General features: G+C 61.5%; 45 protein-coding genes and 5 pseudogenes (2 of these 50 cut by a window edge). 23 read left to right on the top strand and 27 right to left on the bottom strand.

Annotated elements, in window-relative coordinates; translation table 11 throughout:
- The 4 genes from P6U29_RS13965 to P6U29_RS13950 all read left to right on the top strand — a co-directional run.
- Nucleotides 1-319 carry the 3' portion of a transposase gene (locus P6U29_RS13965; RefSeq protein ID WP_407118110.1) on the top strand. The gene continues 413 nt to the left of window position 1, outside the view, so only the last 319 of its 732 coding nucleotides appear in the window; the start codon falls outside the window, past its left edge; the stop codon is at nucleotides 317-319.
- Nucleotides 291-587 carry a hypothetical protein gene (locus P6U29_RS13960; RefSeq protein ID WP_407119629.1) on the top strand — a complete coding sequence of 99 codons (297 nt, stop codon included), beginning with the start codon at nucleotides 291-293 and terminating at the stop codon, nucleotides 585-587. Before P6U29_RS13965 ends, P6U29_RS13960 begins: the two co-directional genes overlap by 29 nt.
- Before the next feature lie 750 nt (nucleotides 588-1,337).
- Nucleotides 1,338-2,498, top strand: coding sequence for an MFS transporter (locus P6U29_RS13955; protein ID WP_407118109.1), 1,161 nt, complete (start codon nucleotides 1,338-1,340; stop codon nucleotides 2,496-2,498).
- A 253-nt stretch (nucleotides 2,499-2,751) separates the two neighbouring features.
- A complete protein-coding gene (locus P6U29_RS13950) occupies nucleotides 2,752-5,595 on the top strand; it encodes an ATP-binding protein (RefSeq protein ID WP_407118108.1) in 2,844 nt (947 codons plus the stop codon).
- A gap of 16 nt (nucleotides 5,596-5,611) precedes the next feature.
- Here P6U29_RS13950 and msrA read toward each other — a convergent pair whose 3' ends face one another.
- From msrA to P6U29_RS13925, 5 genes are all read right to left on the bottom strand, one after another.
- A complete protein-coding gene (gene msrA / locus P6U29_RS13945) occupies nucleotides 5,612-6,127 on the bottom strand; it encodes a peptide-methionine (S)-S-oxide reductase MsrA (RefSeq protein WP_407118107.1) in 516 nt (171 codons plus the stop codon).
- A gap of 138 nt (nucleotides 6,128-6,265) precedes the next feature.
- Complete coding sequence (locus P6U29_RS13940; RefSeq protein ID WP_122402152.1) at nucleotides 6,266-6,688, bottom strand: OsmC family protein; 423 nt, start codon at nucleotides 6,686-6,688, stop codon at nucleotides 6,266-6,268.
- Between the two features lie 128 nt (nucleotides 6,689-6,816).
- Entirely contained in the window at nucleotides 6,817-7,506 is a 690-nt protein-coding gene (locus P6U29_RS13935; RefSeq protein ID WP_407118106.1) for a VOC family protein, read from the bottom strand.
- Nucleotides 7,503-8,210, bottom strand: coding sequence for a sensor histidine kinase (locus tag P6U29_RS13930; protein ID WP_407118105.1), 708 nt, complete (start codon nucleotides 8,208-8,210; stop codon nucleotides 7,503-7,505). The genes P6U29_RS13935 and P6U29_RS13930 overlap by 4 nt, the downstream gene beginning before the upstream one ends.
- Nucleotides 8,211-8,247: 37 nt before the next feature.
- Entirely contained in the window at nucleotides 8,248-8,499 is a 252-nt protein-coding gene (locus P6U29_RS13925; protein WP_407118104.1) for a hypothetical protein, read from the bottom strand.
- A 38-nt stretch (nucleotides 8,500-8,537) separates the two neighbouring features.
- Here P6U29_RS13925 and P6U29_RS13920 point away from each other — a divergent pair, with 38 nt between their 5' ends.
- The 3 genes from P6U29_RS13920 (at nucleotide 8,538) to P6U29_RS13910 (ending at nucleotide 13,399) form a co-directional block, all read left to right on the top strand.
- Entirely contained in the window at nucleotides 8,538-11,381 is a 2,844-nt protein-coding gene (locus tag P6U29_RS13920) for an ATP-binding protein (protein WP_407118103.1), read from the top strand.
- A gap of 118 nt (nucleotides 11,382-11,499) precedes the next feature.
- On the top strand, nucleotides 11,500-12,207 hold the full coding sequence (locus tag P6U29_RS13915) for a hypothetical protein (RefSeq protein ID WP_407118102.1): 708 nt from the start codon (nucleotides 11,500-11,502) through the stop codon (nucleotides 12,205-12,207).
- 217 nt (nucleotides 12,208-12,424) lie between these two features.
- On the top strand, nucleotides 12,425-13,399 hold the full coding sequence (locus P6U29_RS13910) for a helix-turn-helix domain-containing protein (protein ID WP_407118101.1): 975 nt from the start codon (nucleotides 12,425-12,427) through the stop codon (nucleotides 13,397-13,399).
- Nucleotides 13,400-13,950: 551 nt separating this feature from the next.
- On the opposite strand, the gene P6U29_RS13905 is transcribed toward P6U29_RS13910, so the two are convergent.
- The 3 genes from P6U29_RS13905 to P6U29_RS13895 all read right to left on the bottom strand — a co-directional run bounded on the left by P6U29_RS13905 (nucleotide 13,951) and on the right by P6U29_RS13895 (nucleotide 17,917).
- A complete protein-coding gene (locus tag P6U29_RS13905) occupies nucleotides 13,951-16,272 on the bottom strand; it encodes a molybdopterin guanine dinucleotide-containing S/N-oxide reductase (protein ID WP_407118100.1) in 2,322 nt (773 codons plus the stop codon).
- A gap of 478 nt (nucleotides 16,273-16,750) precedes the next feature.
- Entirely contained in the window at nucleotides 16,751-16,942 is a 192-nt protein-coding gene (locus tag P6U29_RS13900; RefSeq protein WP_407118099.1) for a hypothetical protein, read from the bottom strand.
- 117 nt (nucleotides 16,943-17,059) lie between these two features.
- Nucleotides 17,060-17,917, bottom strand: a complete 858-nt coding sequence (locus P6U29_RS13895; protein WP_407118098.1) for an SDR family oxidoreductase — start codon at nucleotides 17,915-17,917, stop codon at nucleotides 17,060-17,062.
- Between the two features lie 524 nt (nucleotides 17,918-18,441).
- On the opposite strand from P6U29_RS13895, the gene P6U29_RS13890 reads away from it, so the two are divergent.
- Entirely contained in the window at nucleotides 18,442-19,233 is a 792-nt protein-coding gene (locus tag P6U29_RS13890) for a Crp/Fnr family transcriptional regulator (RefSeq protein WP_407118097.1), read from the top strand.
- Between the two features lie 64 nt (nucleotides 19,234-19,297).
- Here P6U29_RS13890 and P6U29_RS13885 read toward each other — a convergent pair whose 3' ends face one another.
- The gene (locus P6U29_RS13885) at nucleotides 19,298-19,531 is read right to left on the bottom strand and encodes a hypothetical protein (RefSeq protein ID WP_407118096.1); all 234 of its coding nucleotides are present in this window, start codon (nucleotides 19,529-19,531) and stop codon (nucleotides 19,298-19,300) included.
- Nucleotides 19,532-19,902: 371 nt separating this feature from the next.
- Nucleotides 19,903-20,262 (bottom strand): annotated as a pseudogene (locus P6U29_RS13880) (hypothetical protein); the annotation flags it as partial.
- A 289-nt stretch (nucleotides 20,263-20,551) separates the two neighbouring features.
- Between P6U29_RS13880 and P6U29_RS13875 the strand changes: the two are divergent.
- A complete protein-coding gene (locus tag P6U29_RS13875) occupies nucleotides 20,552-20,770 on the top strand; it encodes a hypothetical protein (RefSeq protein ID WP_407118095.1) in 219 nt (72 codons plus the stop codon).
- 41 nt (nucleotides 20,771-20,811) lie between these two features.
- Here the strand turns inward: P6U29_RS13875 and P6U29_RS13870 are convergent, their stop codons facing one another.
- Nucleotides 20,812-21,501 carry a LuxR C-terminal-related transcriptional regulator gene (locus P6U29_RS13870; RefSeq protein WP_407119323.1) on the bottom strand — a complete coding sequence of 230 codons (690 nt, stop codon included), beginning with the start codon at nucleotides 21,499-21,501 and terminating at the stop codon, nucleotides 20,812-20,814.
- 929 nt (nucleotides 21,502-22,430) lie between these two features.
- Here P6U29_RS13870 and P6U29_RS13865 point away from each other — a divergent pair.
- Together P6U29_RS13865 and P6U29_RS13860 are read left to right on the top strand one after the other, a co-directional pair.
- The gene (locus P6U29_RS13865; RefSeq protein WP_407118094.1) at nucleotides 22,431-22,772 is read left to right on the top strand and encodes an H-NS family nucleoid-associated regulatory protein; all 342 of its coding nucleotides are present in this window, start codon (nucleotides 22,431-22,433) and stop codon (nucleotides 22,770-22,772) included.
- Between the two features lie 676 nt (nucleotides 22,773-23,448).
- Nucleotides 23,449-24,546: a hypothetical protein gene (locus P6U29_RS13860; protein WP_407118093.1), complete on the top strand. Its 1,098-nt coding sequence runs from the start codon at nucleotides 23,449-23,451 to the stop codon at nucleotides 24,544-24,546.
- Here P6U29_RS13860 and P6U29_RS13855 read toward each other — a convergent pair.
- Together P6U29_RS13855 and P6U29_RS13850 are read right to left on the bottom strand one after the other, a co-directional pair.
- Nucleotides 24,527-24,925: a VOC family protein gene (locus tag P6U29_RS13855; protein ID WP_407118092.1), complete on the bottom strand. Its 399-nt coding sequence runs from the start codon at nucleotides 24,923-24,925 to the stop codon at nucleotides 24,527-24,529. The two genes, P6U29_RS13860 and P6U29_RS13855, sit on opposite strands and share 20 nt — an antisense overlap.
- A gap of 228 nt (nucleotides 24,926-25,153) precedes the next feature.
- Complete coding sequence (locus tag P6U29_RS13850) at nucleotides 25,154-25,738, bottom strand: GNAT family N-acetyltransferase (protein WP_407118091.1); 585 nt, start codon at nucleotides 25,736-25,738, stop codon at nucleotides 25,154-25,156.
- Nucleotides 25,739-25,848: 110 nt separating this feature from the next.
- On the opposite strand from P6U29_RS13850, the gene P6U29_RS13845 reads away from it, so the two are divergent.
- The 3 genes from P6U29_RS13845 (at nucleotide 25,849) to P6U29_RS13835 (ending at nucleotide 32,988) form a co-directional block, all read left to right on the top strand.
- Nucleotides 25,849-27,786 (top strand): HAD-IIIC family phosphatase, encoded by a 1,938-nt coding sequence (locus tag P6U29_RS13845; protein ID WP_407118090.1) that lies wholly within the window; start codon nucleotides 25,849-25,851, stop codon nucleotides 27,784-27,786.
- Nucleotides 27,773-28,015, top strand: a complete 243-nt coding sequence (locus P6U29_RS13840; protein WP_407118089.1) for an acyl carrier protein — start codon at nucleotides 27,773-27,775, stop codon at nucleotides 28,013-28,015. The genes P6U29_RS13845 and P6U29_RS13840 overlap by 14 nt, the downstream gene beginning before the upstream one ends.
- A gap of 332 nt (nucleotides 28,016-28,347) precedes the next feature.
- Nucleotides 28,348-32,988 (top strand): DUF4082 domain-containing protein, encoded by a 4,641-nt coding sequence (locus P6U29_RS13835; RefSeq protein ID WP_407118088.1) that lies wholly within the window; start codon nucleotides 28,348-28,350, stop codon nucleotides 32,986-32,988.
- A gap of 54 nt (nucleotides 32,989-33,042) precedes the next feature.
- Here the strand turns inward: P6U29_RS13835 and P6U29_RS13830 are convergent, their stop codons facing one another.
- From P6U29_RS13830 to P6U29_RS13800, 7 genes are all read right to left on the bottom strand, one after another.
- Nucleotides 33,043-33,657: a transglutaminase-like cysteine peptidase gene (locus P6U29_RS13830; RefSeq protein WP_407119322.1), complete on the bottom strand. Its 615-nt coding sequence runs from the start codon at nucleotides 33,655-33,657 to the stop codon at nucleotides 33,043-33,045.
- 824 nt (nucleotides 33,658-34,481) lie between these two features.
- Nucleotides 34,482-35,795, bottom strand: a complete 1,314-nt coding sequence (locus P6U29_RS13825; protein ID WP_407118087.1) for an HlyD family type I secretion periplasmic adaptor subunit — start codon at nucleotides 35,793-35,795, stop codon at nucleotides 34,482-34,484.
- On the bottom strand, nucleotides 35,792-37,495 hold the full coding sequence (locus P6U29_RS13820; protein ID WP_407118086.1) for a type I secretion system permease/ATPase: 1,704 nt from the start codon (nucleotides 37,493-37,495) through the stop codon (nucleotides 35,792-35,794). The genes P6U29_RS13825 and P6U29_RS13820 overlap by 4 nt, the downstream gene beginning before the upstream one ends.
- Nucleotides 37,496-37,821: 326 nt before the next feature.
- Nucleotides 37,822-40,599: an Ig-like domain-containing protein gene (locus P6U29_RS13815; protein WP_407118085.1), complete on the bottom strand. Its 2,778-nt coding sequence runs from the start codon at nucleotides 40,597-40,599 to the stop codon at nucleotides 37,822-37,824.
- Nucleotides 40,600-40,956: 357 nt separating this feature from the next.
- Nucleotides 40,957-41,802: a hypothetical protein gene (locus P6U29_RS13810; protein WP_407118084.1), complete on the bottom strand. Its 846-nt coding sequence runs from the start codon at nucleotides 41,800-41,802 to the stop codon at nucleotides 40,957-40,959.
- A 448-nt stretch (nucleotides 41,803-42,250) separates the two neighbouring features.
- Nucleotides 42,251-42,886: a class I SAM-dependent methyltransferase gene (locus P6U29_RS13805; RefSeq protein WP_407118083.1), complete on the bottom strand. Its 636-nt coding sequence runs from the start codon at nucleotides 42,884-42,886 to the stop codon at nucleotides 42,251-42,253.
- A 53-nt stretch (nucleotides 42,887-42,939) separates the two neighbouring features.
- A complete protein-coding gene (locus P6U29_RS13800) occupies nucleotides 42,940-43,881 on the bottom strand; it encodes a glycosyltransferase family 2 protein (RefSeq protein WP_407118082.1) in 942 nt (313 codons plus the stop codon).
- Nucleotides 43,882-43,994: 113 nt separating this feature from the next.
- On the opposite strand from P6U29_RS13800, the gene P6U29_RS13795 reads away from it, so the two are divergent.
- The 5 genes and pseudogenes from P6U29_RS13795 to P6U29_RS13775 all read left to right on the top strand — a co-directional run.
- A complete protein-coding gene (locus P6U29_RS13795) occupies nucleotides 43,995-45,272 on the top strand; it encodes a glycosyltransferase family 4 protein (RefSeq protein WP_407118081.1) in 1,278 nt (425 codons plus the stop codon).
- Between the two features lie 263 nt (nucleotides 45,273-45,535).
- The gene (locus P6U29_RS13790) at nucleotides 45,536-46,837 is read left to right on the top strand and encodes a glycosyltransferase family 4 protein (protein WP_407118080.1); all 1,302 of its coding nucleotides are present in this window, start codon (nucleotides 45,536-45,538) and stop codon (nucleotides 46,835-46,837) included.
- Between the two features lie 11 nt (nucleotides 46,838-46,848).
- Nucleotides 46,849-48,177 (top strand): hypothetical protein, encoded by a 1,329-nt coding sequence (locus P6U29_RS13785; RefSeq protein ID WP_407118079.1) that lies wholly within the window; start codon nucleotides 46,849-46,851, stop codon nucleotides 48,175-48,177.
- A 289-nt stretch (nucleotides 48,178-48,466) separates the two neighbouring features.
- A pseudogene (locus P6U29_RS13780) lies at nucleotides 48,467-49,305 on the top strand (IS3 family transposase); the annotation flags it as partial.
- 156 nt (nucleotides 49,306-49,461) lie between these two features.
- Nucleotides 49,462-49,623, top strand: a pseudogene (locus tag P6U29_RS13775) (transposase); the annotation flags it as partial.
- Nucleotides 49,624-49,712: 89 nt separating this feature from the next.
- Here the strand turns inward: P6U29_RS13775 and tnpC (P6U29_RS13770) are convergent.
- The 3 genes and pseudogenes from tnpC (P6U29_RS13770) to tnpA (P6U29_RS13760) all read right to left on the bottom strand — a co-directional run.
- A pseudogene (tnpC, locus tag P6U29_RS13770) lies at nucleotides 49,713-51,164 on the bottom strand (IS66 family transposase); the annotation flags it as partial.
- A 45-nt stretch (nucleotides 51,165-51,209) separates the two neighbouring features.
- The gene (gene tnpB, locus P6U29_RS13765; RefSeq protein ID WP_407118078.1) at nucleotides 51,210-51,557 is read right to left on the bottom strand and encodes an IS66 family insertion sequence element accessory protein TnpB; all 348 of its coding nucleotides are present in this window, start codon (nucleotides 51,555-51,557) and stop codon (nucleotides 51,210-51,212) included.
- Entirely contained in the window at nucleotides 51,554-51,931 is a 378-nt protein-coding gene (gene tnpA / locus P6U29_RS13760) for an IS66-like element accessory protein TnpA (RefSeq protein ID WP_407118077.1), read from the bottom strand. The genes tnpB (P6U29_RS13765) and tnpA (P6U29_RS13760) overlap by 4 nt, the downstream gene beginning before the upstream one ends.
- Nucleotides 51,932-52,113: 182 nt before the next feature.
- Between tnpA (P6U29_RS13760) and P6U29_RS13755 the strand changes: the two genes are divergently transcribed.
- On the top strand, nucleotides 52,114-53,214 hold the full coding sequence (locus P6U29_RS13755) for a transposase DNA-binding-containing protein (RefSeq protein WP_407118076.1): 1,101 nt from the start codon (nucleotides 52,114-52,116) through the stop codon (nucleotides 53,212-53,214).
- Nucleotides 53,144-53,557, top strand: a complete 414-nt coding sequence (locus P6U29_RS13750) for a hypothetical protein (RefSeq protein WP_407118075.1) — start codon at nucleotides 53,144-53,146, stop codon at nucleotides 53,555-53,557. Before P6U29_RS13755 ends, P6U29_RS13750 begins: the two co-directional genes overlap by 71 nt.
- On the opposite strand, the gene P6U29_RS13745 is transcribed toward P6U29_RS13750, so the two are convergent.
- The 4 genes from P6U29_RS13745 to tnpA (P6U29_RS13730) all read right to left on the bottom strand — a co-directional run bounded on the left by P6U29_RS13745 (nucleotide 53,532) and on the right by tnpA (P6U29_RS13730) (nucleotide 56,228).
- Entirely contained in the window at nucleotides 53,532-53,657 is a 126-nt protein-coding gene (locus P6U29_RS13745) for a hypothetical protein (protein ID WP_407118074.1), read from the bottom strand. The genes P6U29_RS13750 and P6U29_RS13745 overlap by 26 nt on opposite strands.
- Before the next feature lie 150 nt (nucleotides 53,658-53,807).
- Nucleotides 53,808-55,456, bottom strand: a protein-coding gene (tnpC, locus tag P6U29_RS13740) for an IS66 family transposase (RefSeq protein ID WP_407118073.1) whose coding sequence is annotated in 2 segments (ribosomal slippage) — nucleotides 53,808-54,772 and nucleotides 54,772-55,456 — 1,650 coding nt in all. Because the reading frame shifts where the segments join, the coding sequence is not laid out codon by codon here.
- 44 nt (nucleotides 55,457-55,500) lie between these two features.
- Nucleotides 55,501-55,848 (bottom strand): IS66 family insertion sequence element accessory protein TnpB, encoded by a 348-nt coding sequence (tnpB, locus tag P6U29_RS13735; RefSeq protein WP_407118072.1) that lies wholly within the window; start codon nucleotides 55,846-55,848, stop codon nucleotides 55,501-55,503.
- Nucleotides 55,845-56,228, bottom strand: a complete 384-nt coding sequence (tnpA, locus tag P6U29_RS13730) for an IS66-like element accessory protein TnpA (protein WP_407118071.1) — start codon at nucleotides 56,226-56,228, stop codon at nucleotides 55,845-55,847. The genes tnpB (P6U29_RS13735) and tnpA (P6U29_RS13730) overlap by 4 nt, the downstream gene beginning before the upstream one ends.
- 74 nt (nucleotides 56,229-56,302) lie before the next feature.
- On the opposite strand from tnpA (P6U29_RS13730), the pseudogene P6U29_RS13725 reads away from it, so the two are divergent.
- A pseudogene (locus P6U29_RS13725) lies at nucleotides 56,303-56,599 on the top strand (transposase); the annotation flags it as partial.
- A gap of 89 nt (nucleotides 56,600-56,688) precedes the next feature.
- Nucleotides 56,689-57,671, top strand: the 5' portion of a protein-coding gene (locus P6U29_RS13720) for an IS110 family transposase (RefSeq protein ID WP_407118070.1). Its footprint extends 58 nt past the window's final position; the window shows 983 of its 1,041 coding nt (coding positions 1-983); the start codon lies at nucleotides 56,689-56,691; the stop codon falls past the right edge of the window.

Below are 57,671 nucleotides of genomic sequence, written 5' to 3'. Positions count from 1 at the left end.
GCTCGATCTGCAGACGAGCCTGAAAAATAGGGGCGAGCATGCCGCCCCCAAAATCGTCCAGCAGATGCAGGCTCGGTTGTTAAAGCAGATCGCAGACGAAGTTGCCAAGCTCGAGGTTGCGATCGCCGCAATGATCAAGGCCGCGCCACATTTGGCCGAACTTGCCGAGATCATCGAGAGCGTGCCAGGGCTCGGCAAGATCACATCCGCCGGTCTGGTCGCCGCGATGCCGGAACTTGGCCAGGTGAGCAACAGGATCGCCGCTGCGCTGTTGGGAGCAGCTCCTTACGATGACGACAGCGGGAAGCGACCGCGGTGATCGCCATGTAAAAGGTGGACGCCGAAAGGTTCGCAATCTCTTCTACATGGCTTGCCTCGGCGCTGCGACGCGGCACAACCCTGTGATCATGGCCTTCTATGATCGTCTGATCGCTAAAGGGAAGGAGCCGAAGGTTGCGCTGACCGCCTGCATGCGCAAGCTCATCGGCATTCTCAACACCATGATCGCCCGGCGCCAGAAATGGGATGCTCGCCGCTACGAACTGAGCGAACCCGCTCGGCCTCAGCCGAGCGCATGCACCGCCTGAAGACCGGTAAGCGGGCGGGGTCAAGGCCGTCAGCCGCCGAAGGCGGGGCGCACAGCGCCAGCCTTGAGCCCGCTCGATCACCGGTCTACTTCAACACAGTTGCTCCCGGGAGCCGAGTTCCTTCTGGCCTCCCTCACCCCTGCGAAATTCACCAGCACCGCGCCGGTTGACGCGACTGCCGCATCCGCAAGAGCTTGACCGTAGCAACGACGGCCAGGACCACACGGTTTTGCCGTACGCGCGGTTCGCTTGGTCGCCACAGGGTCCGACGGCGTTGTGCACGTTGCCATCGAAGTATGACGAGACGAACCTAGCAGCGCCGTCCGTCTGCACGAAGCCTTAAGGGCTCACGGAGAGCAATCCGCCCTGCCCCTGGCCACTCGCGCCCGACGCTGCCGCGTCCACCGCAAGCCCAGCTCGCGAAAATGACGACCTCATGATCGCCCCTCAAGGATGAGCCGGGATGGGCGAATACATACGACAAATCCGAATTTCGATAAAGTGGAATATTTTTGCACCAGTGGGTTGACAGCCGAGCGACACAGCGCGGTCCCGTGGCCCGAGCGCAGCGCAATCCGGGACAGTGCGAGATGCCAGGCAAACGGCCCCGGATTACGGCTTCGCCCCATCCGGGCTGCGGGGGTCTGCTCTGACCTGAGCTGCGACAATATGGACGCACTGCCGACATAAAGTCGCGGCAATCGGAGGGCTCATCGGCCGCACCCACCCCGCCCCTTTCCCGGAGTTCTCATGTCTTCTGCCGACCGGCCGGCGACGCGCCTTGCGACCCGGCTTGCCTTTCTCGTTGCGGGCTTCGGCATCGCGTGCTGGGCGCCGCTGGTGCCGTTCGCGAAGGCGCGGCTCGCCGTCGACGACGGGGTCCTCGGGCTGCTCCTGCTCAGCCTCGGCATCGGCTCGGTCGTCGCGATGCTGCTGACCGGCGTTCTCAGCGCGCGCTACGGCAGCAGGCCGATCATCATCGCAGGCGGGCTCGGTCTTACACTGGTTCTGCCGCTGCTCGCGATCGCAAGCTCGCCCCTATCGCTGGCTCTGGCGCTCCTTGCGTTCGGCGCCGCGCTCGGCTCGATCGACGTCGCCATGAACATTCACGCCGTGGAAGTGGAGCGCGCCGCGGGACGCCCGCTGATGTCCGGCTTCCACGCCCTGTTCAGCATCGGCGGCTTCGCCGGATCCGCGCTGATGACGGCGCTGCTCTCGCTGCAACTCGGCGCCCTCGCCTGCACGCTGATTTGCTCCGTGCTGATGCTGATCGCGATGCTGGTGACCTGGCCGCGCCTGCTTCGCTCGGTGCAGGTGCAGGAGGGTCCACTGTTCGTGCTGCCGCACGGATCGGTGCTGCTGCTTGCACTGCTCGGCGCCATCACCTTCCTGGTCGAAGGCGCGATGCTCGATTGGGGCGCGCTGCTCGTGATCGGCGCCGGGCTCGTCACCGAGGCGCAAGGCGGCGTCGGCTACATCGTGTTCTCGATCGCAATGACCATCGGCCGGCTCAGCGGCGACGCGGTCGTTGCGCGCATCGGGGACCGCACGACATTGCTGTGGGGCAGCCTCATTGCGATCGTCGGCTTTGTGGCGCTGCTCACGGCGCCCGTTGCCGCGATCGCCCTCGGCGGATTCCTGCTGATCGGGCTCGGCGCGTCGAACCTCGTGCCTGTGCTATTCCGCCGGGCGGCGCGGCAAACAGTGATGCCCACTGGACTTGCGGTCGCGGCGATCACGACGGCAGGCTACGCAGGCGTCCTGCTCGGCCCTGCCGGCGTGGGCTTCGTCGCACAGCTCGGCGGATTGCCGATGGCATTTTGGCTGCTTGCCGCATTGATGGGTCTCGTCACGCTGTCGGCGCGGATCGTCACGGCGGAGCAGCGCCAGATGTCGCACGTCGATGCGTGAGCGGCCTTCCGAATTTATGGACGGAAGGGCCAGGAGCCGCAATGGTCCCATGCGGGGGCGCGAGTGAAGGCCATCGTCTTGGCATGTCAACCTAAACTCTTCTTTCACAGGGACTATTTTGGCAGGCCAAAGCAAGTTCAAGCCATCTGCGCCGGTCTGTCTGCCATGCGGCTTTCGGCCAGTTTACTGGACGCGTCGTTCTGCTAGACCACAACGAAATACCTTTTGACTCCCGTCGAGGGGGCAATGGCACGTGCCAGCTCAAAGTAGTCACGACTCGCAGATTTCATTCGGGCCATTTCGGCTGTTTCCAAAGTCCCGGCTCCTGGAGAAGGAGGGGGCGCCGCTTCATATCGGCGGCCGCGCGCTCGATATTCTGATTTTGCTTGCCGAGCGCCCCGGTGAAGTCATCGACAAGAGGGAGCTGGTCAAGCGTATCTGGGCCGACGTGAATGTCGACGAGGGCAGTCTGCGCTTCCACGTCGCAGCACTGCGCAAGGCACTCGGCGATACCGGCAAGTCGGCCCGTTATATCCTCAATGTGCCCGGCCGCGGCTATTGCTTTGTCGCGCCGTTCGCTCAAGCGGCTCCGCCGGTCCCCTCAACCTCAGCCGAAATCGTCACGCCTCGCTCCCTGCCTGCTCAGCTTGCAAAGATGATCGGACGAGAGGAGGTCATCGAGAAGATTTCGACCGGATTGACGCTGCATCGCTTCATGACGGTGGTCGGCCCGGGCGGTATCGGCAAGACGGCTGTCGCCGTCACGGTCGGGCATCGCCGCTCCGCGGATTTCGGCGGGCGCGTCTTCTTCGTCGATTTCGGCCCGCTGCGGGATGCCAGCCACGTCACGACCACCATCGCCTCGATTCTCGGACTAGCCGTCAGCGCGGAGGATCCGACGCCGGCCATTCTGACATTTCTGAGGACCGGACCGGCCCTGCTGATCTTCGACAGCTGCGAGCATGTGCTGGACACGCTGGCTCCGCTTGTGGAGCGCATCGTTCGCGAAGCGCCGCAGCTTCGCGTTCTCGCGACCAGCCGCGAGTCGTTCCGCAGCGAAGGTGAGCGGATCTTTCGGCTGTTCCCACTGGATTGTCCGCCGGAGCGCGAGGGCCTCGATGTCGCCGAGGTCCTCGCCTATCCCGCGGCTCAGCTCTTCGTCGAGCGAATCGCGCAGAGCTCGGGTCCGTTCCAGCTCAGCGCGGAAGAAGCGCCGCTTGTCGCGAATATCTGCCGGCGCCTCGACGGCATTGCGTTAGCGATCGAGCTCGCGGCGGGCCGTGTCAATGCGTACGGCATCGCCGGCACGGCCTCCCTGCTCGACAGCCGCTTTTCGCTGCAATGGCGGGGGCGGCGCACGGCCGTGCCGCGGCACCAGACACTCGCCGCGGCCCTGGACTGGAGCTACGACCTCTTGCCTCCGGCGGAAAGCGCCACCTTGCGGCGACTGTCGGTGTTCGCCGGTCCATTCGCGCCGGAGGCGGCCGCCGCGGTCGCATCCGGCGAGGGCCTCAGCACGTCGGAGACGCTGGAGGCGATCGACAGCCTGGTCACCAAATCGCTGATCTCGCCATCCGGTTCGCGGACGCTGCGCTATCGCCTGCTCGACACCACGCGCACCTACGCGCTCGGGAAGCTGAACGAGCTCGGTGAACTCAGGCAGTTCGCGCGGCGTCATGCCGAGCATTTTCGAGATTTCTTCGAGCAGGCGGAGGCCGATACATCGACACCGCTGCCCGAATGGCTCAGCATCTATGCGGGGGAGCTGGACAATGTGCGCGCGGCGCTGGATTGGGCCTTCGCACCCGAAGGCGACGCAAGGCTCGGCATCGCGCTGACGGCGGCCGCGGTCACGCTGTGGGTGCGCCTCTCGTTGTTCGCCGAATGCCGCGAACGCACCAGAACGGCGCTTGCAGCGCTCGGAGACACCGGGGGCGACGATCGCACCCGCATGCAGCTGCTGTCCGCGCTCGGCTGGTCACTGATGTATGGCGAAGGCCGCGCACGCGAGGCGCGCCCGATCCTGGAGACGACTCTCGCGCTGGCGGACAGGCTCGACGACAAGGATTTCCGGCTGCGGGCGCTGTGGGGCCTGTGCATCGACCAGTTTAACAACGGGCAATTCGGCAAGGCCCGTGCATTCGCCGATCGTTTTGCCAGCGCGGCAGCGAACTCCCCTGATAAGACCGACCTCATGCTGGGCGACCGGCTCACGGCTGTCGCGCTGCACTATCTCGGCGACCAGAACGACGCGCGGCAGCGCATCGACCGGGTCAACGCATCGCTGCACGTGCTGGTAGGGAGGCCGAAGATCTTCCCGCTCGATCTCAGGATCTCGACGCAATATTTCCGCGCCCGCATCCTGTGGCTGCAGGGTCTCGCCGACCAGGCCCAGGCGCTGGCTGCAAGAAACATCGAGGAAGGCCGGGCCAACGGCCACGCCCTCACCTTCTGCAGCGTGCTGGGACAGGCCGCCTGCCCGATCGCCTTCTGGGCCGGCGAGCTCGACACCGCGGAACGCCACGGCAGCGAGCTGCTCGAGCACACCGAGCGACACGCGATCCGGCTGTGGGGCCTGTGGGCAAGGGCCTTCAATGCGGCAGTCGTCGCCAAGCGCGGCGACGTCGCGATCGGCCTGCCGCTGCTGCGCGAAGAACTCAATCGCGCCGGCGATGCGCGCTTCCTGCCGCGCTTTCTTCCCCTGCTTGGCGAGCTAGCGGCGTGCTTTGGCGAAGCCGACCAGGTCGACCGCGGCCTCGACGTGATCGAGGACGTCCTGACCCGCTGCAACGACCGGCAGGAGCTCTGGTATCTGCCCGAACTGATCCGCATCAAGGGAGAGTTGATGCTCAGGAGCGCGCGGCATTCAGAGGACGCCGAGGCCCGCTTTCGCGAGGCCATGGAGATTGCCGGCCAGCAGGGCGCGCGCTTCTGGGAGTTGCGCTGCGCGATCAGCCTCGCGCGGCTCAAGATGAGGGCCGGCCAGAACACGGACGCTCTGACCGTTCTGGAGACTGCCTCCGGGTCGTTCACGGAGGGCGCCGAGATCGCCGACATGCGCATTGCGCACGAATTGACGGCGCAACTCCGGAACTGACGCGCAGCGGCGCGCCCTAACCTCCCACCGCAGCCGCACGCCGCGGCAGCTTCCAGCCGGGCCGGATGAAGTGGCAGGTGTAGCCGTCAGGATAACGTTCGAGATAATCCTGATGCTCGGGCTCAGCTTCCCAAAACTCGCCCGCGGGCGCGACCTCGGTCACCACCTTGCCGGGCCACAGGCCAGACGCCTCGACGTCGGCAATGGTGTCATCGGCGATCCGCTTCTGCTCGTCGCTCGTGTAGAAGATTGCGGAGCGATAGCTGGTGCCCAGATCATTGCCTTGGCGATTGAGCGTGGTGGGATCGTGGATCTGGAAGAAGAACTCCAGCATGTTCCGAAAGCTGGTCTTGGCGGGATCGAATATGATCTCGATCGCTTCGGCATGGCCTTCATGGTTGCGGTAGGTGGCGTTCTTCACGTGCCCACCGGTGTAGCCGACGCGGGTGGAGATCACGCCCGGCTGCTTGCGGATGAGATCCTGCATGCCCCAGAAGCAGCCTCCGGCCAAAACTGCGCGCTCTGTCGTCATCTGTCCGCTCCCAATTGATCGCTCTGCCCGTTCTACAGCTATCGCATCATATAGGCTTTCGGCCGCCTGGCCGAAAGCCACGCATTGCACGCGCGTCCACCCGGCTGCCGGAACCGGATGGACCCAAAGCGATCACCTCTAAACCAGCTTGGCGTCGAGGGTGATCGCGGCGTTGAGCACCTTCGACACCGGGCAGTTCTTCTCAGCCTCGCCGGCGAAGCGGGCGAAGCCGGCATCGTCGAGATTCGGCACTTTCGCCCGCAGCGTCAGCGCGGATTTGCTGATCTTGAAGCCCTTGCCTTCGGGCTCGAGCGTGACGGCTGCCTCCGTCGAGAGCTCATCCGGAGTGAATCCTGCCATCTGAAGGCCGAAGGCCAACGCCATGGTGAAGCAGCCGGCGTGCGCCGCCGCAATCAACTCCTCGGGATTGGTCCCCTTCTCGTTCTCGAAGCGGGTCTTGAACGAATAGGGCGTCTGCGCGAGCACGCCGGATTCGCTTGAGAGATGACCGGTCCCGTCGCGACCGGTGCCCTTCCAGACTGCCGTTGCCTTGCGGATCATCTCAATTCTCCTTGTTTGAATTCAGCACCGGCCCACCGTACCGGTGGAAGGCGGCATCCGCGTGACCGCCTGTCGCCGGCGCGCGACGACCTGATCGTCGGGCGGCGTGGACCAGGGATGCAGCTGCATCAGGTTGGCAGCTCCTGGCCCGCCTGCTCGCGGACGAGATAGTCGGCGTACCAATCCGGCCAGTTCTCGTCGTGCCCGCCGGTCCGCGTCTCGTGCTCGCCATGCGCGATCGCGGCACGGCGCAGCGCCGCCGCCAGATCGGCCGCCGACGCGAATGTCGCGCCGTCGCCGGCGATGCGCCCGGGCAACCGTGTGGTGACCTCCTGGAACAGCCAGCCATTGCCGTCGGGATCGCTGAACGATGCGAATGAGCTGTAGCTCCCGCGTTTCGGATCGACACCGCCGACCCGAACGCTGCCGAACAGATACGGCTCGTCGGGCCCGGCATGAACGTCCCCGGCACCGTGGAATGGCGCGCTGACCTCGATGCCACGGTCGAGCAGGTCCTGCCGGGCCGCTTCCAGATCGGAGACGATCAGGTACAGGCCTTGCGCCGAGCCGGGCGCTGCGGCGGTCACGTTCCTGCCGAAGATCACCGAGCAGGCCGAGCCGGGCGGCGTGAACTGGATCACGCGCCAGTCATCTCCCGACGCGAAATCGGCGTCCAGCCGCCAGCCGAGGCGCGCGTAGAACGCCTTGGCTCGATCGACGTCGGATACGGGGATCACGACGATCTCGAGCTTCATATCGACGCTGCGCGATGTCGAGGGCCTGGCTCCGGTTTCGCGCTCGATTTCGATTGTAGTCATGTCGAACTCCCGTGGTGTGAGTTGAGGCTGTCCTTCATGCGACGGCCGCGCATCACGATGGTCACGCGCGTGCCGCCCTGCCCCATCTCGCTATGCAACCGCGCATGGATGCTGCGTGCGAGCCCTTCGAGGATACGGCTGCCGGTGCCCTGAAGCGGACCGGTCGCACCAATGCCGTTGTCCGCGACTGTGCAGAGCCAGGCGCCGTCGCGGCTCGCCAATTCGATGCGGATCAGCGCACCGCTCTTGTTCGGGAAGGCGTGCTTTGCCGCGTTCGTGACCAGCTCCGTCAGCATCAGCGCGAGGTAATGACATTGCGCAGCTGGCAGCCTGCCGCGCTCGATCGCGGCTTCGCAGCGAATGCCTGCCGGCTCCAGCACCGCTTCGGAGAGGGCCCCGCATAGATTTTCGAAGAACGGCTCCACGGCGACCGCCGACGGATCGTGGCTGTCCGACAGGAGCTGATAGAGCCGGCCGAAGGCGACGATGCGCCGCTCGAGCCGGTCCACCGCCAGCGACACCTCCCGCGTAGCCGCGCGCGTGAAGTCGCGGCGAACTGACGTACCCAGCAGCGTCAGCGTGTTCTTCATGCGGTGGTGGGACTCCCGCAGCACGAGCTCCCAATCACGCGACTGATCATCGAGACTGGCAACGAACTGAGGTCGAGCGACATGATCGTTCGGCCTGGCGCCGATACCGGACATCATAGCCTCCCCGTTGGAATAGCATCTAACTCGAAGGCTATACTGGATGGGGCGGGCGCGTTTTGCCCGTTAGACGTTGCAAGATTCTGTTATGATCGGCGGCGCCCGCAATCTCGCGGCGGACGACCCGTGCATCGACGGTCAGGCACGCTGACGAATTGTCGCGGTCGCCTGTAAACCGCTCGCGTTTAAACAAAATTTGCGACGGACTTGCCGGTGCGCGCGGGCGTCGCCACGCGATTTCGCCACTTTCGGCCAGTTTACTGAACGTCTCGATCTGGTAGATCAAACTGCCGACTTCAGCTCATTCACTGGAATCATTGGCCCGTGCCGGACACTAACGAGCAGGATTCGGTCATTGCCTTCGGGCCGTTCCGCTTGTTCGCGAAATCACGGCTGCTCGAGAAGGACGGTGCCCCGCTTCACCTCGGCGGCCGTGCGCTCGACATCCTCATTTTTCTCGCCGAGCGCGCCGGCGAGGTCGTCGACAAGCGGGAGCTGATCAAGCGCATCTGGGCCGACGTGAACGTCGACGAAGGCAGCCTGCGCTTCCACATCACGACGCTGCGCAAGGCTTTGGGCGATGCCGGCGAAGGCTCCCGCTACATCGTCAACGTCCCTGGACGCGGCTATTGTTTCGCGGCTCCGCTGCTCAGGCCTGCCGCATCGGAGAGCCGGACCAGCCCGCCCGTCGCTTCGCCGCCCTCCCTGCCATCGCCGCTCGCGAAGATGATCGGACGGGACGATGCGGTCGAGAGGATCTCCACTGAACTTGCCGAGCATCGCTTCGTCACGATCGTCGGCCCCGGCGGGATCGGCAAGACGTCGGTCGCACTCGCCGTCGCGCAGGGCGAGCTTGCGAGCTTCGACGGCCAGGTGTGTTTCGTCGATTTCGGCGCGTTGACCGATGCCCGGCTCGTCCCCGGGACGATGGCGGCCGCGCTAGGTCAGACCGTCAATTCCGAGGATCCGATACCGGGCCTGCTAACGGTCCTGCGCAGCCGGCGGATGCTGCTGGTGTTCGACAGTTGCGAGCACATGCTCGACGAACTCGCTCCTCTGGCCGAGCGCCTCGTCCGCGAGGCGCCGCAGCTGCATATTTTGGCCACCAGCCGCGAATCCTTTCGCGCCGAAGGTGAGCGCGTCCATCGGCTGTTTCCACTGGACTGCCCGCCGCAGCGCGAGGGGCTCGGCATCGCCGACATCCTGGCCTATCCCGCAAGCCAGCTCTTCGTGGAACGCATTGCCGAAACTTTGAGCGAATTCGAGCTCCGCGAGGAGGATGCCCCGCTCGTCGCCGAGATCTGCCGGCGACTGGACGGCATTGCGCTCGCGATCGAACTCGCGGCCGGACGTGTCAACGCCTATGGCATTGCCGGGACTGCCTCGCTGCTGGACAGCCGCTTCTCGCTGCTCTGGAGGGGGCGACGCACCGCGATTCCGCGGCACCAGACCTTGAGCGCGGCGCTGGCCTGGAGCTACGACCTGCTGCCACCGGCCGAAAGCGCGACGCTGCGCGGCTTGTCGGTGTTCGTCGGACCGTTCACGCTGGAGGCCGCGTTGGCCGTCGCCTCCCGCCAGGGGATCAGCGAGCCCGAAGCGGTCGAGGCGATCTCAAATCTGCTCTCCAAATCCCTGATCGCGACCTCGCCGGCGGAGCGGCGGCTGCGCTATCGTCTGCTCGATACAACCCGCGCTTTCGTTGCGGACAAGCTCGTCGAGAACGGGGAAGCGGACCGCGTCGCGCGCGCCCACGCCGAATATTTCCGCGACTTCCTGCACGACATTGCCCTCAAATCCACGGGCATGCAAAGCGCGGGCGGCTTCCTCCCCTATGCCGACCATTTGCCGAATGTCAGGGCCGCGTTGACCTTCAGCTTTTCGGAAAGCGGCGATCGGACGCTCGGCGTCGATCTGGCGGCCTCGGCGGCGCAGTTCTTCCTCGAACTCACCTTGCTGACGGAATGCTACCGCTGGACCCAGCATGCGCTGGCGTCACTCGATACGAGTGCCGTGGACAGCCGGAAGGAGATGACGTTGCAGGCCGCGCTCGGCGTCTCCGTGATGTTCACGCAGGGCAATACCGACGCGGTCCGATCGGCGTTCACGCGCAGTCTCCAGCTTGCCCGGGAGCTCGAGGACCTACACTGGCAGCTCTGGCTGCTGCGCGGATTGCACATCTATCTGACCAGGGTCGGAGATTTTCACGGCGCGCTCGGAACCGGCGAACAAGGCGAGAGCGTCGCGCGAAAGCTGAACGATCCCGCCGCCACGCTGAACGTCGAATGGATGCTTGGCGTGGCGCATCATTTGATCGGCAACCAGGACAAGGCGGTTCGGTTCTGCGAGAGCGCGATGGTGCACAATCCCGACTCGCAACGGCTGAACATCGGGCATCTCGGGTATGACGACCGCATCGTCGCGCTGGTGGCGCTGGCGCGGGGCCTCTGGCTCACCGGCCGGCCCGAGCGGGCGATCGAAGCGGCGAAATACACGGTTCGCGAAGCTGAGCTGCTCGAACAGCCGCTCACCCTCGGCATCTCCCTGATCTGGACGATTTACGTGTTCCTCTGGGTCGGCGACTGGGATAACGCCGAACTTCTGATCGAGCGGCTGATCGATCATTCGGCGCGGCACTTCCTCGGCCCCTATCACGCGGTCGGCATTGGCCAGAAAGGCGAGCTCCAGCTGCGCCGCGGTGACATTGCCGGGGGCATCGAGCACCTTCGCCGCAGTCAGGCCGCGTTATACGCGACACGGCACCGGATCATGACGACCGTGTTTGCGACGGCGCTCGCGGAGGGTCTCGTTGCCCAGAATCGGCACGATGAGGCGTTGCAGACGATCAATGAGGCGATTGCCGAGATTCCCGATCATGGGGAATCCTTTGACATGCCGGAGATGCTCAGGGTCAAGGGCGACATCCTCGTACGGGCAGGCCATATCGCGGAGGCCGAGAACGTCTTGCGCCAATCGCTCGACCTGTCGCAGCGACAATACGCGGTCGGCTGGGAGCTACGCGGCGCGATCAGCCTTGGCCGCATCTGGCGCCAGGCCGGAAAAGCCGACGACGCACGCGACCTGCTCGCTCCACTCGTCGCGCGCTACCAAGAGGGGCTAGAGACGCGCGATCTGGTTGCCGCAAGGGAGCTGCTGGGTACTCTGAATTGACAGCATCTTCAACGGGATATCGCCTAAGTGCCCGCTCGCAACTCCTAACAACTTCTAACACGCCAAGCCGCATACGCCCCGCCATGGTGGCAACACTTCATGGTGGACATGGCGGGATATGGCGCTTCTTGACGATGTAATCGATGCCAGCGGCGGCTTGGCCCGCTGGAACAGCTTGAACCGGTTTACGCTCCACCTTTCCGTCGGCGGATCGCTGTTCTCCAGCGCCGGACACGCCCGGGAATTCAAGGATGTGACCGCGGAAGGTTCGACCCGCACGCAATCGCTCCGGTTCACGGGTATCACCGGAGGCGAATACTCCGGCTCCTTTCAACCCGACGCGATCACGATCGAGAGCCTGGACGGTGAAGTCCTGCGGACCTGGCGCAACCCGAGCCTTGCGTTCCCCGAGGTCGGCTTGCCTGCGCTTGCGGACGAACTGCATCTCGTCTTCTTCTGCGGCGTCGCGATCTGGAACTATCTGACCAACCCATTCCTGCTCGCCTATCCCGATGTCGTGGTGGAGGAGCTGTCGCCCTGGCGTGAGGGCACTGAGACGTGGCGGCGGCTGCGGGCGCAATTCCCCTCGCACCTCATCACGCTCGCGCCTGAACAGATCTTCTATTTCGACGAGAGCGCCCTGCAACGGCGGACGGACCACGATCTCTTCGGTATCAAGGTCGCACACCACTCCTGGGCTCATGACAGCTTCGGCGGCATCGTTGTGCCGACACTTCGGCGCGCGCAGACCCTGCAGCCTGATGGAACGGTCATCACCAAGCCCGTGTTGATGGATGTCGAGATCTTCGACGCCGTCTTCGAGTAGCGCTGACGGCCTCAAGTGTATCGGATTTGCGAGCGTCGAAGATGCGCTCCTGCGACGAGCTGTCACACCCGACGCACACGCACAAAATCTAACAGATCCTAATCACCACTAACGGGCGTCCTGGCCAGCTCACGTCTATCCTCTCAGCATGGAAAGCATTGGGTTTGCGCGTTTGCCGGCCGTTGCAAACGGCAGCGAAGCCCGGAGAGGACGAACGATGTCGATCAATTTGCACGCGGCGCATGCCTGGATTGATCTTTCGGCCGCCGCGCGAGATCATGAGATTCGCGCAACACGGGCGATTCCCCGCGAGAGCCAATGGCGTCGGATCGATCGCACGCCGGAGCAGGCGAGTGAGGGCATCACGATCTCGCGATGGGACGACCCGCGGAGCACCTCGTCGCACGAAGCGACGACGCCGGAGGATCGCTATTTCGTCGGCATTGCCCTGAAGACCACGCGCGCGAAGCTGACACGGAACGGCCGGATCATCTTCGAAGGCACCATGCCGGCGGGGTCGCTGTATGTCACCGCGCCGTCGCAGCCTCTCGGCGCGCAATTCCAGTCGCCGTGTGCCTTCCTTCACGTCCACATCTCCACGGATCATCTTCCGGCGCATGCCGACCGACTGAATGACCTCGTGCTGTTGCGCGATCCGCTCGCTGCGGAGCTCGCCAAGACGCTGATCGAACATGGTGATGCCGCGGACCGGCAGTTCACGCGTTGCATCGGCCAGACCCTGGCGATGCATCTCACCCGGATCGAGCTGCCGCGCGTCAGGGTCAATGCTTTGCCGAAATGGCGGCTGCGGCGCGTGGAGCAGTATATCGCCGAACATTTCGACCGCTGCATCAGCCTGTCCGAGCTCGCCAATGTCGCTGGCCTCTCCAAGATGCACTTTGCGGCACAATTTCGCGCCGCGACCGGCTACCGTCCGCGCGAATATCTCCTCACGCAGCGGGTCGAGCATGCGAAGGCGCTGCTCGCGACCACCGAGCGGCCATTGGCGGAGATCGCGCTTGTCGTCGGCTTCAGCACGCAGGCGCATTTTTCCACCGTCTTCAAGCGCATCAGCGGTCAATCGCCGGCGCGCTGGCGCCTCGTCAACGCCGGCGGACAGCCCGAGGCCGAAGCGCGGCCGAGGCGGCGTGCGCTTCCGGATCGGGATTGGATCGCCAGCGCAGCCGCGTAGCTGATCCGGCCGACGGGCGGACGATAGGAATTGCGAGATACGCTCCCTTCTTGTTCGATGCTCCCGCATTGATCTCACGGCTGCAGGACCTCGTGTCCCGGACAAGCTGCAACGCGCGAGCGTTGCGGCGCAGAGCCGGGGACCCAATAGGCGACACGGTAGCGCGCGGTGAGATGGGCCCCGGCTCTGCAGCGTATCGTCGAAGAGACGCTGCATTGCGTCCGGGGTACGAATCGAGGATTGAGGCTCGCTTCTCCCAAGTCGTCACTGAGGTATGGCCCTCGTAGTCCAAACACCTCTGTCATTCCCCGCGACCCGGCTGCGCCAAGGCTTCGCCGGGGTTGAGGTCCAGGAGCGCCGAAGCTTTAGCATAGGCGGCAAGCGCGGAATCCAGTACGCCGGGGCCTCTCGATTCAATCACAACCGTCTCGTGGTACTGGATCGCCAGGTCAAGCCGGGCGGTGACACCGAGTGTGTGGTGCAGACACGCGTCCACATCCTCACGGCTGATTTCGCCAGAGCTTCGTCGCTCCAACCTTTCGAGCCAAATCCTACATCGGATCGAACGCGCGGATCGGCGGCAGATTGCCGGTGAACTTCTCGACCTCGATGGTCGTCAATTGACCGGTGCAGCCCTGCGCCAGGGACGAGGTGCCGACGTCGCGGGTGAGCACGTTCGGATTGCCGTGAACGCAGAGCGGCGCCTCGTCCTCGGGATCCATCGGATCGTACCAGGCGCCGGTTGGAAGCTGGACCACGCCGGGCGCGATGCCGTCGGTGACGTGGACCGCAGCCAGGCACGCGCCGCGCGCGTTGAACAGGCGAATGATGTCGCCGTCCTTGATGCCACGCGCGTCCGCATCAACCGGGTTCATGCGCGCGATCTCGCGGCCGCGATGCTTTGAGCTAAGCGAATGTCCGCCGAAATCGAGCTGGCTGTGCAGGCGCGTCACCGGTTGGTTGGCGACAAGGAAGCACGGGGCCCCCGGCTTGGGCATGTCGGTCTTCTCCAGCCAGATCGGATGGCCCGGACAATCCGCATCGCCGTGAGCCGCGATCTTGGCCGAGAAAATCTCAATCCGCCCGCTCGGCGTCGGCAGGGCGTGATTGACGGGATCCTCGCGGAAGCGTCGCAGCCGGCCGCCGTCGTCGGGCTGTTGCGGCACGACCAGGCTGCCGCGCGCCCAGAACTCGTCGAAATCGGGCGCTTCCAGGCCACGCTTGGCAAGCGAGGCGCGGGTCGGCTCGTAAAGATGCTTCAGCCAGTCTCGCGACGTGCGCCCTTCAGTGAACGGTTCGCGCGCCCCGAGACGCTCGGCGAGATCGGCGAAGATGTCGTAATCGTCACGCGCGAGCCCGAACGGCTCGGCGATCCGGTGCATCGCAACCATCAGCGGATCGTTGGTGGAATAGCCGATGTCCTCCCGCTCCAGCGTCATCGTCGAGGGCAGCACTATGTCGGCGTGACGGGCAGTAGCCGTCCAGGCGAGCTCGTGCACGACCAGCGTATCCACTTGCGCGAATGCCTTGCGCAGGCGGTTGATGTCCTGGTGGTGATGGAAGGGATTGCCGCCCGCCCAGTAGACCAGACGAATGTCGGGATAGGTGCGCGTCTCGCCGTTATAGCGATACGTGCTGCCGGGCTTGAGCAGCATGTCGGCGATGCGCGCCACCGGGATGAAATCGGCAACACCGTTGCGGCCCTGCCCCAGCGTCGGGCCCGGCACGTCGTTGACACGGCGGCCATAATAGCCGATCGCTCCCAACGAATAGGCGTAGCCGCCGCCGGGAAGACCGATCTGGCCGAGCACTGCCGCCAGCACCATGCCCATCCACACCGGCTGCTCGCCATGCTCGGCGCGCTGAAGCGAATGCGAGACGGTGATGAGCGCGCGCTTTCCGGCAAGGCGCCGCGCCAGCTTACGGATCGCATCCGCCTCGACACCACAGATGGCGGCGGCCCATTCGGCGTGCTTGGCTTGCCCATCGCTCTCCCCGTTGAGATAGCGTAGGAAGACCGGCCAGCCCGCGGTGTAGCGATCGAGGAAGGCCTGGTCGTGCAGGTTCTCACTGACCAGCGTATGGACGATGCCGAGCATCAGCGCGGTATCGGTGCCGGGCACGCAGGTCATCCACTCGGCGCCGGCCTCGACCGGCAGATCATCGCGTTGCGGGCTGACCAGGATGAACTCGCAGCCGCGCCGGTGCGCCGCTGCCATGGCGCCGCGCTCGACATGCTTGCTGATCGAGCCGCCGGCCACCATGGAGTTCTTCAGCGCCATGCCGCCGAATGCCAGCACGATCTCGCTCTCGGTCGCAATCTGCTCCCAGGTGACGTTGCGTTTGGTGATGTCTTCGTAGCCGGCCAGAATCTGCGGCAGCAGCACCGAGGACGCGCCCGAGGAATAGGTGTTGACCGAGCGCACATAGCCGCCCATCGCGATGTTGAGGAAGCGATGCACCTGGCTCTGGGCGTGATGGAAGCGGCCCGCGCTCGACCAGCCATAGGAGCCGCCGAACACGGCGCCCGGCCCGCGCGTGTCACGGATGCGCGTCAGCTCGTCACCGAGGAGGTCGAGCGCCTTCTCCCAGCTGACGGAGACGAACTCGTCGCGGCCGCGGCGATCGTCGGGGCCCGGCCCGCGCTCGAGCCAGCCGCGGCGAACCGCCGGCTGGGCGATGCGCGCCTGATGGCGGAGCGCGCCGGGAAAATTGTCGATGATGCCATTCGGATCGGGGTCGCCCGCATAGGCCCTGACTTCGAGCCCGGCCGCGCCCTGACGCGCGGAGAACACGCCCCAATGCGAGGTGTGCGGCTTGAAGCCGTCCGACAGGTCGAGACCGGGGTCGGGAAAGCCAATCGTATCATCCATCATCTGATCCTTGTTCCGCTCCGGCCTGCAAATCGGGGGGGGGTAATATACCGATCCGCTCCGGACGTCGTCGAGATCAGCGTTGACGGAAACGCTTGCCTGCCCCGCGCAAAGCCAGCCTCAGGGGCGCCGGACACCGAGCGTCACAGCAAGGACCTGCACCTGCATCATCCGCGTGCGCAGCAATCGACCAGCAGCTCCCAGATCCGCTGCGCCTCTGCCCTCTTGTGGGTCTCCGGCACCTTCTCTGCGCTTGACCGATCACACGCAGCGATGGTGGGTGTTTCGCGAGGCACGATCCACCGCTCCGAGATCGGGTCGTACCATTTTTCGATATTCATCTCAGTCACGTCGATCGGCTCACAGATTTGATCACGATTGGGCGATGCGCGTGCTGCAGCCTCATTGGGCCGTTCGGCAGCGCGCCAGACGATTCACCAATCAGGAGCTCGCGCGATCGTTCCCGCCGGCTGCATCATCACGGTCGAGCCGGATGCAGCGTGCGCGGATGCCGCTCGTGCAGCAACCGCGCGAGCTCCTCACGCTCCGTCGCGCGCCCCTTCATGGCGGTCTCGAACAGCGCTTCCTGGATGTCGCGAGGCATGTCGCCCCACACCTCCATCGCGGCACGTCCGAGCAGGCCCGCAAGATGATCCACTCCATCGCTCATTCGGCTCTCCTGATCTGCACGGGAGTGGAACAGCCGCGGTCGCACCGCGTTCCACTGCCATCGCGGCGCCGACACGGTCCTTGCGCGATTCTCCTCTCCGCTGACAGGAACACCCGATCACATGAACGGCTTACCACCGGTGACGGGCAGCGTTGCTCCTGAGGTGTAGCTCGAGAGCGGATCGGCCAGCATGACATAGGCCGTCGCGAGCTCAGCCGGCTGGCCGGCGCGCTGCATCGGCACCTGCTTGCCGAAGTTTTTGACGGATTCCTCCGGCATGGTCGACGGGATCAGCGGCGTCCAGATCGGACCGGGGGCAACTGCGTTGACCCGAATGCCCTTGCCGGCCAGCATCTGGGCAAGCCCACCGGTAAAATTCTGAATGGCTCCCTTGGTCGTGGCGTAGGCCAGCAGGAGCGGATTCGGCATGTCGGAGTTCACCGAGGCCGTGTTGATAATCGCAGCTCCTGGCCGCATGTGGGGGACGGCGGCCTTGCTCAGATAGAACATGGCGTGGATGTTGGTCTCGAACGTCCGCTGCCACTCTTCGTCGCTGATGTCGGCGATGTCCTTGAACGTAGCCTGATGGGCCGCGTTGTTGACGAGGATGTCGATTCCGCCGAACTCCTCGACGGTGCGACGCACGATGGCCCGGCAGTGCTCGGGATTGCGGATATCGCCTGGGATCAGGACAACCTTGCGTCCCTCTCGCTCCAGCAACGCCTTGACCTCGGCCGCATCCTCGTCCTCGTTCAAATAGGAGATGACGATATCAGCGCCTTCTCGCGCAAAGGCGATCGCCACCGCGCGGCCGATGCCGCTGTCGCCGCCCGTGATGATCGCCTTCTTTCCCGCCAGACGCCCGGCGCCTTTGTAACTCTTCTCACCATGATCCGGCTGAGGCTGCATCGCACGCGTCGAGCCGGGCATCGGTTGCCGCTGCGCAGGATAAGGCGGCTTCGGATAGTCGATCATGGACAACCTCCCGGCATTTGCTGCGCTAACGGAGCGCCGCCGAAAGTGTTCCTTGGGACAGGGTCTGCACGCCATTCGCGGTCAGGAAACCCTGCTGCTCCAGCGTGTTCAAGAGGAGAGCAGCCGGGTTCACACACGAAGCGGCAGCGGACTCATGTCTTGGAAGCACTGGGCGATTCAGAGCGCGTGTGCAGTCCGCGCCTTGTGCTTCAGTAATTCGCGCCCGAAGAGCTTGCCGGGAGAGCGGTCCCTGCCAAGAGCGCTCTTCAGCCCTCGCGCACCCTGCTCGCGACAAGGTTGATGCGATCCGTTGTCATGCCCGCGGCGGTCCTGCCGAACGCCAGCGGGAGCTGGAGGCAGATCTCCGCCGCGGTGTGCGGTTGTCGGGTAGCGGCATGCTCACCATTCGTCATAGGAACCATATATGTGGTTGGCCAGTTGGCTTGCTGTTGAGCTGGAGTCTGCAGGGCAGCTCGACACCGGCATGCGTTCGAGCGCCGGGGCATCCGTCGGGGGCTAATCCCATGATGGACCACGCGACAAGAGTTGGTAATCGGTTGTTAGCAGCGTTGCCGCCGGCAGATTTTGCTTTGCTTGCACCTCATCTGCGGAAAGTCGTGATCGAACGTGATTCCGTGCTCGTCCGATCGGGCGATCGGATTGAACATCTTCTCTTCCCGCTCACCGGCGCGATCGCCACTATCATGGAGCTGCCGAACGGGCAGACGGTCGCCACGGCGATCATCGGCCATGAGGGGGCTGTGGGCCTGACGTCAGCGCTTGGCGCATCCCACTCGCCCGCGACCGCGGTCGTTCGCATATCAGGGGCCGCGCTGCAGATCTCGCCCGCGCGATTCCTGGCAGCGCAACACCGCAGCCCCCAAATCGCCTCCATGGTGCAGGTCTTCACGAGATCGTTGTTGACGCAACTTCAGCACGTGGCGGCCTGCAATGCACTACATTCCGTCGAAGCCCGCCTAGCGTGCTGGCTGCTTCACATTCACGATCGGGCAAATGGCAGCGATCTCCTCCCGCTGACCCAGGAAACATTGTCGGAGTTGCTGGGTGTCCGCCGCACCACCGTCACACATGTCGTGAGCACAATGCGCGCATCACGAGCGCTGAAATCCAATCGACGCGGCCAGCTTGAGATTGATCGGCCGCGGCTCGAAGCCGTGGCATGCGAGTGCTACAAGATCATGAGCCGCAGGATCGATCGGATAGTCTCGCACGGCGCGGTCGGGCTCGTTCATGGCGCTCCTGCGCGGAGCGCCTCCCGCTCGCCCGGTAGCCGAATAGCCGGGACAGGCTCATAGAGCCGGTTCGCTTTCGCGAACTCGTCATCCATTCGTCCTGGGACGCCCGTCACAATAGCCCGATTTATTGCGAGCAAGCAGCACGGGCATGAGCTTTGCCGGTGCGAAGCTGGAACGGCCGCTCGCAGATCGGAACACGGCTAGGGGGACTGCCCGCCCTGCGCAGCTTGCGCTGACGATTCTCTTCTCGACCCACCCGCTCTCTGAGCTTCTCAAGCTCCACGAGCTGGGTGACCAGCGCGTCGAGACGCTCTTGAAGCACAGCCGCAGGATTCTCCGCTCGAACGCGGGTATTCATCGCACGCCTCCTGATCGAGGTCTTAGGGAGAAGTCGCCTATTCTTGAGAATCGGGAAAACTATGCAATCCTGGGATAATCGCACTAACATTTGGCATGTTGCGTCCACAAAAGCGTTGCGGCTGTACATCGAGGAGACGCTCGGCCGACGTTTTAGCTGTCGGGGCAAAGTCCCCGGGCTTGCCAAGCCGACGGCGGCCCGCTGGCTTACACATTGGGCCGAGACGACTCCTATCGGCTGGATTCGGTTGCGCTCGAAATCCGAGTGTTAGTTCCGGGGCAATTGGCCTTGCGCTTTTCCTCGTCTTCGTCTGCGCAATCGAGTCCGCCATTTGCGCTTGGAATTCCAGAGCTGCCGCCGGTTGCGAAAGGCCCTTTCGCAATTCCTCCGCCACCACCAGACCCGCCGCTACCGCCGGATCCGCCGCCGCCGGATGTCCCTCCGGCGCGAGATGATCCAGCGGAGAGGCTGCCAGGTGCTCCCCCACCCCCTGATGACGCGCCGCTGGAACTCCCCGGCCCGGCCGCGGACGATCGATCGTTATCGAAGAACGACTGCCCTCTATCGTTCTGCGTCCCTCCATGCAGGCCGCCGGAACGTGCAATGGCCCTCGAGGTCAGGGAAGTGGATAGAAGCAGGGTCATCACTGGGGGTGTCACGGCCGCAAATCCTCCGCAGGCTTTCAAAAACGCCCGCCGGTCGTCATCTCCGTTGTCGTCCCGGGTCACGATGCGCTCTCCTCGATTTAAAATTTTATTTACGGTATTATATATTAAATGACCTTTCAACCAAGAATTTTCTTTGCCTGAATGGGGTTACTTAACGTGCGCCGCTGACAGGTCGCCGGCATTTTCCGTGCTCCTGCCTCCACTTCCTGGCGCAACCCCCTGCCGCTCGCGCGCGATTTCGAGTTGCGCTCGCCATTTAATATGGTTAATTTGCATTTAACAGAATCGAGCGCAGGCTCGGCTAGAATGGATCATTGCGATGTCACTGCAATTCCATCGGTCCGTCCGGGACATGGAGATCTGGAGCGCGACCAGCGAGGGTTTCTCGTTCGTGATCAGTTTCGAAAGTCCCGAAGGTCCGGGCTTTCACGGACGCTCCGGCTATCTGGCAAGTTGGCGTCCGCTCTACAAAAACCAAGCCGCAATCAAGATTGGCGGCTCGCCCTTTCGAACGTTAGCCGAGGCCGAAGGGGCCTGCCGCGACATGGCTGAGCATCTGGCGCCACAATAGCCCGCCCCCGCGTACGCTCCGAAAGACGCCAGAGGTTCTCGTCATTTCGCGCTGGCGGGATCCTGATGCAGCAGATCAGGGGAATCCACCTCATGTGGCGCGGCATGCAGCTCGTTTCGCGAAATCGCCAACGCCGCAAGAACCGTACGATTGCTGATATCCAGCTTCTGGAAGATATGATGCAGGTGGACCTTGATCGTACCATCGGCAAGATTCAACCGACGCCCAATCTCCTTGTTCGATAGCCCCTCCGACACGAGCCGCATGATCTGCCGCTCCCGGTCCGTCAATTGTGTCAGGGGCTTCTCATCGGCGCGGGGCTCCTCGTTGGCCTGCCCGTTGCTCGGCGAGGCCGCAACTTGGCCCTGAGCGGCCTTCCGCAGGGTTGCGACCAGCATCTCGGCATCCGAATCCTTCGAGAGGACGATGCAGGCGCCACCCAAAGCCAGCCTTTGCAAGTCACAATCGGCCGCGATGCCGGCGAAGAAGACTACCGCGGGGCGTGGGCCTGCAGCGTTTGCAGCACCGAGAACCTGCTGCCGGCTGACATCGGGCAGTGCAGCATCGACAAGCGCGACGTCCGGCACAAGAAATCGGATTGCCTCAATGCAGCTTGCACCATCGCTGCAAGACGCAACGATCGTAAAATCACGCTGCGTCGCAAGAACGCTCCTGATCCCTTGCAAGACGATCGGGTGTCGATCCGCGATGACAATTCTGATGCGGCGCATGCTTCCCCTGCCTATTGCTGACAACCCCCCGTGCAGCCGTTTAATCCAACAATCACTTTTGAAACGCGAGGATAACCAGTCCGCTCGGGCATAACGTCGCACCGTCTCAAGTCTTAGACGGCCCGGCAATGTCGATGGCTGCGGTAACGTAACTTGAGCAGCAATACGCGCAGCACCGTAAGAATGCGGTTCTCCCCGCAAAATTCAAGGCTGCAAATTCCTGGACGAAAACAACGCTCTTTTGACGGAGCCTGATGGATTCGATCAACAGATTCCCCCACAGAATATCTGAGCACCGTTCGGTTGCCTTGTTATTATGACCAACATCCAATTAACCTCGTTGGTGCCTTTATTACGAACGATATATTGGGACATTCACGATTCAAATCTAACATTCGACGAAGTTTCGGCGAAGGCGAGGCCATTCGACAAGCCTCGCCTCTGGAAGGGAGGGAAAAGTAATACTATTCACCAAAGTGAAGCTGCGTAATCAAGCACGGAAATAGTCTGATCGCAGCCCGTGTAGCACCGATGACAACCGGTCACCCAAGTTGGAGCTGCATCTTCGTCAATTCAGCAACTTCAATGAGCGGTTACGGGGCATCGTTGGCAATGAGTAGGTGGTCACATGTATTCTTCAGCTGTTTTGCGTCAAACTCACCAGGCTCTCATCGTTCAATTCACCGAATTGCAGAACTTACGTAGTCGCGTGTCCAAGGCCGAGCAGCGATTGCTTGGCAAAAGGCGGCCCACCCGACGGAGGGCACTCGGGAGACGCCCCTTCGGTCGGACGGCCGGCTCGAGCCGGTAGCGCACCAACAAGTGTTGGACTGCGCATCGGGCGAACGGGAACGTACTTGCCGGAGCGGGCTTCGACCTGATATCCCCTCCACCTTCGTTTTAGACGGAAGTAGTTGGGGACGGCTTCCATGGACAAGGACGACTGGACATCCGCCACGACGGCGGAGCTTTGGCGGCTGTATGATGAAGTGACCACGGTCCTTGGACGCAGGATGACCGCGGAAAAAGCCAAGCTCGAAGAACGGCTTCGCAGGATAGAAGGGAATCCCGGGGCTCAGAACGAGGGACGTGCGCGGCGCCCCTACCCTCCCGTGCTGCCGAAGTACCAGAACCCCAAGAACCCATCTGAAACCTGGTCGGGACGCGGTAAGCAGCCTCGATGGCTGAAGGCGCAGCTTCGCGCCGGCAAGAAGCTGAACGATCTTCTGATCGACCGCCCGTCCGGGCAAAGGCGCCGCCGGGCCGGGTGAACCTCCGAGTGTTGACGGGCCGAAAGTGTCAGGACTGGGCCACAGGCGACGCTTTAGCGAGTAACATCCTCTTTCCCATTAGGACTGCCGTCGCTACCACCGTTGCCTTTGCCATTGTTGCCCTGCACAATTCGCCCCCCAGAACTGGCGATGGCGGTTGAGGTCAGAGAGGTCGAGAGCAGCAGAGCCATTGCAGGCGGAGTGACAGCGGCAAATCTTCCGCAGCCCTTCAAGAACTCACGACGGTCATCACTGTCGGTGTGGAGTTGGGTCATCGGCGCTATCCCTACGATCGTCGACGACAGATAATAAGCGGATTTGGATACCTCGCAAGTTAAATATGTTAATCTCAACATTTAAATTATTTGCACCGCAATAACATCTTGAGTGCCATCGCACCGACGCTCCCGTCGCACGCAGGGCGTTGAGATGAACTCCTACGCATAGCGCAGCCTGCAACGCACCTCCCGAAATCCGGGGGCAGCTTATGCCAAACGCATTATATGCACATGACGCGTTTGACTTTTTTAAACTAGAGCGATTATAATTTTAAAGAATTAAATGATATGGGTACATCGCTTCTTTAGCCGCCTCGGCGCAAAACGAGGCTGGAGCAGCCACAGCACACGTGCCCAACGACCGCGGTTCGCAACTGGCGAAAACGAGAGGCAGTTCCATGATCGGAGCCGAGGCCGGTGCAGCGTTCAGGCAATTGCGATCTGGCTTCGACACCGCCTTCCGACCGGGCTTCTCATTGCCGCGTCTGGGCGCCCTGATGAGCCGCGCCCTCACCGAAACTCTCTTAGACCTTTCGGAACTAACGGTTCTCACCGAGGCTGCGACCGGCGCGTATGCCGTGACGGCCGTTATCGCAGCGATGGCCGGCGCCAGGCACGTCTATGCCTTTACGAGAACTACGCGGCACGGCACTTCAGCTGAAGCCAGGGAACAGACCCTGCAGCTCGCAGATTCCGTCGGTGTGGCCAATCGCATCGACGTCCTGGAGCAGATCACCCCGGATATCCTCCATCAGACGGATATCGTAACCAATAGCGGCCACCTTCGGCCTCTTACCGCTGCGCTCATTGATGAGCTGCCAAAGGAGGCCGTCATCGCCTTGATGTTCGAGGCCTGGGAATTTCGCCCCAAGGACCTCGACATGCAAGCATGCTTGCGGCGCGGAATTCCGATCGTCGGCGTAAACGAGCGCCACCCGTCAGTCGATGTCTTCTCGTTTCTCGGTCCGCTGTGCGTGAAGCAGCTGCATGATTGCGGTTTATCCGTTTACAAGAATCGCATTGCTGTGGTGTGTGACAATGATTTTATTGGCTCGCTTCGCTCCGGTCTTGCGAACTCCGGAGCGAGCGTGGATGTCTTCGACGACGTACAGACCGTGTATCGCGACCAGTGGGATGCAATCATCGTTGCGCTGCGCCCGGCGGCCGAGCCTCGTATCGGTTCGCCGGAAGCAGCTCACCTCGCTGCGTGCGCGCCCGATGGTGCCATTGTCGTGCAGTTTTGGGGCGATATGGATCGAACCGTATTGTCAGCAAATGGCCTGGGCGTTTGGCCAACAGCACCTCCAGGACTTGGACACATGGGCATTCTGCTGTCGGAGATCGGTCCTGAACCGATCGTGAGACTGCAGGCAGGCGGGCTACGCGCTGCCGAGTGGGTTCGGCGCAGCGGAACTGTTTCGTCTGACGGATTCGCGCAAATCGTTGCGCAGCATTCCGATCAACCGCCAATTCATGCTAGGTCTTCGCCTCAATGAGCTCGATGAGCGTGCGCGTCGCGGAGGCGAGAAACACTATGCGGCGCATGTCGAACGCAACTGCGGGCGCAGGTGACGATACCGGAAGATATTGCTGCGCCCTGAAGCAAGCGATCGCGTCGTCGAAGCGAGCCACTTCGTAGGCGAGATGGTAGAATTTACTGCCACGCTTCAGGACCCCAGCCACCGGGGATTGCGCGCCGGCCGGCTCAATGAGCTCCAGGCGCGGACCGCCGCCTGATACGAATTGAATGCGAACCTGCTGGATCGGGTCCTCGAACGTAGGTCCTTCGGGACTGTAGCCAGCCACCGCGAGTTCGGGCAACTCCGCCGCGATGTTTCGGCACGCCATTCCCACATGATGAAAATGCAGATCCATCTGCTGTTCCTCTTGTCCTTGCCAGCACAAGGAGACCGGCCAGTTCGGCCGGACTAAAAATTACCATGACTCTCGATCCTCGCGAGCAGGTCATCGACACGAACTTTCCTGCGCCGCTGCGCCGACCGGAAGAGCCAGGGGATCCATGAGCGAGACGCTGTCATGAGGCGCTCAGAAGCCAGACAGGTCCCAACTCCAGCGTGAATCCGTCGCCTCGGCTCGGAAAATTTAACTTTCGCGCGCATCGAGGAGCAGCGCCGACCAAGCCTGCTTCAACCGCGGATAATCTTCGCGCGACATCCGAAACGTAATCACGTCATCGCCGTTCCACCAAGCCTTCGGCGCAATCTTCTCGATCTGGAAACCAAGGCGAATATGGAAGTTCTTTGCGGGCGCGTTCTTACTCTGCACGTTTGCGACGACGACCGAAAGCCCCAGCCGCTCGAATGCGAACTCGAATAGCAGGTCGAATATCTCTGCCAGAAAGAGGCGCGCGCCGGGATCGACGATCAACCGCGCGACTTCGCCCTGTCTCGCCGCGAAATCCAGGTTCGCAAGGGCGATGCTGCCGGCCGGCTTCTTCGAGCGCTTGAATTCGGCAATGAAATAGTAGTCATCCCCCCTTGCCTGATACTTCCGGAAAAACCCCTCCTGGTGGGCCAAGGTCAGCCTTTCGCGGGTCAGAAACTTGCCGAGAATGGGATCGTTCCGCCAAGCGATGATTTGCGCGGAGTCCTCCAGCCGGACCTCTCGCAGGAGCAGGTTATTTCCCTCGGGAAGCCGCTTGAGATTCTCAGCCTTGGTGGCAAGCATGCTTGTGCTCGGCGACTCCGATCCCATGTGCACCGCCATCTATTTATTTCACGATAATAAGCCATTTAAATATATTTAATTGACCCGAGCTTTATCATTATTTAACGTGAATGACAATCAATGATGACGCTGTCCTTGATGGAGGCTCCACCATTCTCGCTGCTGTACCCGTATTGCCGGACCGGCCCATCAATGACGCCGACCTCAAGTCCCTGGCGTTGTCTGGCGATGCCACGTTCTGGGGGCATCTCGCCGCCCGCTCGCGGCAAGCGACGAGCTTTTCCGAGCTGTTCTTTCTGTCGACGCTCCGAAAAAAGGCGAAGTTCCATGCGCCGGAAAGCGTCCGGCCAAGACTCCGCCTCGCCTTGATCGGCGGCTACAACCTTTATCCGTTACACGAACTGGTTGAACATCTCCTGGCCATTCGTGGGGTCGAGTGCGAACGCTTCCTCGGCGATTACGACAACTTCGTCTCGGAAATCCTCGACAGCTCGAGCCCACTTTACACCTTCAAGCCGGATCTCGTCTTCATATTGCCGAACGCGAACCACTGCCGGATTTCCGGTTCGCTCCTCGATGCCGTGGAACATCAGCGCGAAGCCGCGGTCGGCGCTGCCGAATACCTCCTCAACCTCGCGCAGACTTTCACCACGCGCTCAGGCGCCGCGGTGATCCTCGCCAATTTCGCCTTGCCCGGCGAACTCGACCTCGGCTCGTTTCGTTCACGCACGCTTGGTGCCGATTGGAGCTTCCGAAAGGCGGTAAACCTCGAGCTCGGGCTCCGGGCCCCAATGGAGGTGCAAATCTGTGACGTCGAGTTCCTCTCGGCGCGCCGAGGGATCGCAGCCGCGGCGGACGCGCGAGCGTGGTATGAATCGAAGCAACTCGGCTCACCTGACTTTCTGGTCGACGTCGCGCAAGAGCTAAGCCATCTGATCGCCTCTCGGAAGCAAGGTCCCAAGAAGGTATTGGCAATCGATCTCGATCACACGCTATGGGGCGGCGTGATCGCGGAGGACGGCGTCGAGGGAATCGAGCTTGGCGAGTCCTCTCCCCGCGGCGAAGCTTTCAAGGCTTTCCAGAAGTACCTGCTTGGGCTTTCCCAACGCGGCGTCCTGCTCGCGGTGTGCAGCAAGAACGACCATGCGCGCGCGGTCGAGGTTTTCGAGAAACATCCCGAGATGGTTCTCCGCCTGGAGCACTTCGCGGCCTTTAAGGCCAATTGGGACCCGAAATCTGACAACCTGCAGCGAATCGCGGATGAGCTCCGCCTTGGTCTGGATAGCTTCGTGTTCGCCGACGACAACCCGGCCGAAATCGAGATCGTCCGTCAGTTTCAGCCCCAGGTCGAAGGCGTGCTCCTCGGGCCAGACCCCGCCGAATTCATCGGCCGCCTCCAAGCCGGGCGACATTTCGAGCCACGGAACGTTACCGAGGAGGACTTGGAGCGGACGGCGCAGTACAGGCAAGAACGGCGACGTGCGGAGCTCGCGGCGAGCGTAACCGACATGCCGGCCTACCTCGCCTCGCTTGAGATGCGAGGCACGATCAAGGAGTTCGAAACGCTCGACGTCCCCCGCATTGCCCAGCTGATCGCGCGCAGCAACCAGTTCAACCTGACGACGGTCCGTCGGTCCGAGACAGACATCAAGGGACTTCTGGAAAGGCCGGACTACCGGTGCTTCACGATGCGACTGGAGGATCGGTTCGGTGATTCCGGGCTCATCTCCGTAGTCATTGCAAAGATCGAGGACCGCGTCTTCATTCTCGATACTTGGCTCATGAGCTGCCGCGTGCTCAAACGCCAGGTCGAGGACGAGATCATGAACGAGATATTTCGACTTGCAGACGTGGCCGGCTGCACGAGAGTGCGCGGCATTTATCTCCCGACCGCCAAAAACGGGATCGTCGCCGGAATCTACGAGGAGTTCGGCTTCGCACGTACGGAAGATTCCGCTGCCCGAAAAGAGTTCGAGCTCGAGGTGGAGAACTATCAGATGCGCTCGACAACGATCCGCGTGACCCGGAGGGCTTATGAAGCAGGCTGAAGTATTGGCGAAGCTGCAGGAGGTATTCGACGGGATCTTCATCGAGAAGGTCGCGGCCAAGCCCGAGCTCTCGGCGGCCGATGTCGAGGAGTGGGACTCGCTCATGCAAATCTCGCTCGTCATCGCCGTCGAGCAGAAGTTTCGCGTCCGATTTCGTGTTGGCGAGGTCGAGGCGGCGCGGACCCTGGGGGAGTTCGCCGATCTGATCGCGAAACGGATGGAGCCATAAGGGCTGAACTCGAAGGTAGAACGCGGGAGTACGCGGCGCGCCGCCAGCTCCTTGGCGTCTCGCCCCCGATCTGTCGGCGTACGCCGCAATGCTTCGCAAAGCCGCTCCCGCGACCGTTCGTCTGAGAGGGAGCGGAAGCCCCTTCTTGAGCTCAGAGGACGCCAGCAGCAACATCCTTCAAGAGAAATTGACATTCGTGTACGCGCCGATTGCTTCCCAAGCGAAATAAGAAATGAGACAAATAAATTTAATATTTAATTTATTAATATTCGATTTTCGCCGTCTGATTTGGTTAAATCACCAACAGGACTCGACTGCGCGGGAGAACAAAAATGGCAAGTTTGTTCACCACCCAAACGCCGGCCAACACCAATGCCACCGACGGGACTGGGGCGGATTATGAGCTGGGGATGCGCTTCACCGCTGACGCGTCCGGCGTGATCCAGGCGATCCGGTACTACAAGGCCTCGAGCGAGACCGGAACCCATGTCGGCCACATCTGGTCGGCAACGGGCCAGGAGCTGGCAACCGTCACGTTCACCAACGAAGGCGCATCGGGCTGGCAGCAGCAGGCGCTCGCCACGCCGCTCACCATCGCCGCCGGCACGACCTACGTGGTCTCGGTCAACATCAACAGCTACTACGTCTCCACCACCCAGGGCTTCGCCTCCGGCATCAGCAATGGCGGCCTGAACGCTCCGGTCGGTGCCGGCGTCTTCGACTACAGCGCGGGCGTCTTCCCCACCAGCGTCTATCAGAATGCCAATTATTTCCGCGATGTCGTGTACGCTGCGAGCTCGAAGAAGCCCAATAATCACGCCGGGACGGTGAGCGTCAGCGGGAATCCGACGCAGAACCAGACTTTGACCGCGACAGTGAGCGATGCGGATGGCGTGCCGGCCACCGTCACCTATCAATGGCAGCAAAGCACGAACGGCAGCTCATGGAGCAACATCACGGGCGCGACCGCGAGCACACTGACCCTCGGGCAGGCGCAGGTCGGCAGCTTCATACGTGTCACCGCCTTCTACACGGACCAGCTGGGCAGTAGCGAGACCCCGGTGAGCGCCGCGACCGGCACGAAAGTGGCCAATGTCAACGACGTCGGTGTCGTCACGATCAACGGCACGGCGACCCAGAACCAGACGCTGACGGCCAGCGTCACGGATCCCGACGGCGTCCCGGCAAGCATCACCTATCGCTGGCAGAGCAGCGCTGACGGCACCACCTGGACCAATCTGTCCGCCACGACCGCGAGCCTTACCCTCGACAGCAGCCTGGTCGGCAAGCGGATCCGGGTGAATGCCACCTACACCGACCAGCTCGGCGCCAGCGAGAACGCAACCAGCACGGCCACGGCGACGGTTGCAGCTGCGAGTACGACCACCACCCTGTTCACGACCCAGACCCCAGCCAACACCAATGCCACCGACGGGACTGGGGCGGACTATGAGCTGGGGATGCGCTTCACCGCTGACGCGTCCGGGGTGATCCAGGCGATCCGGTACTACAAAGCCTCGAGCGAGACCGGAACCCATGTCGGCCACATCTGGTCGGCAACGGGCCAGGAGCTGGCAACCGTCACGTTCACCAACGAAGGCGCATCGGGCTGGCAGCAGCAGGCGCTCGCCACGCCGCTCACCATCGCCGCCGGCACGACCTACGTGGTCTCGGTCAACATCAACAGCTACTACGTCTCCACCACCCAGGGCTTCGCCTCCGGCATCAGCAATGGCGGCCTGAACGCTCCGGTCGGTGCCGGCGTCTTCGACTACAGCGCGGGCGTCTTCCCCACCAGCGTCTATCAGAATGCCAATTATTTCCGCGACGTCGTGTTCGCTGCGAGCTCGTCGACCCCCGATAATCACCCCGGCACGGTGAGCGTCAGCGGGACCCCGACGCAGAACCAGACTTTGACCGCGACAGTGAGCGATGCGGATGGGGTGCCGGCCACCGTCACCTATCAATGGCAGCAAAGCACGGATGGCACCACGTGGAGCAACATCACGGGCGCGACGGCGAGCACACTGACCCTCGGGCAGGCGCAGGTCGGCAGCTTCATACGTGTCACCGCCTTCTACACGGACCAGCTGGGCAGTAGCGAGACCCCGGTGAGCGCCGCGACCGGCACGAAAGTGGCCAATGTCAACGACGTCGGTGTCGTCACGATCAACGGCACGGCGACCCAGAACCAGACGCTGACGGCCAGCGTCACGGATCCCGACGGCGTCCCGGCAAGCATCACCTATCGCTGGCAGAGCAGCGCTGACGGCACCACCTGGACCAATCTGTCCGCCACGACCGCGAGCCTTACCCTCGACAGCAGCCTGGTCGGCAAGCGGATCCGGGTGAATGCCACCTACACCGACCAGCTCGGCGCCAGCGAGAACGCAACCAGCACGGCCACGGCGACGGTTGCAGCTGCGAGTACGACCACCACCCTGTTCACGACCCAGACCCCAGCCAACACCAATGCCACCGACGGGACTGGGGCGGACTATGAGCTGGGGATGCGCTTCACCGCTGACGCGTCCGGGGTGATCCAGGCGATCCGGTACTACAAGGCCTCGAGCGAGACCGGAACCCATGTCGGCCACATCTGGTCGGCAACGGGCCAGGAGCTGGCAACCGTCACGTTCACCAACGAAGGCGCATCGGGCTGGCAGCAGCAGGCGCTCGCCACGCCGCTCACCATCGCCGCCGGCACGACCTACGTGGTCTCGGTCAACATCAACAGCTACTACGTCTCCACCACCCAGGGCTTCGCCTCCGGCATCAGCAATGGCGGCCTGAACGCTCCGGTCGGTGCGGGCGTCTTCGACTACAGCGCGGGCGTCTTCCCCACCAGCGTCTATCAGAATGCAAACTATTTCCGCGACGTCGTGTACGCTCCCTCCAACGTCATCGCTCTGCTCAACACCTCTACGATCTATGTCAATGAAGCGGCCGGCACGGTCACCATCACTGTCGTGCGCTCCGGCGACCTCTCGTCTCAAAACACCGTTGAGTACACGACGAATGAAATCGGCACCGGCGGTACCGCGACGGCTGGATCGGATTTCATCCAGCCCACCTTCAATGGTCGGACGAACACCGGCCAGGTCGTCTTCGGACCGGGAGAGAGCACCAAGAGCTTCACCATCCAGATCGTCAACGATCAACTCACCGAGGGCAATGAGACGTTCGCCATCGGGCTTCAAAATCCCGGCTCCGGATCCCTCGGAGCTCCACGCACCGTGCTCGTCACCATCCTCGACGACGACTCGCCCGCCACAATCTCTATGGCGGACGCTGTGCTAAGTGTTGCAGAGAGTAGTCCGACCGCGACGATCACGCTGCTGCGCAGCGGGCCCGTCAATCAAGCAGCCACGGTCGGCTTCACGACGAGCAGCGGCAGCGCACTCGCGGGATCCGATTACACGACCACATCGGGCACGGTGACCTTTGCCGCCGGACAGGCGAGCCAGACCATCTCGGTGCCGATCGTCAATGATACGACTCCGGAGAACGACGAGACCTTCACCGTCACCTTGAGCAACCCGACGGGCGCCACGCTCGGCTCCCAGGCGACGACGATGGTGAAGATCCTGGATAATGACAACCCCGCTCTCGGCAACCTGGTGGGCGAGACAGCGGTGACGGGTCTGAACCAGCCTGCGGCGATGGACTGGACGCCCGACGGCCGCTACATGCTGATCGCGCAGAAGGACGGCGTGGTGCGCGTGGTGGACAACGGCACGTTGCGATCGACTCCGCTCATCGACATTTCGAGCGAGGTGAATGATTTCGGCGATCGCGGGCTGCTGGGAATCGCGGTGAACCCGAATTTCGCAAGCAACCACTATGTTTACCTGCTCTACACTTACGATCCGCCCGAGACGGCGACTCAGAGCGGGCTCGCAGCGGCCGATGGGGGTGGCAACCGACCTTGTCGTCTGGTGAGGGTCACCGTCGACCCCAACACGATGATTGCCGATCCGTCCAGCGAAGTGGTGCTGGTCGGCAAGAACAGCATCTGGGCCTATACGAGCCGTCCCGACGCGAACAGCGGCGGTGATCCCAGCATCGTTCCTTCCGGGATCGTCAACGGCACCACAATCACGGCTCCCGCGAGCCAAATCGAGACCGGAGCGCAGGACAACGATCCCGACAGGGCTGGCGTCCAGAACCAGAACATCCGTGACTATCTTGCGACCGACAGCGACTCGCATTCGATCGGTGCCGTTCATTTTGGTCCCGACGGCTATCTCTACCTGACGGTCGGGGATGGCACGTCCTACAACTTCGTCGATCCCCGCGCAGTGCGGGTCCAGGACATACACAATCTCTCGGGCAAGCTCTTGCGGATCGATCCAATTACAGGTGAGGGAGCTCCCGGCAACCCGTATTATCAGGCAAGCGACCCAAACAGCAATCAGTCGAAAGTGTTCTACTACGGCGTCCGCAACGCGTACCGCTTCAGCTTCGACCCCGTCACGAATCTGCCTGTGCTCGGAGACGTGGGCTGGAACAACTGGGAAGAGATCGATACGGGGCCCGCCGGCTCGAATTTCGGATGGCCCTACTTTGAAGGTCCGGACAAAACCGCCAGCTACCAGAACCTCTCCCAGGCGATCACCTTCTACAATAATGGCAACCGCAACAATTTGTCGGACCCGCCTGCCGTGTTCCCGATCCTGCCCCTCAGCCACGGGGCACCAGACAACGCCCATGTGATCACCGCGGGAGATTTCTACAATCAGAACACGATGTTCTTCGACGACGTCTACAACGGAACGATCTTCGCAGCGACGCTGGATGCGAACCGGCAGATCGCAAGCGTCCAGTTGATGGACAACGTACAAGGCATTGTGGACCTGCAGAAGGGGCCCGACGGCTGGCTCTACGGTGCCGACATATATGATGGCACGATCCGACGTTGGGTCGACTCCACAGCCGCCGCCGGGACTACGGTGGGCCTCGCGGCATCCTGACGGCGGACGCGCCGTCTCTCAACGACCGCCCGCTTTCGGCCGCGTGGTAAGAGCTTATGCGCCTGGACGACCGGCCCTCGCCCACAATCGGCTGTCGCTCGGCATCTGCATGCGGATCCAGCCGTACGGTGCCCGCGCCCAAGGCTTGATCTCGGGCGTTAGGTTGTCGAGGACCAAGTCGCCAGTCCTGGCGCGCACCACGAGCACAAGGTGATGGTCTCCAGAACCGGTCACCACTTCGCTCAACAGCAGAACCCGCGCGGGCCAGCCACGTTGTAGCAGTTCATGACGCTTGCTCACTGCGTAGTCGTTGCAATCGCCGCGAGCCGGGTTAACGAGCCACTCCTCACCTGCAAGGCCAAGTTCGTTAGGTTGCGGAGCAATGGCCCGGTTCACTGCGCGATTGACTGCTTTCAGCTCTGCCCAACGTTCCTTCGTCAGGCGGACCGGCCCGCCGCGGAAGAAGCGCCGCGGGCGGCATTCGGCCTCATAGCGTAGACAGAACATTGTGTAAGTGAGAGGCGGAAGCGTCGGGCGCCCAAGCTCGATGTGCGCAAGGTCCGCCTGGGGGACCTGTGGCAAGGCCGACAACGCCGCCCCCGCCCACTGAATGCCCCCGATCACGGTCGCTATGGCTGCCGCGAGGACCGGGCCCGAAGTTCGCTGCATCTGCCGATCCCCTTCGAACGCCAAACGGGTCGGTCCAGCCGGCGCAGGCGCGCCTGACCACCCAGAAACCTATTTAATATATTATATATTTAACACCCATTTAATTTAAACGGCAATAATTATTAAATGAGCCCCCCCCCTGCGAGAGGCGGCCTGCAAAGACGAGCGGGAATGAGAAGAGCGCCGGTGCGAGACGCCTCGATAGGCGCCGATTGCCGTTGGTGGAAAAGGTTGAAGCTGGGCGCGATGGAAGGTCGTGCGCCGCCGGTCGCGGCAATAATTTGCCACGGTATAATTTTATCGTTGATTTAAATATTTGTTGGAGCCAAGCCGTCAAACAGGCTTTCTTGAGCAGGACCTAGTTCACATGCCAGTCGAGCTACTCGTCATTCTTGGAGCTGAAACTTCGATACTCGTCTTCGTGGCCGCAATGAACCTGCACGCCAAACGGATGGACGTACTGAGCGGACGATCCTTCGAGCACCCCATCGCCTCTCCGAGGGGCAACAAGCATCTAGCACGGTCGAGCCATCGAATGGCGCGCGATTTACTACGGTTGATCGCGGGGTGGACGATCTCATCACGTTCGTTCTACCCGATCTCGTCAGGTGCGCCGATAACCAGGATGCCGCGGCGGATTCTTCAAACCGGAGCGCAGACGCCGGTCAGGTTTGAGACGCGCGCTCGTTGGACCGGCACGCCCGCTCCCGGCTCTCGCGACCGTCCGGCTTTGCTTTCAGCGGCTGATCGCACCACCGACGCCCAGAGAGAGGGCGCCGGTCCCGAATATATGCAGTCGAGCGCTGCTGCCATCCTGCACCAACTCAGCGCTCCTTGAATGCCCGTCCCGCCTGATCCTGCAGCGGCTTGAGCAGGTATGAAAGCGCGGTCCGACCTGCGGTCTTGATGAAGACCTCGACCGGCATGCCTGGCAGGAGCTTGGCCGAGCCGAGCTTCGCGAGCTCTTCCGGCTTCAGCAGGACGCGGCCTGTGTAGTAACTCGTGCCGGCGCGCTGATCCTGCGTGATGTCCGCCGAGACCATGCTGACCTCGCCGTCGATTTCGGGCGTGGTCTTCTGGTTGAACGCTGCGAAGCGCATTGTCGCGGTCTGCCCCACATAGACCTGGTCGATATCCTTCGGTGCGATCTTGACCTCAACCGCAAGTGAGTCCGCGTCAGGGACGATCAGCATGATTTGCTCGCCGGGAGAGATCACCCCTCCAACCGTGTGAACGCTGAGCTCGTGGACGCGACCGGATTGTGGCGCCCTGATATCGACGCGGTTCAACTGGTCGACCGCTGCAGTCTTGCGCTCGCCCAGCTCGGAGAGTTTCGAGCGCGTCTCGATCAGGTCCTTGCCGACCTCCGTGCGCAGATCCTGGTCGATCTGGATGATCTGGAGTCCGATTTCGGAGATCTTGCCCTTAGACTGAGCAATCATTCCTGCGAGCTGGCTCCGCTCCCCTTCGATGCGGGCGGAGTCGCGCTCGAGGGAATTGAGCCGCGTGATCGGCACCAGATTCTTCTGCCAGAGGCTGCGCACGCCCTCCAGCTCCTGGCGGATGAATTCCACTTCCTTCTGCTTGGCCTCGGTCTGCCCCATATAGCCCTTGATCTCGTTTTCGAGCTGCGCGCTTTTCTCCTGGAGCTGCGCTTTCTGGCCACTCCGTGCCTGACGACGAAGGTCGAACAGCTTCCGCTCCGCGGTGATCGCACGACTCGCCTCGGAGTTGCTCTCTTTGGCCCGGTCGAGCAGCACCTTGGGAAACACGACCTGCTCGGCACCATCGCGCTCGGCCTCGAGACGAGCCTGCCGCGCCAGCAGCTCATCGATGCTGTTGGTGACGATCGTCGCATTCGCCAGCGTTTGCGTCTCGTCGAGGCGGATCAAGACGTCGCCTGCATTGACCCGATCGCCCTGGCGCACACGCAACTCTCCCACGATTCCACCAGTTGCGTGCTGAACCTTCTTGACGCTGGAATCCACCACGACCACGCCCTGAGCGATCACCGCGCCCGACAATTGGCTCGTTGTCGCCCAACCGCCGATCCCAAAGGTCACCAGACCGAACATGATCATGCCGACGATCATGTAACGCTGGATGGATTGCATCGCCGGCGCCACCTGGCCGTTCATCGGCTGCCTCCTTGAGCTTCCGCGACCACCTTGAGCGGCACGGGATTCCGCAAGACCCTCTTGAGGACCTCCTCTCTCTTGCCGAAGGACTGAACCCTGCCTTCCCCGAGGCACAAGACATGATCGACGGCTTCAAGCGCCTTCGGACGATGGGCGACAACGACGACAATCCCGCCGCGGCGACGCACGTTCAGGATCGCCTCAGTCAGCGCCTCCTCGCCCTCGGCGTCGAGATTGGAGGAGGGCTCATCGAGCACGACCAGGAACGGTTTGCCGTAGAAGGCACGTGCGAGCCCGATGCGCTGCCGCTGCCCCGCTGACAGCGCCAATCCTCCCTCGCCAATTTTCGTGCTGTAGCCGTCCGGAAGCGAAAGAATGAGATCGTGCGCGCCGGCGGCATGCGAGGCCTCCAGAACAGCGGCGGCCGTCGCCTGCGGATCGAACCGCGCAATGTTCATCGCAATGCTGCCGTCAAACAATTCCACATCCTGAGGCAGGTAACCGATATGCTTGCCGAGGGCGTCAGAAGACCAGTGCTCGAGCGCGGCGTTGTCCAGCCGTATCCGGCCCCGAATGCACGGCCATACCCCCACCAGCGCTCGTGCCAGCGTCGATTTTCCCGATCCGCTCGGCCCAATGATTCCGACCGCCTGTCCGCTCCGCAGTTGGAATGACACTTCATTGACGGTGGGCCTCTCCGAGTTTGGAGCGCCAACATAGAGATGATCGACGGTGAGAGTTTCAACAGGAGGAGGCAATGCCAGCCGCTCCTCCTCGCCGGGCAGAAGCTTCAGCAAAGCATCAAGCCGTTGTCCCGATTGCCTCGCAGCGACGAATCCTTTCCAGTTCGCAATGGCCATTTCAACAGGCGCCAAGGCCCGCGCGGTGAGGATTGATCCGGCAATGATGATGCCGGCCGTCGATTCCTGATTGATGACGAGGACTGCGCCAACGGCAAGAACCAGCGATTGCAGGATCGCCCGAAAGATCTTGGAGGCACCGCCGAGTCCGTTTGCGACATCGCTGGCCCGCTCATGGGCCGCGAGATACTTCGCGTTGACATCCCGCCAACGCAGCGCCGCCTGCTGCCGCATGCCCATGGCCTGCAGAACTTCGGCATTGCGCCGTCCCTCGAGCGCGAGGGCAGTTCGCGAAACGGCGAGACGCGAGCTCGCCTTTGCCGGGCCTCGGGTACGCGTTTCCGTGAGCATCGTAATACCGACCAGCACCAGCGCGCCAACCAGCGCAGTGACGCCAATCCAGAAGTGAAAGAGGAAGCAGACGCCGAGATAGATCGGCATCCAGGGCAGATCGAAGAGCGCCGTCGGCCCTCCGCTCGACAGGAAGCTGCGGACCTGATCAAGATCCCGCACCGGCTGCAAGCCGTCGCCATCGGCCCTGGTCTTCAAAGGCAGGCGAACAAGCGCGTCGAAAATGCGAATACCGAGCCTTTCATCAAAATACCGGCCGACCCGCGCGCTGATCCTGCTCCTGACGAAGTCAAGCCCACCCTGAAACAGGTAGAGGACCGTAGCCAGAACCATCAAGGCGACCAAAGTCGGGATGCTGCGCCCGGGCAGCACCCGATCATAGACTTGCAGCATGAAGAACGAACCGGTGAGCATTAGGAGATTGCTCATCCCGCTGAAGGCCGCGAGAGCCCAGAATATCCGGCGGCAAGACCGCAGGAATGCCGACATCTCTGACTGCGGCTCCTCATAGTTCTCCGCCGGCTGGAAACGACCGACGAATATCCGTTGCCGAAGGGCTTCAACCCAGCGCTTTGCCCAGCCGACGAGCCGCGATGTCGACCGTTCGGCATCGTCCGCCAGCCGGCGCCCGGCCGACAATAGTCCTGACAAATGCATGATTGGGATTCGATAAAGATTCGCAGGCGGGAGGATCATCCCCCGCCGTCCAACGTCAGCCATGATGCCTGCCCTTTAGTCATGCCTTTATCGGGGGATCCCCCAAGAGATCCCCCGAGGCAGTTGTTGAGTACTAGTCCGTGTGGTTGCCCTGTCTCCTACGCGAAGTGGAAGTCGTGGCTGGTCAACGCGCCGAGCTTGGCGTTCTTCAGCGTAAGCGTATCGCTCCCCGTCGCGATCACGACGTCGGTGCCCGATTGGGTCGCGTGGGAGAGAACGCTCGCAAAACTGTCGAACACACTTTTGCTGAACTCGATCGTGTCGTGCGCAGGACCGCGCGCAACGAAGCCCTTGATGACGTCGTTGCCGAAATTCGCGCCAAACACGAAAGTGTCGGCCTGGCTGCTGCCAACGAAGGTGTCATCGCCAGAAGTGCTCGTCAGGGTCGTGTTGCCCGGCGAAGCGACGAACGTACTGCCGGCAATAGCAGCAGTGCTATTGGTTGCAGTGGACGACGTAGCTACGCTGGAAGTACCGATCTGCCCGTCACTGTTCAGATCCTGATGGAAGCTGGTCTCCAGCGTCTTGAGGCCAGAGTCCGTACCCGACACCGAGCCCCCCTCCGTGGAGCCGGTCAGGGAGCTGACGTGAGAGACGTAGTTACCGTCATTATCGGTGTTCCACGCCGTGTACTGACCGGTGCTCGTCTCCTTCCAGGCAACTTGATAGCCCGTCGCCGTCTTCTCCGCACCAATGGGAGTCCAGGTGCCGTCGGAGCCGTCCACGAAATCCACGCCGTTATCCTTCAGCGTGGGGCCGGTGCCGGTGCTGCCATTGAGGTAGTATTTGCCACCACTCTCAACGAGACTTGTCACACCAGCCGATTCGATGACCTTGCCAGTCGTCGGCGTTGGCGACGTCGGTGTGGTTGCAGTGGAAGTACCGATCTGCCCGTCACCGTTCAGATCCTGATGGAAGGTCGTCTCGAGCGACTTGAGGCCAGAGTCCGTACCCGACACCGAGCCACCCCACGTGGAGCCGGTCAGGCTGTCGACATGGGACACGTAGTTGCCGTTGTTGTCGGTGTTCCACGCCGTGTACTGACCGGTGCTCGCCTCCTTCCAGACAACCTCATAGCCCGTCGCGGTCTTCTCCGCACCAATCGGTGCCCAGGTGCCATCCGACCCGTTCACAAACTCCACACCGTTATCCTTCAGCGTGGGGCCCGATCCGGTGCTGCCGTTGAGGTAATATTTGCCGCCGCTCTCAACGAGAGTTGTCGCGCCAGCTGACTCGACGACCGTGCCGGCAGTCGGCGACGACGGTGACGTCGGCGAGGTCGGTGTGGCTGGCGCGGAGGTGCCGGTGATGCTGGCCGTGAACGCGGTGGACGCCGCGCCGGTGTTCCCTGCTGCGTCCGTTGCCGTCGCGGTAAGGCTGTGCGAACCGGCCGCAAGGGCGCTGGTTGTATAGCTCCACCCGCCAGTGCTGTTGGCCGTCGCGGTCCCGATCTGGGTCGTGCCGTCGAACACCTTCACGACGCTGCTCGCTTCGGCACTGCCCGACATCACCACCTGATTGGCGGTGTTCACCGTATGGCTGGCAATGGTCGGCGCAGTCGGCGCCTTGGTATCGATGGCGATTGCCAACGCAGATGACGCCGCGCTGGTCTGGCCCGACGAGTTGGTCGCCGTTGCGGTCAGCGTATGCTTGGCGTCGGTCAGGACCTTTGTAATGTAATCCCAGGCGCCACTCGAGTCCGCAGTGGTCGAACCGATCTGGTTCGCACTGTCGTAAAACTTGACCGTGCTGCCGGCAGCAGCGGTGCCCTTGAGCTCGATCGTATTGTCGTTGGTGATATTGTCGCCCACGGTGCCGCTATCGGTCGAGAACGACGCGATCACGGGTGCGGCGGGTGAAGTAGCACCGGTCGACCCAGAACCAGACGAGGCGCCGCCCGAGGAACCATCAGTCCCAGCCGGCAATATAGTCGGTGAAAACGTTGGTGTCGATTCGGTATTATTCGAATTCACCATCTGACCGGTTCGCATATCCATATTCTTGGAGAACGACCAGCCGCTCGGCGCGGAGTAGAACGCGCCCCACGCTGCCTGCAGGTCGAAGAAATTGTCGTGCACGCTGCCCTTAAGAGCTGAACTATTGTCGTTATAGGAGTTGGCATGAAGCATATACGACATCGCGTCGCCAGCGCTGCCTCCCGTTGCGATCATCGTGTTATATGCCATCACGGCATCCTGGATCACGCCGCCCTGCGTATTGCTGTAGAATTGAAAGCCCTCGCCGCCGGAAACCTGCGGTGTCTGGTAGGTGGTGTTGAACTCGACGTCCACCGAGCTCGCCGTGCCGCCGCCGAATTGCAGAAAATTCAGATGATAACCCTCGTGGAGCGAACCTTGTTCGATCAGATTATATTTGTAGTCGACGGAAAAACTCGGGCTTCCATTGGCCTGAGTAAATTCGACGATGTGCCCCGGAAAATTCTTGAACCAGTTATATTCCAGCGTCACCTCGCCCGAGCCCGAGTACCGAATGTACGATAGGTTGTTGCCGATCGAGCTGCCGTCAAACGTATTATGTATCACCGTGAGATTGGACGCCGACGTGCCGCCGTATATCAGGTAAGCTCCCTGGTTCGTCCCCACCGAGAAATTGCTATTGGATATCGTCGTATTCGCAGCACTGGTCGCCACCTGATATCCGCCGTGAAGCGCGAAGTCGTATCCATCCAGCGTGACATTGTCACCCGTGATGCTGATAGTCCTGCTCGCATTATCAACCGAAACGCCGGCCATCGAGATCGTTGCCGGATCCTTTAATGGCGTAGAATTCGGTCCAACCGCATAGTCAACTCCCGCGACCTGCCAGGTGGGACGTACTGCATACCCGTCAAGCAGGTTGGGATGCTGTGCTGCCATTCTCGTACTCTCCTTATCCAATTGCGATCCATTTGCTGACATGACGCTCTTCGGGTTGCCCGAACGGAATGGCGTCACCAACAAGCGGGCGCAGCTAGAACGGCCAGCGCGGGCTTTTTTGAGGCCACATGGCGGCTCACTCCGGGTGTTTCTCTAGCGAGCCTGCCAAACTTTCTCGTCCGCGCGCAGCTCAGACAATTAGTTTTCCTCAGTTATTTAATTTGGACTATTCAGAGGATAACGATTTTCTCGATCTAATCTTTCACGTGCGACTGCGTCCGAATGGAGCCCCGTCGATATACGGGGAATCGCAAGCGACCGGTGCCAGCAGTGCGAGGACGGCGTCGCATGGCCCAATCAGCGTAGCGGTGGCTGCTGCTCTCTTTGTCGCACCACCGGTAAAAGCTTGTTCTTGGAGTTGATGATCTTGCCGGTTCGCATATCCATATTCTTGGAGAACGACCAGCCGCTCGGCGCGGAGTAGAACGCGCCCCACGCTGCCTGCAGGTCGAAGAAATTGTCGTGCACGCTGCCCTTAGGCGCTGAACTATTGTCGTTATAGGAGTTGGCATGAAGCATATACGACATCGCGGAGCCAGCGTTGCCTCCCGTTGCGATCATCGTGTTATATGCCATCACGGCATCCTGGATCACGCCGCCCTGCGTATTGCTGTAGAATTGAAAGCCCTCGCCGCCGGAAACCTGCGGTGTCTGGTAGGTGGTGTTGAACTCGACGTCCACCGAGCTCGCCGTGCCGCCGCCGAATTGCAGAAAATTCAGATGATAACCCTCGTGGAGCGAACCTTGTTCGATCAGATTATATTTGTAGTCGACGGAAAAACTCGGGCTTCCATTGGCCTGAGTAAATTCGACGATGTGCCCCGGAAAATTCTTGAACCAGTTATATTCCAGCGTCACCTCGCCCGAGCCCGAGTACCGAATGTACGATAGGTTGTTGCCGATCGAGCTGCCGTCAAACGTATTATGTATCACCGTGAGATTGGACGCCGACGTGCCGCCGTATATCAGGTAAGCTCCCTGGTTCGTCCCCACCGAGAAATTGCTATTGGATATCGTCGTGTTCGCAGCCATGATCGCCACCTGATATCCGCCGTGAAGCGCGAAGTCGTATCCATCCAGCGTGACGTTGTCGCCCGTAATGCGGATAGTCCTGCTCGCATTATCAACCGAAACGCCGGCCATCGAGATGGTTGCCGGATCCTTTGATGGCGTAGAATTCGGTCCAACCGCATAGTCAACCCCCGCGACCTTACAGGGAGATCTTATCGCATAGCGCGTCAACAACTCTGGATGCTGCGGCGCCGAGCTCGCAGCGCCCGTCCGACCATCGGCCGCACAGCCGTCGGCAACACTTCCCACGTCTTCGGTTCGGAGAAAAACGCCACTTTGGTTCGGACTAGTGGAAGCCAACACGCTTGACGAGTCGAGGCAAACGGGCACGCTTAGCATAGCCAGCCAGGTAGCCCGCCATGGTGAACAACTGCTCATCGATTTGAAACTCGACTATTTGCGATCGCCTAATCACACCTGCTGACAACTTCGAAAGGATCACATCGGCGGCATTTGCAACATGATCAGGCGATTCTGGCTCGGCATATCCCAGATTAAGGGCACCGTCATTCGTATCAAATCAGTTTCGATCAAAGACCGCGATCATAGCTTGAGAAAACCGAGGAATCATCGAACTAATTTTTGAATTGATGAACAGCTTAATTCTCTTCGATCTCGAACCATGGCCTTGCGCATACTGCATGTCGCTGTAGATGATCTGCCTCAATCGAAATCCATGGCGGCAAACCAGTTGCTCCAGGGTTTGCGGCGTAAAGTAAAATGTATGCTCTGGATTGCAGGGTGGTTCGTTTGTGGCGCGGGCGACTACACGTACGAGCTTCGCCAAGGAATATGTGTTCGGGGTAGCAACGATGAGTTGGCCACCCTCCACCAGATTTTCGTGGCTACATCGGATAAACAATCCGGGGTTTGAAAGATGTTCAATCAAATCACCCGCGAAAACGACCTGATACTTTTCAGGTGTAACGAATGTCTCGGCATTTCCAAACACAATGTCATGCCCATCAAGTCGAGCGATTTCAATCTCTTTTTCGAGGATGTCGAAACCCTTTATACTTGCAGCATATTGCGCAAGCACGGCAAAGTTCCAGGTTTTGAAAGCCGTTCTGCCTTTGTAAGAATGGCCGATGCTGCCGGCATCAAGAACGGTCTTCCCTTCAATAAAGGGAATAAGCTTGTTGTAAAACGATGACATCGGTCAGACCTCGACACCCCGCTGAGATTGGTGGCTAAGAAAACGTGGACGACCTACGAAATTAAATGCCTTCTGTAATTTAGCATGTCTATTAAGCCCGCCCAGTGATTCTCAAGGAGCCGGTCGTCCTCCCCGCCGGGCCAGACCATTCTCTTTGTCACCAAAAGGGGCAGCCGGAGCAAATAGAACAACGTCAGCATAATTACGCCTGCAATTGCCCGTGATCTTGACCAATGTTTGAACATGTACCGCACAAAAGACCTATTCGAAACCCGAGCGCGATTCGATCCCAACTTGGGGGCGCTACCTCCTCCCAAGTGAATAATCTCGGCCTCCGGTGTAAATCGGTTTTTCCAGCCTTTGGCGACAAACCTGAGGCACCAGTCAGTCTCTTCGGCATACATGAAGAAACGTTCGTCCAGCGGCCCCACCTGATCGATGGCGTCTCGCCGAACCAGCATGTAACATCCAGTGACAACATCCACCTCACGGACATCGTTTCGAGCCCACCATGTCATCCGTTCGCGGCCGAAGAATCTGCTGCGCGGGAAAAGTTGATACAGATAGGTCGCGTGCAAAAACCAATTCAGAAGTGACGGAAACATAAAGCAAGTGGATTGCAAGCTGCGGTCCTGGTTTAGGACGCGGCATCCAATGACTGCAGTATCAAGGTAGCGGTCGGCGAAGGCGATCGTCTTTTCAATTGCTCGGTCCAATACGATGGTATCGCTATTTAACAGCAAGACGTACCGCCCTTGCGCAACCGCAAGAGCTTGATTGTTCGCCGCCGCAAATCCTCGATTCTCGCTGTTTACTATGAGCTTGACGTCGGGAAACTCTCTCCGGACCATTTCGCATGAACCATCCGTCGACGCATTATCCACAACGATGACTTCGAACCTTACGCGCGAACTCATCTCGATAGCAACTGACCCCAGGCACTGCGCGAGCAGGCAGCGCGTATTCCAGTTGACAATTATAATTGATACGTCCACATTTAACTCCAGCTTTATTTAATTAATTTTATTCTGCTGAATTAGATATCAATATTTTCCGCCTGAGTGAAGGATAAAATGCGGACTGTAAACCCATAGCGGATGAGCCGTAGATGGCGCTAAACCTTCTTCTGATAGCTCCCACCTGTGATGGCCAGGACGTCGGCGAGGCATGGGTGGCCTACCAATGGGTGCGCCGCCTTGCCGAGCGGCATCGGGTCACGCTCTTGACCTACTACAAGCGCGGCGCAAGTCCCACATCCACACAACTTAGCGGCTTGCGAATAATTGAGTGGCCCGAGCCTCCGCTGTTAGGACGGGCCGAACGTCTCAACAGCATGCTAAAGCCAGGCTACCTCTTCTTTTATTGGAGGGCACGAAAATGGATTCGCCAAGCTTTAGCACGCGGAGAGCGTTTCGATCTCGCGCACCAGCCCCTTCCGGTTGCAATGCGATATCCTTCTCCTTTGGTCGGGTTCAGCATTCCGTATATTGTGGGACCTGTCGGAGGCAGCCTCGATTCGCCGGCGGCGTTCCGGCAGCAGGAACGCGCTACCGCCTGGTATGTGCGGTTGCGGCAGCTAGATCGGTTGCGCTTGCGTTTCGATCCATGGCTTCGAATGACCTTTGATCGAGCGTCCTGCGTTATCGGCATCGCTCCTTATGTCCGGGACGTTCTTAGTGAGCGATCGCTCCATTGCTTTGAAATCATGAGTGAAACGGGCCTCGAGAAGCTTCCGGATCCTATAGATCGGTCGACCAGGCGTGGTCCGGTGAAGCTTCTCTTTGTCGGCCGCCTCATCAGAACCAAAGGGGCGCGGGATGTCATTGAGGCAATGAGCAAACTGCACGATCTAGAACTCGTGCTTGATATTGTAGGCGACGGCCCCGACCGCGCGGCATGCGAGCAGTTGGCAAGGCGGCTTCACTTAACGGATCGGGTATTCTTTCACGGGCGGAAAACCCGCGACGCCGTTGACGGCTTCTATGCGAGAGCCGACATCTTTGTCTTTCCGAGTTATCGGGAACCGGGGGGCAACGTGATATTCGAAGCCATGGGTTATGGCCTACCGCTGATCGTTTGTGATCGGGGCGGCCCCGGAGCCGCTACCGACGATAGTTGCGCGATCCGCCTGCATGCTGTGGCGCCAGAACAGTACGCGCATGATATCGCCTCTGCCATAGGGCGCCTGGCGAGTGACCGCAATCTCAGACTGTCTCTCGGCGAGCAAGCCCGTAGTCGCGTGTCCAAGATTGGGCTGTGGGACCGCAAGCTGGACCAGTTGGACGCAATTTACAACAGCGTGCTTCGGCAGCGCCTTAGGGACTCAAAGATAGAGTTCGCGCATTCCAACGAGGATCGGCGGGCATGGAACACCCCCAACAATTAAACAAGGCGGCTGTTTACTACATTTAAAATTATTTTCTGGACGCTTCTCGCTTTAAATATTAAAATTGTTTGGCGGTTGAAGGAACTTACCGGGCCTTGCTGCGGAGCCGGGATCGTCCGCCACGAGCCTCGAGGAATAAGATTAGGATCGATACAGTGGAGGAGCCTCTCAAGGTTGATACGTCTCGCATCGTACAACTTGCGCTTCTTGCACAGCGCTATCGAGGGCCCGCCCCTCGCATACTACGAAATGCGGGCCGCTACTTGCTGTCGCAGCTTCGCAAGGAGCAACGTTTAATTGAGGATTGGTCCTCGCCCTTGATCACGCGCGAGTATGCGCACGGGCCACTTCCGCCGTTCGAGCACGCCGCAGAGCTGGTCCGAAATGGAGAGTGCGCGCCTACAGCCCCCAAGCTCCAGCAGAGATGTTTGATTTCCACCAGCGTCTTGGATACAGGCGGTATTGATGAATTCGTCGCTTTTCTTTCCCGACGACTGCCGAGCCATGGCATAGCTACGACCATCATGCTCACGGACCCTGCCGCCCGGAGAGGACTACTCCTGAGGAGTGTGCGCGAGGAGGGAATTCAGGTAATCCAAGAGTCTGTCGAAAACAGTCGCCGATGGCTGACCGACAATCGTCCTGACGTCATCAGTGCGCACGCACCTCCTGACTGGTTGATCGAGGCAGCGCATGACGCGCGAATACCTGTGGTCGAAACGCTCCACGCGGTACCAACCCCGATCGGAACGAATTGGCAGGCCGAAGCCCGGAGGAGTCAATGCATTCGGTTCTTTGTCGCGGTTAGCGAGCTTGTAAGACTACAATACATGCGCGGCAATCCTGCTTTCCAGCCGGACGCCATTGTCACAATCCCGAATGGATTCAACGACAGGCAACGGCCTCCAGTGGACCGAACGGCTGCGAGACAATGGCTTGGCCTTGAAGATGAATTTCTCTTCGTCTCCCTAGGACGCCATGTTCTGCAGAAAAATGCCTATGGCCTGATCTCAGCGTTCTCCGCCGTCGCGCAAACATTTCGGCATGCGCATCTTCTTATCGCGGGAAGAATGGATGATGCGTTGTATATGCAGCAGTTGCTGCGTCTGCGCGGGCGGTCCGGGGCTTCAGATAGGATACATCTGCGCGACAGTATTTCACATCCGTCCATACTCCTGTGCGCAGCCGATTGCTTCGTGTTGAATTCATTCTTTGAAGGATGGCCGCTCGCCTCGATGGAAGCGTTATGCGCGGGTCTGCCTGTCATAATGAGCGATGTGGGCGGCGCCCGCGAACAAGTGGGGCGCGAAGGCAAGTTTGGATACATCGTTGCAAATCCTGCCGGTGATCCGGAAACGGTCACCTGGGAGACGGCAGCAAGACACCGCTTTCAGACTCAACGCAACAGGGCAGAACTTGTCTCTGCGATGAACGACATCATCGATAACCGCGAACACTGGGAGGCCGAGCGGTCGGTGATCGCTAGGGAAGCCCGCATTCGTTTCGATGTGGAGGCTTGCATCAAGCAGTATGTAAACGTTCTGGGAAAGGCCGCCGCTGCGTAGGGATCGATAACATGGCAATACCCGCTCGCCTATACGGCGTTCACGATCACGCGAAGCAACACTATCGAACACCTAATCCGATAGTTGCCTGGCTTTGCTTTGTTGGGATTCTGTTTCCAGGTGGTCTTGTCGCGTCCAGTGCCTTGGGACCGAAGCTTACAGTCGGGCGCGGCGCCCTCCTGCTGCTCCTGGTTCCGGCGCTGATCAGGCTTGGCAAGTCATATCGGCAGCTCATATTGGCTGACTACTTGATGGCCACGACGGCCATCTGGATGATCGGGGTAGCAGCCTATGTGGGCGGCACCGAAAGCATGTCGTCAGCAGGGGCGCAAGCCACAGAGCTCGCGGGAGCCTACTTCGTTGCTCGCGGTTTTTTCCTCGGTCCGGAAGCTGTGGCCGTCTTCATTCGCGCCCTAAAAGGCACCATCGCGATTGTCGTCCTGTTGGGCATCGCAGATACGCTCTCAGGACGACTATTCGTTCATGAAGCTCTGGCTCGGCTTGTCAACAGTGCTCCGCTTCTGGCCCCGGACTTCCGCATCAATCTTGTCAGGGCAGCGTCCACCTTTGATCATCCAATCCTGTTTGGTACGTTCTGTACCATCTCCGGCGTAATTCTGATGGGTTCGGAAACCACGCCTGGTAAATGGATCAAGTGGGTAGGCGTCTCCGCACTCGGATGCTTCCTCGCGCTATCCTCCGGCCCACTACTTTCATTATTAATAGCGGCGGGCGCATTCGCATACGACAGGTCTTTGAAGCAGTTTCCGTGGCGAGGAAGTCTGTTCTGGACTTCGATAGCAATTCTCGCGATCGTCCTATTCGCTGTGACCAACCGACCGATAGCCTGGATCATCACTAACCTGACGCTTGACCCCGTATCCGGGTGGTTCCGCTTGATGATCTGGGATCTCGCGCTCGCGAGGATCGACGAGCAGCCGGTCACGGGTTTCGCCTTCCTTCCTCTGAACGATTCCATCCTTGACTACACCGTCGATTCTGTCTGGCTACAGTTGGCCTTACGCTTTGGCCTTCCGATGATCGGGATGTTGATCCTCGTTAATTTCAGCACGGTCATTGGTGACCGCGGCGTTCAAGTGCGTGGAAGCTCGAACGTTGATACGGCTCGCCTGAAGTGGGGCTTCTCGGCCGCCGTCGTCATGCTGATGCTGACTGGTCTGACTGTTCACTACTGGCACTTCGTATGGATCTTCTGGGGCCTGTGCCTTGGGATTCGCGGCTCTCTGCGGGAATCTTCCCTTACTGATGACCGTTATTATGGAGCCGAGCTATTGCGGTTCCGAGATCCCATTGCGGGACTTCCGCAAGTTCAGTCATAAGAAAGTCGTGATCGGATAATGACTTAAAAGTGGTCTGCTCCGGTAGCTAGCTGACGGATTACCGTTCAACCACTCTGGCTCAGTTGTCACAACTAGCTCCAACCATCGCGAGACGAGGCTGGAGTGCCCTGAGTGAAAGGTGAAGGATCAAGAAAGCGCTTCTGGCTCCGGCCGGTCGACGTTGCTCAAAATAGAATTCCGTCACCCCTTACAATTCGTCTGCGTTGACCTTGCCCCGCCGGCTTAATCCAGTTTGAAGTTTGTTCTGGCCTACGACAAGGACCAGAGCATGAAGCGCAGCCGCTTTTCGGAAGAGCAGATCATCGGAATTTTGAAGGAGCACCAGGCCGGCGTTTCGGTCGCCGATCTGTGCCGGAAGCACGGCGTCAGCGACGCCAGCATCTACAAATGGAAAGCCAAGTTCGGCGGTATGGAGGTGTCGGAGGCTAAGCGGCTGAAGGCGCTGGAGGATGAGAACACGCGGCTGAAGCGGCTGCTGGCGGATGCCATGCTCGACAATGTCGCGCTGAAGGACTTGCTGGGAAAGAAATGGTGACGCCCGCGAGGAGGCGGAAAGCTGTCGCCCATCTCATGGATGCCCACGGGATGAGCGAACGGCGGGCGTGTAAAACCATCGGCAGCTGCCGCATGACTGTGAGATACAAGACGATCCGGACGGACGCTGGCGGCCTTCGCCAGCGCATGAAGGCGATCGCGCACGAGCGCCGCCGCTTCGGCTATCGGCGCGTGCATGTCCTGCTCAAGCGGGAGGGCTATAGGGTCAACCACAAGAAGCTGTTCCGGCTGTACCGGGAAGAGAAGCTTGCAGTGCGCCGCCGTGGCGGCCGCAAGCGCGCCATCGGGACCAGGGCGCCGATGACGGTGCCGATGGCGCCGAACGAGCGCTGGTCGCTCGACTTCGTGTCGGATCAGCTGACCTGCGGCCGCCGCTTCCGCGTCCTCACCGTGGTCGATGACTGCACCCGCGAGTGCCTGGCGCTGGTGGCCGATACCTCGCTCTCCGGCATCCGCCTGGCGCGGGAACTGGACCGGCTGATGATCGAGCGCGGCAAGCCGAAAATGGTGGTCAGCGACAACGGCAGCGAGCTAACCAGCAACGCCATCCTGGTGAGCGTCATCCAGGGACCACGCACTGAGGGCTGATCTGGTCGGCTAAGAATATCTCGCGGAATGGTTTGTCGCGAGGTCACAATGTCCAAGGATAGTCGTAAGGATAGCGATAAGGATAGGCATACGTCTATCCTTGAAGACGGCGCCGACACGCTGCAGCGCATCGAGATCATCACGGGGACGGGCCGGCGTCGGCGCTGGTCGACCGACGCGAAGGCGGCGATTGTTGCGGAGAGTTTTGCGCCGGGGGCGAGCGTGTCCGCGGTGGCGCGGCGGCACGATATCAGTCCAAGCCTGTTGTTTCTCTGGCGTCGCCAGGCAACGCAGGCGCAAGTCGCGGGGCGCGGGGACAGAGGCATGCTACCTGGCTTTGTGCCGGCCGCGATCATCGGCTGCGGGAGCAAGCCGCGTAGGCTGCCGGCGAAGGTCCAGTTGCGCCTTCCCAAGGCGATGCCGCGCAACGCTCTTTCGGCGGCGTTGTTGCTGAGGCAGATCCTGCCATCGTCGAGGAAGCGGGCAAAGTCGGCCCAGCGCCTGAGCATGGGCTTCAGGACCTCGGAGGAGCGCGAGAGGGTTTCTCGCTCGCGGAGCAGCCAGTCGTGCATGTCATCGAGCAGCGGCTTGCTTCTCCCCTGGCGCACGGCACGCCGCTCTTCGGCGCTGCGGCCGTTAATGGCGCGCTCGATCTCGAACAACGCGTCGAGGCATCTGACAGCCTCCAGTGCGATTGGGGAGACCGGTTTGCCCTTGCGACCTTCCCTGGCATTCTTCTCGATGTCGGCCAGGTCGAAGAAGCCCCGCCGCGCATGGGCGAAGCAGAATGCCGGCGTGATCGGCATCGCTTTCTTTTGCGGGTCGAACAACGGCTCGAAGCCGCTATAGCAATCGGCTTGCAGGATGCCGGCGAAGGCAGCCAGATGCTTCTGGGGATGTTCGCCTCGTCGGTCGCTTGAGGCGTAATAGACCGCCGCCGGCGGCGCAGACCCACCGTAGGGCCGGTCATCCCGCACATAGGTCCAGATCCGGCCGGTCGTGCACTTGCCCTTCGCCAGGATGCGGATGGTGGTGTCGTCGCCATGAAGGCGCTCGGCTGCGAGTACATGGCGCTCAATCAGCTGGAAGAGCGGCATGACGGCGAAGGTTCCGTGGCCGACCTGGTCGGCCAGCGTCGACAACGGCAGGTCGATCCTCTCGGCCTTAAAGCGCACCCTCTGGCGATTGAGCGGGATATGCATGCCGAACTTGTCGAACAGGATCGTCGCCAGCAATTGCGGACCGATGAAGCCGCGCGACGTGGCATGGAACGGTGCCGGTGGCTGGCTGATCTTCTCGCAATCGCGGCAGGTGAACTTTTCCCGCACCGTCTCGATCAGCTTGAACCGGCGCGGGATCTCCTCCAGCGTCTCGGTCACATCCTCGCCCAGCTTCGCCAGGCGCGATCCGCCGCAGCAGGCGCAGCTCTTCGGAGCCTCGATGACGACGCGCTCGCGCTCGATGTCGTCCGGCCAGGGCTTGCGTACCGGCCGCCTACGTGTGAAGGGGCGGACGCTCTGGGTTTTCGTCGCCGCGGCCTGAGCGGCAAGCTCATCCTCGCTCGCCGTGGTGGCGAGTTCTTCGAGCTCCAATTCCAGCTGCTCGATCAGACGCGCCGTGCGCTCGGAGCGCTGCCCGTACAGTTCGCGTTTGAGCTTCTCGATCCGCAGCTCGAGATGCGCGATCAGCGCCTCATTGGCCGACAGCTCCGCCTGCGCGCTGGCAGCCACCGCCTCGGCTCGCAGCCGCGCCTCACGCTCGGCCTGCAGCGCCGCCAGGGCGCTGACAAGATCCGATGGAAGGTCGTCCGGCTTCGATATCACGAAGCCATTGAATCAGATCGAGCAGCAGATTCAAACCCAAAACCACTATCCGACCCGCGTCGGACGCTGGGTTTCTTGAGGGTTGCGCCAATCAATCCCGGACAACAGGTAGCTCAACTGCGCCGGCGAGATCGTTACCGATTCTCCGGCAACCGATGGCCAGATGAACCTTCCCCTCTCGAGTCTCTTGGTAAAGAGGCATGCTCCTTGGCCATCGTGCCAGATCACCTTCACAAGATCGCTGCGGCGGCCGCGGAAGACAAACAGATGACCGCTGAGCGGATCTTTGCGCAGCACCTCCTGCACTTGGAGTGCCAACGACGGAAAGCCTCGGCGCATGTCCGTGTAGCCCGTCGCGAGCCACACTCGCGCGCCCGTCGGAACCGGGATCATCGGCGGACCAAAGCATCGAGAACGCGACGTAGCGCGTCTCCATCAACGTCGCCATCGACCCGGATGCGGTGCCCGGTACCAAGATCAATTTCGATGATGCCCTGGCTCTTCCGTCGACGCACCGCCGTCGTCAATGGCGCTTCGGCCACCTCCCGCCGCGGCACAGACGGCCCAATCTCGACCGGCACGAACGGCGCTATACTCGCTTCAGCGTGCTTGCAAAGCTCCTTGCGCCACCTGAACAGCTGGCTCACATGAAGCCCGGCCACGCGAGCCACCTCGGAAACATTGGCTCCGGGCTCAAGCGATGCTGCAACCAGCCGCTCCTTCTCATCCTGCGACCACCGGCGCCGCCGCTCGACCGATGTGATCACCTCCGCCCTCGAAATCGTCATAGCGCTTCTCCTAGGATTACCCCTAGGACCTGCAGCGCTTGCTTTCGTCAGACAAGGCGGCCTTTGGCGGCTTTCGATTACCCACATCTCGTGCGTAGGATTTGCATCGGTTGAATCGCCTGTGATTCTGTTTGTGACGCCGATTCGCGGAGGCGTCACAGATGAGCGGAGACACGGGAGCCGGTGCTGCAGGCTGGCATGACGACGAAGTCGTTTCGGCAGGGCTGCCGGACAAGCGATTGGCGCGCCGATTTGTCCGCCTGCTTGATCAGATGTCGGCGGCACCTGGCCAACCGGTCCCGGCCGCGTGCGGCGACTGGGCGGCGACGAAGGCGGCCTATCGCTTCTTCGATAATCCGCGCGTTACCGAGCATGGGATGCTGGCCGGCCATTTTGCCGCGACCGCCATGCGCTGCGCGGCGAGCGAAGGACCAATCCTCATTCTGCAGGATACCACCGAGTTCATCTACAGCCGTGCGCAGCCGGGTAAGATCGGCTTTACCAAGACCATCAACGCCGGACGTTACAAGGCGGGTCAGCCCAACGTGGTGACTTTGTGCGGAGTGCTGATGCATTCGAGCCTGGCCGTAACCCTCGGCGGCACGCCGCTCGGGCTGACGGCAGCGAAGTTCTGGACACGCACGAAGTTCAAGGGGACCTGGACGCTCAAGCGGCATGTGAACCCCACGCGGGTACCGATCGAGACGAAGGAAAGCTATCGCTGGCTGGAGAACCTGCGCCAGTCGATGGCGCTCGTGGGCACGCCGGAACGCTGCGTGCATGTGGCCGACCGCGAGAGCGACATCTACGAGCTCTTTTGCCTGGCGCAGGATCTCGGCACGCGCTTTCTGGTGCGAGTGCAGACCAACCGATTGGCCGGCGCGCCCGCCGACGCAGAGCCACGGGATGGAGCTCATCGGGTCTTCGCCCAGCTCTCAGCCACGCCTTGGGCGGGACGCCATTACGTCGCGATAGGACAGGATGAGACGGCGTGCGTGCACGTGAAGTTCGCCGCAATCCAAACCTTGCCGCCCATAGGCAAGCAGAAGCGATACAGTCCTCAGCTTCTCACCTACATTCACGCCCTTGAGATCGACCCGCCGGCGGGCCGTCCGCCGATCGACTGGAAGCTGGTGACCAATCTGCCGGTCGGAGATTTCACCATGGCCATCGAGAAGCTAATGGTACGCCTTGCGCTGGAAAGCAGAGGTGTTTCACAAGGTAATGAAGTCTGGCTGCCGCGCCGAAGAGACGAGGCTTGAGACCGCCGAGCGGCTGACCAAGTTCCTCGCCCTCATCGCGATGGTCAGCTGGCGCATCTTCTTCCTCACCATGTCCGCACGAGCGAAGCCCGACGCTGCGCCGGAGACAGTCCTCACCTCAACCGAAATCGCGACGCTAGATGCCATCGACGCGGCGCGGTCCAAGCCGCGCATCTTGCGCAAGACCCTCGCCACCTACTTGCTCCAGATTGCCATGCTGGGCGGCTACCTCGCGCGCAACCACGATCCGCCGCCAGGAAACATGGTGGTGTGGCGAGGCCTAACACGCCTCAATGACATCGCCTTCGGCCTCTCAATCAGAACTCGTCGACGATGTGGGTAATTGAAAGCTTTGGCGGAGGGATACTGAGGAGCTCGGGGTCGTCCTTGTGCATCCTGATGAGCTCGGTCAGGTTCTCGATGCCGAAGTCGGTGAACGCCATGACCTGGTCGTCACCTATGCCGTAAACCCAGATGAGCCATCCTCAGTGTCCATTCCGTTGGCCACGTCCCAGAGCCAGTCCTCGTCTTCGCCGAGGTCTTTTGCGACGCGAGCGATGGTGAAGACGGCGTGAACCTATTGACGTGCATGGCTACGCCGCCGGGGCGGAGGACCTCGGCGCAGGAGGCGTCCAGTTCCAGGGCAGCAACTCGCGCAGGCGGTTCTGCGGCATGTCGGCGATGCGCGCGAAGACGTCGGCAAGCCAGGCTTTCGGGTCGATGTCGTTGAGACGCGCCGTCATGAGAAGCGTGGCCATCACGGCAGCCCGCTCGGCGCCGCGATCAGAACCGGCGAACAGCCATGCCTTTCTTCCCAGAGCAAAACCGCGCAACGCTCGCTCCGCTGCATTGTTCGTCATGCAGATCCGTCCGTCGTGGACAAGGCGGGCAAAGCCCTCCCAGCGGTTGAGCAGATAGTTGATCGGCTTAATCACGTTGGACGAGCGTGAGAGCCGGGCAGATTCCGCTCGGAGCCAAGCCTCAAGGTCGGTCAGCAGTGGCGCGCTTCTCTCCCGGCGGAACTGCAGCCGCTCCTCAGCGCTCAGCCCATAGATGTCGCGCTCGATCTCGAACAATTGGTCAATCCGACGAACCGCTTCCAGCGCAATGGGCGAGATCGCGGTCGCCGATCTTCCGCGGCGAGCGTTCTGGGCGATGTCGGCAAGTTCGAAGAACGCCCTCCGTCCATGTGCCCAACAGAAGGCGGGCGTGGCCGGCAACGCCTTGCGTCCGGGATCGAAGAGAGCGTTGAACCCGCTATAGGCATCGGCCTGCAGGATGCCAGCGAAGTTCTGAAGATGCCGCGCGGGATGCTCGCCGCGCCGATCACGTGAGGCGTAGAACAGCGCCGCCGGTGGATCTCGCCCGCCGAATGGCCGATCGTCGCGAACATAGGTCCAAATCCGGCCGGTATCTGCTTTCCCTTTCGCCAGGATCGGTATCTTGGTGTCGTCACCGTGAAGCCTGTCGGCGGAGAGCACATAGGCTTCGATCAGTTCAAAGAGCGGCCTGACCGCAAAGGCTCCTGCGCCCACCTGGTCCGCCAGCGTCGAGACGACAGGTCGATCCCCTCGCATTTGAAGCGCTGGCTCTGTCGGTTCAACGGCTGATGCTGACCAAATTTGTCGTACAGGATCGTCGCCAGAAGCTGCGGTCCGATATAGCCCCGGGGTGTGGCATGGAACGGCGCCGGCGGCTGCGTGATCGCCTCGCAATCCCGACAACTGAACTTCTCCCGGACTGTGTCGATCACCTTGAACCGGCGTGGGATCTCCTCCAGCGTCGAGGTCACGCTTTCGCCGAGCTTCGACAGCCGCGTCGACCCGCAGCAGGGGCATTGCGTCGGAGCCGGCAGGATGACGCGTTCTCGCTCGATGTCGTCGGGGAAGGGCTGACGCACCGGCCGCTTGCGCTCAAACGAACGCACCGTCTGCGTCTTCTCGGCCGCCTTCTCGGCGGCCAGCTCATCCTCGGTCGCCCCCGCCTCGAGTTCCTCAAGCTCTAGCTCCAGCTGATCGAGCAGCCGCGCCGACCGCTCGGAGCGGGCGCCATATATCGTGCGTCGTAGCTTCTCGATCTCGAGCTTGAGATGGGCAATCAGCGCTTCGGTGCTCGATTGCTTCGCCTGGGCATTGGCCGCTTCAGCAAGCCTGGCTTCCGCCGCAAGCCTGGCCGCGCGCTCGGCCAGGATCATTGCATGCGCGGCGACAAGATCGGGCGGCAGGTCGGCGCTGGAGTCCATAGCGAGATGGAATCACATTCGCGGCCAAACTCAAATAACAAGTCTCAGCCCACACTGGTCGGACGCCAGGACTCCTGGGGATTGCGCCAGTCGATGCCGGACAATAGATAGCTCATCTGCGCCTGCGAGATCGACACTCCGCCGTCCGCCAGCGACGGCCAGACAAAACGACCTCTCTCGAGTTTTTTTGTAAACAGGCATGCTCCCTGGCCGTCATGCCGGATCACTTTCAATAGATCGCCTCTGCGTCCGCGGAAGCAGAACAAATGACCACTCAGCGGATCGCGGCGCAGCACCTCTTGCACCTGCAGTGACAATGAGGCGAAGCCTTTACGCATGTCGGTGTGGCCCGTCGCCAGCCACACCCGAACTCCCGTAGGAACCGGAATCATCGCGGATCCAAAACCTCGATGATCCGGCGAAGCGCCTCAACGTCAACGCCCGCATCAACAATGACCCGCCGCCTGCCGGTTAGCTCGATCTCGATCCGACGCTCCGTCGAATGTACGGTCGCGCTCTCCGATGACGCCGCCACCGACGCCGCGGGCACCGCCTCGGCCACAACTGCCCTGACAAAGCCAGCCTCGGATTTGGTCCCCGTCGCCGCGAAGGCTCTTCGCCAGGTCACCAATAGAGAACGCGACAAGCCGTACCGCCGGGCTGTCGCCGCAACCAGGCGCGGCTCGGATAGGCTCTCCAAAACAATCCGCGCCTTCTCTTCCTCAGACCAACGCCGCCGCCGGCCCGTATCAACCACTTCCAGTCGATTCAACGTACTGATCGATACGTACAGTTCTCAACCATCAGGCCAGCCCGCCGCAAGGCGTCTCTCCTCGGAGGCTTACCATGCAGAATGCCTTCATCGAGAGCTTCAACGGCCGGCTGCGGGATGAATTGCTGAACGAGACGCTGTTCACGTCACTGGCCCAGGCTCGCGTCGCACTCGGATGCTGGCGGGCCGATTACAACGATGCCCGACCCCACTCGCAGCTCGGATGGAAAACGCCCTCCGAGTTCGCCTTCACCTGTCACCCGCGCCGGGATCTGGCGCTGCGCTATGCCGAAGGCTCCGCGCCAGCTCCCGTCGCTCCCACCGCCCAACCGGGCAAATCCAACGACCGGAGCGAACTCAGGATTGGATAAAACTTGATGTGGTGGAACGGCCCGCTCCAACAGCATCAAAGTGCTAGAACGTGGTCGTTGTTCGAACGCCACAAAGGAGGGACCGTTCCGTGAAACAGGTTAGCACCATCGGGTTAGATTTGGCCAAGCACGTTTTCCAGGTTCACGGCGCGGATGCGGAGGGCTCGCCCGTGTTCAACAGGAAATTGCGGCGCAGCGAGGTTCTGCGCTTCTTCGAGAAACTGCCACCATGCCTGGTGGGGATGGAAGCCTGCGGTAGCGCCCACTATTGGGCGCGCGAGATCGCAGCTCTCGGTCATGAGGTGCGGCTCATTCCGCCGGCTTATGTCAAACCCTTCGTAAAGCGAGGCAAAACGGATGCGGCAGACGCAGAGGCCATCAGCGAAGCGGTGACCCGCAAGACCATGCGCTTCGTCCCAATCAAGACGGCCGAGCAACAGGCTGCCGCGATGGTGCTGAAGACCCGCGCCCTTCTAGTGCGGCAGCGAACGCAGGCGGCCAACGCGTTGCGCGCGCATCTGGCCGAATTGGGCATCATCGCGACCGCTGGCCTGGCAAAGGTTGAGGCGCTGGTCGCAATCGTACGGGATGAGACAGATGCTCGCCTGCCCGCAGCAGCGCGCTTCGCGCTGAGGGCTCTCGCCGACGAGATTGAAGCTTCAGCCGACCAAATCGAGAGACTCGAGCGCGCGATTGTTGTGGAGACCAAGCACGACGAGGACATGCGTCGGTTGACCACGATACCTGGCGTCGGCGCCATCACGGCGGCGACCATCAAGGCGCTCGTGCCGGATCCCGGCGGGTTCAAGTCGGCTCGCCACTTTGCCGCCTGGCTGGGATTGACGCCGCGGCCCCATTCAAGCGGAGGCAAAGAGCGACTGGGAGGAATATCGAAGATGGGAAATCCGGAACTCCGCTCTCTGCTCGTTGTCGGGGCGACGGCCGTCTTCCGGGTTGTCCGAAACGACGCTCGGGCGCGGCCGTGGCTGAAGGCGCTTCTCGCCAGACGGCCCTTCAAGGTTGCAGCGGTCGCGCAGGCCAACAAGACGGCGCGGATCATCTGGCCGCTTCT

The sequence above is a fragment of the Bradyrhizobium sp. LMG 9283 genome, assembly GCF_045571415.1.
Classification (GTDB): domain Bacteria; phylum Pseudomonadota; class Alphaproteobacteria; order Rhizobiales; family Xanthobacteraceae; genus Bradyrhizobium.
This window is presented reverse-complemented; position numbering and strand designations above follow the sequence as displayed.

Excerpts from the sequence above, each read along its gene's own strand:
- P6U29_RS13960 (WP_407119629.1), top strand. The coding sequence starts at position 291 with ATGACGACAGCGGGAAGCGACCGCGGTGATCGCCATGTAAAAGGTGGA.
- P6U29_RS13955 (WP_407118109.1), top strand. The coding sequence starts at position 1,338 with ATGTCTTCTGCCGACCGGCCGGCGACGCGCCTTGCGACCCGGCTTGCC.
- msrA (WP_407118107.1), bottom strand. The coding sequence starts at position 6,127 with ATGACGACAGAGCGCGCAGTTTTGGCCGGAGGCTGCTTCTGGGGCATG.
- P6U29_RS13940 (WP_122402152.1), bottom strand. The coding sequence starts at position 6,688 with ATGATCCGCAAGGCAACGGCAGTCTGGAAGGGCACCGGTCGCGACGGG.
- P6U29_RS13935 (WP_407118106.1), bottom strand. The coding sequence starts at position 7,506 with ATGACTACAATCGAAATCGAGCGCGAAACCGGAGCCAGGCCCTCGACA.
- P6U29_RS13930 (WP_407118105.1), bottom strand. The coding sequence starts at position 8,210 with ATGTCCGGTATCGGCGCCAGGCCGAACGATCATGTCGCTCGACCTCAG.
- P6U29_RS13915 (WP_407118102.1), top strand. The coding sequence starts at position 11,500 with ATGGCGCTTCTTGACGATGTAATCGATGCCAGCGGCGGCTTGGCCCGC.
- P6U29_RS13910 (WP_407118101.1), top strand. The coding sequence starts at position 12,425 with ATGTCGATCAATTTGCACGCGGCGCATGCCTGGATTGATCTTTCGGCC.
- P6U29_RS13905 (WP_407118100.1), bottom strand. The coding sequence starts at position 16,272 with ATGGATGATACGATTGGCTTTCCCGACCCCGGTCTCGACCTGTCGGAC.
- P6U29_RS13900 (WP_407118099.1), bottom strand. The coding sequence starts at position 16,942 with ATGAGCGATGGAGTGGATCATCTTGCGGGCCTGCTCGGACGTGCCGCG.
- P6U29_RS13895 (WP_407118098.1), bottom strand. The coding sequence starts at position 17,917 with ATGATCGACTATCCGAAGCCGCCTTATCCTGCGCAGCGGCAACCGATG.
- P6U29_RS13890 (WP_407118097.1), top strand. The coding sequence starts at position 18,442 with ATGATGGACCACGCGACAAGAGTTGGTAATCGGTTGTTAGCAGCGTTG.
- P6U29_RS13885 (WP_407118096.1), bottom strand. The coding sequence starts at position 19,531 with ATGAATACCCGCGTTCGAGCGGAGAATCCTGCGGCTGTGCTTCAAGAG.
- P6U29_RS13875 (WP_407118095.1), top strand. The coding sequence starts at position 20,552 with ATGGAGATCTGGAGCGCGACCAGCGAGGGTTTCTCGTTCGTGATCAGT.
- P6U29_RS13870 (WP_407119323.1), bottom strand. The coding sequence starts at position 21,501 with ATGCGCCGCATCAGAATTGTCATCGCGGATCGACACCCGATCGTCTTG.
- P6U29_RS13865 (WP_407118094.1), top strand. The coding sequence starts at position 22,431 with ATGGACAAGGACGACTGGACATCCGCCACGACGGCGGAGCTTTGGCGG.
- P6U29_RS13860 (WP_407118093.1), top strand. The coding sequence starts at position 23,449 with ATGATCGGAGCCGAGGCCGGTGCAGCGTTCAGGCAATTGCGATCTGGC.
- P6U29_RS13855 (WP_407118092.1), bottom strand. The coding sequence starts at position 24,925 with ATGGATCTGCATTTTCATCATGTGGGAATGGCGTGCCGAAACATCGCG.
- P6U29_RS13850 (WP_407118091.1), bottom strand. The coding sequence starts at position 25,738 with ATGCTTGCCACCAAGGCTGAGAATCTCAAGCGGCTTCCCGAGGGAAAT.
- P6U29_RS13845 (WP_407118090.1), top strand. The coding sequence starts at position 25,849 with ATGACAATCAATGATGACGCTGTCCTTGATGGAGGCTCCACCATTCTC.
- P6U29_RS13840 (WP_407118089.1), top strand. The coding sequence starts at position 27,773 with ATGAAGCAGGCTGAAGTATTGGCGAAGCTGCAGGAGGTATTCGACGGG.
- P6U29_RS13835 (WP_407118088.1), top strand. The coding sequence starts at position 28,348 with ATGGCAAGTTTGTTCACCACCCAAACGCCGGCCAACACCAATGCCACC.
- P6U29_RS13830 (WP_407119322.1), bottom strand. The coding sequence starts at position 33,657 with ATGCAGCGAACTTCGGGCCCGGTCCTCGCGGCAGCCATAGCGACCGTG.
- P6U29_RS13825 (WP_407118087.1), bottom strand. The coding sequence starts at position 35,795 with ATGAACGGCCAGGTGGCGCCGGCGATGCAATCCATCCAGCGTTACATG.
- P6U29_RS13820 (WP_407118086.1), bottom strand. The coding sequence starts at position 37,495 with ATGTCGGCATTCCTGCGGTCTTGCCGCCGGATATTCTGGGCTCTCGCG.
- P6U29_RS13815 (WP_407118085.1), bottom strand. The coding sequence starts at position 40,599 with ATGGCAGCACAGCATCCCAACCTGCTTGACGGGTATGCAGTACGTCCC.
- P6U29_RS13810 (WP_407118084.1), bottom strand. The coding sequence starts at position 41,802 with ATGGCCGGCGTTTCGGTTGATAATGCGAGCAGGACTATCCGCATTACG.
- P6U29_RS13805 (WP_407118083.1), bottom strand. The coding sequence starts at position 42,886 with ATGTCATCGTTTTACAACAAGCTTATTCCCTTTATTGAAGGGAAGACC.
- P6U29_RS13795 (WP_407118081.1), top strand. The coding sequence starts at position 43,995 with ATGGCGCTAAACCTTCTTCTGATAGCTCCCACCTGTGATGGCCAGGAC.
- P6U29_RS13785 (WP_407118079.1), top strand. The coding sequence starts at position 46,849 with ATGGCAATACCCGCTCGCCTATACGGCGTTCACGATCACGCGAAGCAA.
- tnpB (WP_407118078.1), bottom strand. The coding sequence starts at position 51,557 with ATGATCCCGGTTCCGACGGGCGCGCGAGTGTGGCTCGCGACGGGCTAC.
- P6U29_RS13755 (WP_407118076.1), top strand. The coding sequence starts at position 52,114 with ATGAGCGGAGACACGGGAGCCGGTGCTGCAGGCTGGCATGACGACGAA.
- P6U29_RS13745 (WP_407118074.1), bottom strand. The coding sequence starts at position 53,657 with ATGGCGTTCACCGACTTCGGCATCGAGAACCTGACCGAGCTCATCAGG.
- tnpB (WP_407118072.1), bottom strand. The coding sequence starts at position 55,848 with ATGATTCCGGTTCCTACGGGAGTTCGGGTGTGGCTGGCGACGGGCCAC.